The sequence below is a fragment of the Natronomonas sp. CBA1123 genome, assembly GCF_009741925.1.
Lineage (GTDB): Archaea > Halobacteriota > Halobacteria > Halobacteriales > Haloarculaceae > Natronomonas.
The window spans coordinates 1-56,064 of sequence record NZ_WPCC01000005.1; the positions used below are offsets into that span (position 1 = coordinate 1).

Annotated in this window: 52 protein-coding genes, 3 tRNA genes, 3 rRNA genes and 3 pseudogenes (1 of these 61 only partly in view); 31 read left to right on the top strand and 30 right to left on the bottom strand. The window is 64.1% G+C overall.

The annotated features are described in order from the left end of the window. Together GJ631_RS18455 and GJ631_RS03850 are read left to right on the top strand one after the other, a co-directional pair. A pseudogene (locus GJ631_RS18455) lies at positions 1-242 on the top strand (hypothetical protein); the annotation flags it as partial. An 83-nt stretch (positions 243-325) separates the two neighbouring features. Beyond that, positions 326-736: a DUF5790 family protein gene (locus GJ631_RS03850; protein ID WP_156707885.1), complete on the top strand. Its 411-nt coding sequence runs from the start codon at positions 326-328 to the stop codon at positions 734-736. Here the strand turns inward: GJ631_RS03850 and GJ631_RS03855 are convergent, their stop codons facing one another. From GJ631_RS03855 to GJ631_RS03865, 3 genes are all read right to left on the bottom strand, one after another. Beyond that, the gene (locus tag GJ631_RS03855; protein WP_156707886.1) at positions 737-1,462 is read right to left on the bottom strand and encodes a creatininase family protein; all 726 of its coding nucleotides are present in this window, start codon (positions 1,460-1,462) and stop codon (positions 737-739) included. A 91-nt stretch (positions 1,463-1,553) separates the two neighbouring features. Beyond that, positions 1,554-2,087, bottom strand: a complete 534-nt coding sequence (locus tag GJ631_RS03860) for a 50S ribosomal protein L16 (protein ID WP_156707887.1) — start codon at positions 2,085-2,087, stop codon at positions 1,554-1,556. A gap of 107 nt (positions 2,088-2,194) precedes the next feature. After that, the gene (locus GJ631_RS03865) at positions 2,195-2,989 is read right to left on the bottom strand and encodes a hypothetical protein (protein WP_156707888.1); all 795 of its coding nucleotides are present in this window, start codon (positions 2,987-2,989) and stop codon (positions 2,195-2,197) included. A 180-nt stretch (positions 2,990-3,169) separates the two neighbouring features. On the opposite strand from GJ631_RS03865, the gene GJ631_RS18460 reads away from it, so the two are divergent. The 11 genes and pseudogenes from GJ631_RS18460 to GJ631_RS03920 all read left to right on the top strand — a co-directional run bounded on the left by GJ631_RS18460 (position 3,170) and on the right by GJ631_RS03920 (position 14,204). Further along, complete coding sequence (locus GJ631_RS18460; protein ID WP_197424814.1) at positions 3,170-4,156, top strand: hypothetical protein; 987 nt, start codon at positions 3,170-3,172, stop codon at positions 4,154-4,156. A gap of 32 nt (positions 4,157-4,188) precedes the next feature. Continuing rightward, positions 4,189-4,263: pseudogene (locus tag GJ631_RS19420) on the top strand (PGF-CTERM sorting domain-containing protein); the annotation flags it as partial. A gap of 104 nt (positions 4,264-4,367) precedes the next feature. Continuing rightward, entirely contained in the window at positions 4,368-5,468 is a 1,101-nt protein-coding gene (locus tag GJ631_RS18910) for a PGF-CTERM sorting domain-containing protein (protein WP_156707889.1), read from the top strand. Positions 5,469-5,587: 119 nt separating this feature from the next. Beyond that, entirely contained in the window at positions 5,588-6,703 is a 1,116-nt protein-coding gene (locus GJ631_RS03885) for a PGF-CTERM sorting domain-containing protein (protein WP_156707890.1), read from the top strand. A gap of 129 nt (positions 6,704-6,832) precedes the next feature. After that, positions 6,833-7,900, top strand: coding sequence for a PGF-CTERM sorting domain-containing protein (locus GJ631_RS18915; protein ID WP_156707891.1), 1,068 nt, complete (start codon positions 6,833-6,835; stop codon positions 7,898-7,900). 161 nt (positions 7,901-8,061) lie between these two features. Further along, positions 8,062-9,525 (top strand): ABC transporter substrate-binding protein, encoded by a 1,464-nt coding sequence (locus tag GJ631_RS03895; protein WP_156707892.1) that lies wholly within the window; start codon positions 8,062-8,064, stop codon positions 9,523-9,525. After that, positions 9,525-10,397 carry a branched-chain amino acid ABC transporter permease gene (locus GJ631_RS03900; protein ID WP_156707893.1) on the top strand — a complete coding sequence of 291 codons (873 nt, stop codon included), beginning with the start codon at positions 9,525-9,527 and terminating at the stop codon, positions 10,395-10,397. The genes GJ631_RS03895 and GJ631_RS03900 overlap by 1 nt, the downstream gene beginning before the upstream one ends. A gap of 2 nt (positions 10,398-10,399) precedes the next feature. Beyond that, positions 10,400-11,626: a branched-chain amino acid ABC transporter permease gene (locus GJ631_RS03905; protein ID WP_156707894.1), complete on the top strand. Its 1,227-nt coding sequence runs from the start codon at positions 10,400-10,402 to the stop codon at positions 11,624-11,626. Further along, on the top strand, positions 11,623-12,411 hold the full coding sequence (locus GJ631_RS03910; protein WP_156707895.1) for an ABC transporter ATP-binding protein: 789 nt from the start codon (positions 11,623-11,625) through the stop codon (positions 12,409-12,411). Before GJ631_RS03905 ends, GJ631_RS03910 begins: the two co-directional genes overlap by 4 nt. Further along, on the top strand, positions 12,408-13,181 hold the full coding sequence (locus tag GJ631_RS03915) for an ABC transporter ATP-binding protein (RefSeq protein WP_156707896.1): 774 nt from the start codon (positions 12,408-12,410) through the stop codon (positions 13,179-13,181). Before GJ631_RS03910 ends, GJ631_RS03915 begins: the two co-directional genes overlap by 4 nt. An 87-nt stretch (positions 13,182-13,268) precedes the next feature. After that, positions 13,269-14,204: a hypothetical protein gene (locus GJ631_RS03920; RefSeq protein WP_156707897.1), complete on the top strand. Its 936-nt coding sequence runs from the start codon at positions 13,269-13,271 to the stop codon at positions 14,202-14,204. A gap of 2 nt (positions 14,205-14,206) precedes the next feature. Here the strand turns inward: GJ631_RS03920 and GJ631_RS03925 are convergent. From GJ631_RS03925 to GJ631_RS03955, 7 genes are all read right to left on the bottom strand, one after another. After that, positions 14,207-14,282 (bottom strand) — tRNA-Cys (locus GJ631_RS03925). Between the two features lie 83 nt (positions 14,283-14,365). Further along, positions 14,366-15,559 carry an acyl-CoA dehydrogenase family protein gene (locus tag GJ631_RS03930; RefSeq protein WP_156707898.1) on the bottom strand — a complete coding sequence of 398 codons (1,194 nt, stop codon included), beginning with the start codon at positions 15,557-15,559 and terminating at the stop codon, positions 14,366-14,368. 148 nt (positions 15,560-15,707) lie between these two features. Further along, positions 15,708-15,829, bottom strand: a 5S ribosomal RNA gene (gene rrf / locus GJ631_RS03935). Positions 15,830-15,940: 111 nt separating this feature from the next. Further along, positions 15,941-18,861 (bottom strand): 23S ribosomal RNA (locus GJ631_RS03940). Positions 18,862-19,066: 205 nt separating this feature from the next. Beyond that, a tRNA-Ala gene (locus GJ631_RS03945) sits at positions 19,067-19,138 on the bottom strand. Between the two features lie 103 nt (positions 19,139-19,241). Next, positions 19,242-20,707 (bottom strand): 16S ribosomal RNA (locus GJ631_RS03950). Together the 16S, 23S and 5S rRNA genes with 1 tRNA gene alongside form the textbook arrangement of a ribosomal RNA operon. A gap of 931 nt (positions 20,708-21,638) precedes the next feature. Beyond that, on the bottom strand, positions 21,639-21,953 hold the full coding sequence (locus tag GJ631_RS03955) for a non-histone chromosomal MC1 family protein (protein ID WP_156707899.1): 315 nt from the start codon (positions 21,951-21,953) through the stop codon (positions 21,639-21,641). A 236-nt stretch (positions 21,954-22,189) separates the two neighbouring features. Here GJ631_RS03955 and GJ631_RS03960 point away from each other — a divergent pair, with 236 nt between their 5' ends. Together GJ631_RS03960 and GJ631_RS03965 are read left to right on the top strand one after the other, a co-directional pair. After that, entirely contained in the window at positions 22,190-22,387 is a 198-nt protein-coding gene (locus tag GJ631_RS03960; RefSeq protein ID WP_156707900.1) for a hypothetical protein, read from the top strand. 56 nt (positions 22,388-22,443) lie between these two features. Then, a pseudogene (locus tag GJ631_RS03965) lies at positions 22,444-23,497 on the top strand (quinone-dependent dihydroorotate dehydrogenase). A gap of 6 nt (positions 23,498-23,503) precedes the next feature. On the opposite strand, the gene GJ631_RS03970 reads toward GJ631_RS03965, so the two are convergent. The 7 genes from GJ631_RS03970 to GJ631_RS04000 all read right to left on the bottom strand — a co-directional run bounded on the left by GJ631_RS03970 (position 23,504) and on the right by GJ631_RS04000 (position 32,900). Beyond that, positions 23,504-24,256: an SDR family NAD(P)-dependent oxidoreductase gene (locus GJ631_RS03970; RefSeq protein ID WP_156707901.1), complete on the bottom strand. Its 753-nt coding sequence runs from the start codon at positions 24,254-24,256 to the stop codon at positions 23,504-23,506. 44 nt (positions 24,257-24,300) lie between these two features. Further along, positions 24,301-26,115, bottom strand: coding sequence for a phenylalanine--tRNA ligase beta subunit-related protein (locus tag GJ631_RS03975; protein WP_156707902.1), 1,815 nt, complete (start codon positions 26,113-26,115; stop codon positions 24,301-24,303). Further along, positions 26,115-27,635: a phenylalanine--tRNA ligase subunit alpha gene (locus GJ631_RS03980; RefSeq protein ID WP_156707903.1), complete on the bottom strand. Its 1,521-nt coding sequence runs from the start codon at positions 27,633-27,635 to the stop codon at positions 26,115-26,117. Before GJ631_RS03980 ends, GJ631_RS03975 begins: the two co-directional genes overlap by 1 nt. Positions 27,636-27,875: 240 nt before the next feature. Then, positions 27,876-28,925, bottom strand: coding sequence for a hypothetical protein (locus GJ631_RS03985; protein WP_156707904.1), 1,050 nt, complete (start codon positions 28,923-28,925; stop codon positions 27,876-27,878). Between the two features lie 54 nt (positions 28,926-28,979). Beyond that, positions 28,980-30,260 (bottom strand): adenosylhomocysteinase, encoded by a 1,281-nt coding sequence (locus GJ631_RS03990; RefSeq protein ID WP_156707905.1) that lies wholly within the window; start codon positions 30,258-30,260, stop codon positions 28,980-28,982. 56 nt (positions 30,261-30,316) lie between these two features. Further along, complete coding sequence (locus tag GJ631_RS03995; RefSeq protein ID WP_156707906.1) at positions 30,317-31,474, bottom strand: hypothetical protein; 1,158 nt, start codon at positions 31,472-31,474, stop codon at positions 30,317-30,319. A gap of 133 nt (positions 31,475-31,607) precedes the next feature. After that, positions 31,608-32,900, bottom strand: coding sequence for an amidohydrolase (locus GJ631_RS04000; protein WP_156707907.1), 1,293 nt, complete (start codon positions 32,898-32,900; stop codon positions 31,608-31,610). Between the two features lie 24 nt (positions 32,901-32,924). Between GJ631_RS04000 and GJ631_RS04005 the strand changes: the two genes are divergently transcribed. The 4 genes from GJ631_RS04005 to GJ631_RS04020 all read left to right on the top strand — a co-directional run bounded on the left by GJ631_RS04005 (position 32,925) and on the right by GJ631_RS04020 (position 35,197). Then, a complete protein-coding gene (locus tag GJ631_RS04005; protein ID WP_156707908.1) occupies positions 32,925-33,389 on the top strand; it encodes a hypothetical protein in 465 nt (154 codons plus the stop codon). Between the two features lie 30 nt (positions 33,390-33,419). After that, positions 33,420-34,265 (top strand): ATP phosphoribosyltransferase, encoded by an 846-nt coding sequence (hisG, locus tag GJ631_RS04010; RefSeq protein ID WP_156707909.1) that lies wholly within the window; start codon positions 33,420-33,422, stop codon positions 34,263-34,265. 69 nt (positions 34,266-34,334) lie between these two features. After that, positions 34,335-34,640 (top strand): hypothetical protein, encoded by a 306-nt coding sequence (locus GJ631_RS04015; protein ID WP_156707910.1) that lies wholly within the window; start codon positions 34,335-34,337, stop codon positions 34,638-34,640. Continuing rightward, positions 34,637-35,197, top strand: coding sequence for a hypothetical protein (locus GJ631_RS04020; protein WP_156707911.1), 561 nt, complete (start codon positions 34,637-34,639; stop codon positions 35,195-35,197). The genes GJ631_RS04015 and GJ631_RS04020 overlap by 4 nt, the downstream gene beginning before the upstream one ends. Before the next feature lie 15 nt (positions 35,198-35,212). Here GJ631_RS04020 and GJ631_RS04025 read toward each other — a convergent pair whose 3' ends face one another. Both GJ631_RS04025 and GJ631_RS04030 read right to left on the bottom strand, forming a co-directional pair. Continuing rightward, entirely contained in the window at positions 35,213-35,563 is a 351-nt protein-coding gene (locus GJ631_RS04025) for a hypothetical protein (protein ID WP_156707912.1), read from the bottom strand. A 43-nt stretch (positions 35,564-35,606) separates the two neighbouring features. Then, entirely contained in the window at positions 35,607-36,170 is a 564-nt protein-coding gene (locus GJ631_RS04030; RefSeq protein ID WP_156707913.1) for a TATA-box-binding protein, read from the bottom strand. Positions 36,171-36,295: 125 nt separating this feature from the next. On the opposite strand from GJ631_RS04030, the gene GJ631_RS04035 reads away from it, so the two are divergent. Then, the gene (locus GJ631_RS04035; RefSeq protein ID WP_156707985.1) at positions 36,296-37,240 is read left to right on the top strand and encodes a methyltransferase domain-containing protein; all 945 of its coding nucleotides are present in this window, start codon (positions 36,296-36,298) and stop codon (positions 37,238-37,240) included. A gap of 3 nt (positions 37,241-37,243) precedes the next feature. On the opposite strand, the gene endA is transcribed toward GJ631_RS04035, so the two are convergent. Continuing rightward, positions 37,244-38,251 (bottom strand): tRNA-intron lyase, encoded by a 1,008-nt coding sequence (gene endA, locus GJ631_RS04040; RefSeq protein WP_156707914.1) that lies wholly within the window; start codon positions 38,249-38,251, stop codon positions 37,244-37,246. A gap of 60 nt (positions 38,252-38,311) precedes the next feature. Further along, positions 38,312-39,028: an endonuclease NucS domain-containing protein gene (locus GJ631_RS04045; RefSeq protein ID WP_156707915.1), complete on the bottom strand. Its 717-nt coding sequence runs from the start codon at positions 39,026-39,028 to the stop codon at positions 38,312-38,314. Between the two features lie 100 nt (positions 39,029-39,128). Between GJ631_RS04045 and GJ631_RS04050 the strand changes: the two genes are divergently transcribed. The 4 genes from GJ631_RS04050 to GJ631_RS04065 all read left to right on the top strand — a co-directional run bounded on the left by GJ631_RS04050 (position 39,129) and on the right by GJ631_RS04065 (position 42,459). Further along, positions 39,129-40,307, top strand: coding sequence for an alanine racemase (locus GJ631_RS04050; RefSeq protein WP_197424816.1), 1,179 nt, complete (start codon positions 39,129-39,131; stop codon positions 40,305-40,307). Next, positions 40,295-41,572, top strand: a complete 1,278-nt coding sequence (locus GJ631_RS04055) for a D-arabinono-1,4-lactone oxidase (protein WP_156707917.1) — start codon at positions 40,295-40,297, stop codon at positions 41,570-41,572. The genes GJ631_RS04050 and GJ631_RS04055 overlap by 13 nt, the downstream gene beginning before the upstream one ends. A gap of 58 nt (positions 41,573-41,630) precedes the next feature. After that, complete coding sequence (hjc, locus tag GJ631_RS04060) at positions 41,631-42,146, top strand: Holliday junction resolvase Hjc (RefSeq protein ID WP_156707918.1); 516 nt, start codon at positions 41,631-41,633, stop codon at positions 42,144-42,146. A gap of 145 nt (positions 42,147-42,291) precedes the next feature. Next, the gene (locus GJ631_RS04065; RefSeq protein WP_156707919.1) at positions 42,292-42,459 is read left to right on the top strand and encodes a hypothetical protein; all 168 of its coding nucleotides are present in this window, start codon (positions 42,292-42,294) and stop codon (positions 42,457-42,459) included. Between the two features lies 1 nt (position 42,460). Here the strand turns inward: GJ631_RS04065 and GJ631_RS04070 are convergent, their stop codons facing one another. After that, positions 42,461-43,108 carry an SWIM zinc finger family protein gene (locus GJ631_RS04070; protein WP_156707920.1) on the bottom strand — a complete coding sequence of 216 codons (648 nt, stop codon included), beginning with the start codon at positions 43,106-43,108 and terminating at the stop codon, positions 42,461-42,463. Positions 43,109-43,139: 31 nt separating this feature from the next. On the opposite strand from GJ631_RS04070, the gene GJ631_RS18475 reads away from it, so the two are divergent. Beyond that, positions 43,140-43,508, top strand: a complete 369-nt coding sequence (locus GJ631_RS18475) for a hypothetical protein (RefSeq protein ID WP_197424818.1) — start codon at positions 43,140-43,142, stop codon at positions 43,506-43,508. Here GJ631_RS18475 and GJ631_RS04080 read toward each other — a convergent pair. Then, entirely contained in the window at positions 43,502-44,425 is a 924-nt protein-coding gene (locus tag GJ631_RS04080) for a hypothetical protein (RefSeq protein ID WP_370518552.1), read from the bottom strand. The two genes, GJ631_RS18475 and GJ631_RS04080, sit on opposite strands and share 7 nt — an antisense overlap. A gap of 840 nt (positions 44,426-45,265) precedes the next feature. Here GJ631_RS04080 and GJ631_RS04085 point away from each other — a divergent pair. Beyond that, on the top strand, positions 45,266-45,853 hold the full coding sequence (locus GJ631_RS04085) for a hypothetical protein (protein ID WP_231753885.1): 588 nt from the start codon (positions 45,266-45,268) through the stop codon (positions 45,851-45,853). Here the strand turns inward: GJ631_RS04085 and GJ631_RS04090 are convergent. Continuing rightward, on the bottom strand, positions 45,850-46,236 hold the full coding sequence (locus GJ631_RS04090) for a hypothetical protein (RefSeq protein WP_156707922.1): 387 nt from the start codon (positions 46,234-46,236) through the stop codon (positions 45,850-45,852). The genes GJ631_RS04085 and GJ631_RS04090 overlap by 4 nt on opposite strands. 182 nt (positions 46,237-46,418) lie before the next feature. Between GJ631_RS04090 and GJ631_RS04095 the strand changes: the two genes are divergently transcribed. Then, the gene (locus tag GJ631_RS04095; protein ID WP_156707923.1) at positions 46,419-47,603 is read left to right on the top strand and encodes an aspartate kinase; all 1,185 of its coding nucleotides are present in this window, start codon (positions 46,419-46,421) and stop codon (positions 47,601-47,603) included. Between the two features lie 13 nt (positions 47,604-47,616). On the opposite strand, the gene GJ631_RS04100 is transcribed toward GJ631_RS04095, so the two are convergent. Then, positions 47,617-48,276, bottom strand: coding sequence for a metallophosphoesterase (locus tag GJ631_RS04100; protein ID WP_156707924.1), 660 nt, complete (start codon positions 48,274-48,276; stop codon positions 47,617-47,619). A gap of 170 nt (positions 48,277-48,446) precedes the next feature. On the opposite strand from GJ631_RS04100, the gene GJ631_RS04105 reads away from it, so the two are divergent. After that, the gene (locus tag GJ631_RS04105) at positions 48,447-49,529 is read left to right on the top strand and encodes a PAS domain-containing sensor histidine kinase (protein ID WP_156707925.1); all 1,083 of its coding nucleotides are present in this window, start codon (positions 48,447-48,449) and stop codon (positions 49,527-49,529) included. Between the two features lie 12 nt (positions 49,530-49,541). Here the strand turns inward: GJ631_RS04105 and GJ631_RS04110 are convergent, their stop codons facing one another. Further along, positions 49,542-50,120: an IMP cyclohydrolase gene (locus tag GJ631_RS04110; protein ID WP_156707926.1), complete on the bottom strand. Its 579-nt coding sequence runs from the start codon at positions 50,118-50,120 to the stop codon at positions 49,542-49,544. Between the two features lie 118 nt (positions 50,121-50,238). Between GJ631_RS04110 and GJ631_RS04115 the strand changes: the two genes are divergently transcribed. Continuing rightward, entirely contained in the window at positions 50,239-51,063 is an 825-nt protein-coding gene (locus tag GJ631_RS04115; protein ID WP_156707927.1) for a homing endonuclease associated repeat-containing protein, read from the top strand. A gap of 27 nt (positions 51,064-51,090) precedes the next feature. After that, positions 51,091-51,163: transfer RNA gene (locus tag GJ631_RS04120), tRNA-Gln, on the top strand. Between the two features lie 33 nt (positions 51,164-51,196). Here GJ631_RS04120 and GJ631_RS04125 read toward each other — a convergent pair. From GJ631_RS04125 to GJ631_RS04135, 3 genes are read right to left on the bottom strand one after another with little or no spacing between them, the layout of a single operon-like run. Next, complete coding sequence (locus tag GJ631_RS04125) at positions 51,197-52,540, bottom strand: sorbosone dehydrogenase family protein (RefSeq protein ID WP_156707928.1); 1,344 nt, start codon at positions 52,538-52,540, stop codon at positions 51,197-51,199. Positions 52,541-52,584: 44 nt separating this feature from the next. Next, entirely contained in the window at positions 52,585-53,442 is an 858-nt protein-coding gene (locus GJ631_RS04130) for a mechanosensitive ion channel family protein (protein WP_156707929.1), read from the bottom strand. Continuing rightward, entirely contained in the window at positions 53,439-54,419 is a 981-nt protein-coding gene (locus GJ631_RS04135; protein WP_156707930.1) for a hypothetical protein, read from the bottom strand. Before GJ631_RS04135 ends, GJ631_RS04130 begins: the two co-directional genes overlap by 4 nt. Positions 54,420-54,515: 96 nt before the next feature. Between GJ631_RS04135 and GJ631_RS04140 the strand changes: the two genes are divergently transcribed. Next, positions 54,516-56,018 carry a hypothetical protein gene (locus GJ631_RS04140; RefSeq protein ID WP_156707931.1) on the top strand — a complete coding sequence of 501 codons (1,503 nt, stop codon included), beginning with the start codon at positions 54,516-54,518 and terminating at the stop codon, positions 56,016-56,018. An 11-nt stretch (positions 56,019-56,029) separates the two neighbouring features. Here the strand turns inward: GJ631_RS04140 and GJ631_RS04145 are convergent, their stop codons facing one another. Next, a protein-coding gene (locus tag GJ631_RS04145) for a DUF5684 domain-containing protein (RefSeq protein ID WP_156707932.1) crosses the window boundary here: on the bottom strand, positions 56,030-56,064 show its final stretch. 385 nt of this gene lie beyond the right edge of the window; 35 of the gene's 420 nt are visible here — the last part of the coding sequence; its start codon lies off the right edge, out of view; its stop codon occupies positions 56,030-56,032.

A 56,064-nucleotide genomic window follows, 5' to 3' on the forward strand; every position in this document is an offset into this window, starting at 1 on the left:
GCCTCGTCGGCTTCGCGGTGGCGGCGAGCGCAGTCGGCGTCTCCGGCGTGGTCGTCGCGTTGGCCGTCGGCGCACTCGGTGCGATACTCGTCGGAGCGGTCGTCTACGCGATTCTACAGGTGTTCCTCCGATACTACGCCCTGTTCGTGTTGGGGGCGGTGGACGACGAACTCGATTTTCTGGCCGACCGACGGGCGACCCTCGACGGGACCGACGCCGAGGCGGCCGCGCCATCGGAGTAATCGAAGGCGTCACGCCGTCTGCTCGGGTGTTTCACTTTCGCTTTGCGGCGTGTTTTTAACCCACACGGGGCGAAAGAGGACGTATGAGTCAGGCAACGCTCGACGACGACGAACTGTTCGACGAGGCGGCGAGTGAAATGCGCGAGGACGTGGAGTCGAGTCTCGCCGAGGCCCGCGAGGCACTCCCCGAAGCCGACGCCGTCTGGGACACCGACGCCGACAACACCCTTGGCGTGTTGAACGCCCTGAAAGGCGCACTCGACACAGGCGACGCCGAAGACCACCTCCGGGATGCCAAGAAGTGGTTCGCGATGGGGAAGAAGGCCGACGCCTTCGAGGACGCCGACGACCTCGAATCCGATATCGCCGAACTGGAGGACCTCCTCGACAGCATCGTCAGCGCCCACGAGCAGGTGAGCGAACTCGCCTCGACGGTGCCGGAACTCCGCGGCGCGCTCGAAGACGCCGAAAGCGACGACGAAGACGACGAGTAATCAGACCGCCCGGGTCGCGACCGCATCGAGCAACTCCGAGAGCGCCCCTGCGGCTTCCGCCAGCAGTTCCTCGCCCAGTTCCTCGGAACCGTTCCGAGGGTCGCCGACGACGCCCGATTCGGTGAACTCCGCGGAGTCATACGCGAGGTTCGTCCCGTTGAGCCACTCGCCCCACTGCTCGGCGGCACCCTCGGCCGCTTCCTCGGTTCGCTCTTCGTGTACCAACTCCGGCCGGAGGTGCCGCATGAACGACGTTTCCGCGGGGCCGCCGTGGCCCAACTCCTCGGTGGCGACGGCGTCGAACCACGTGTAGGACACCGCATAGGCGTCGCCGTCGCGGCTGATTCGACCGCAACACTCCCGTAAAGCGTCGACGTTGCCGCCGTGGCCGTTGACGACCACGACCCGGTCGAAGCCGTGGTATGCGAGGCTCTCCATCGTTTCGCGGACGTACGCACGGAAGGTGTCCTCGCTGACCCACAGCGTCCCGTCGAAATCGCGGTGCTCCTCGGCGATGCCGACGGGGATGGTCGGCCCGACGACGGCCTCGCCGTCGAAGTCGGCGGCGTACTGTTCGACGCCCGCCTCCGCAATCGCTTCGGCAGTCATGTAATCGACGCCCAGGGGTGCGTGGGGGCCGTGCTGTTCGGTGCTGCCGACCGGGAGTACCGCGAGGTCGGTGTCGGCGTCCCGGATATCGGTCCACGTCGACTCGGAAAGGTTCATACCGACCCAAAGCGGCGCTGGCGCTTGTAAGCGGTGGTTGGACTGGAAAAACGCGGTCGCTCACCGGGAGGAGAACGTAGGAAAGCCCGCCTTACGCGATGAGGAGTTCCTCGCCGCGCTCGACGCGGATGGTACACGGCGGGGAAATCTTGTTGTACGCGCGACGGAAGGCGTCCTTCGCTACGGCGGCGTCCTCTGGGTTACACCAGACGGTGAACAGCCGTTCGCCCTTCGGAATCCGGGCGGCCGTGCCGACGATTTTCCCGAACGCCTGTCGCATCCCGTCGGAAACACGGTCTGCGCCGGCGCCGGTCGCCTGCTTGTTCTCCCGGATGACCTGGTGGGGGAACTTCCGGAGAATCATCTTGTAGTCGCCGCCCTCACCGAGTTCCTTCAGCATTCGGCGGTTCGCCGAGAGGCGCGCGGCCTCGAGCGACCCGTGTCGAATCTGGACTTCCTCGTCGACGATGAGGCTAATCTGGACCGGGTAGTCGTCGGGCTCGGCGTCGATTCGACCCATCTTGTACTGGGCGACCTTCGACCCCGGGATGCCCGTGATGTACTCCCGTCGCGTGTACGCGGGCTTGTCGATGTCCCGGTACATAGAGGCGGGCTTGTCACTCATAGTACGTCAGATGTGGTTGAGTCTGTGGATAAAGGCTTCGAAGCCGACCCGACGTGGGACGGTGTGTCGTAGCGATACGGACGAGCGGCGAAAACGGGTGTCGTGAGTCAGCCGCGATGCGGGAGGAACGCGACCGCACCGAGGAGGAACGCCGCACCGAAACAGTAGACGATGATGTACGTGAGACTCGACATGCGCGTGTCGAAGTAGTCCTGATTGTCGAGGTCGGCTTGATACCCCTCGACGTCGGTCGACAACACGAGCGTGTCGCCGCCGCGGAACGTCGAGACGTACTGCGTTCCGCCGAGTTCCGTGGTGTCGCCCTCGGCGAACTCGATGGACTGCGTGGACGTTTCCTCCCACGTGAGGACCGCCTCCGAGGCGGTGACGTTGTCGACGGTCTTCGAGGTGTTCGCGTGTTGTATCGTATCGCCGACGGCGAAGCTCTCGCGGTTCGGTTCGGGGAGGTACTCGTCGACTGGCTGAGTCGTCCCGTTGCGGTAGCGGACGAACTCGGTGCCGTCGTCGGCCGTGTAGGTGGTGTTGTCCACCTCTGGGTCGTTTTCGAGCAGCGTCGGCACGTCGAACTCCTCGACGAGCGTGAAGGACTGCTCGCCCGCGGCCGTCGTGACGTTGTACTCGCCGCCGTCGTACTCGACGACGGAGTTGTTGGCGAACGTCGTCTGTCCTTGGCTCGTTTGGCTGTATTCGGCGGTTGCACTCCCGTTCGACACTTCGGTGAACGTGTACGTCGTGCCGCCGAACTCGACGGTGTCTCCCTGTTGGAAGGTGTCCCCTTCGACATCGATAGTCGGTTCCTCGGCCACCGCCATCACCGAATAGGAGCTGGCGGCCATGACGAGGAAGAAGGCGATGTATATCGCCGCCCATCGTCGTTGCATACGCGGAGGGACGAAAGCCCCGCGTATAGGCGTTACTAACTCTTCTCATCCCCCTCGTTCGGACCGGTTCGACCGACGGGTACACGAAGAGCCGTGACAGAGCGAACCACGGTATAAGTGACCACACATGAGTGGCTCACATCGCCAACTGTATATGTTGGCTCACGAGAACGTCACACGATGAGCCAGAGACGACAACTGAGTGCGACGTTGCTCTCCATCGCCGTCGTCGCGACGATGGTCGGGAGCGTCGTGCTGTTCGGCGCGGCTGTCGCGCCAGCTGCTGCGAGCGACCACACGAAAGACGAAGCCGAAGACCTCACCGAGCAGTCCGACTTCGAGGTCGTCTTGCCGTACTCGACGGACCACTACCCCGGCGACCAGAACGAAGCCAACGGTAGCATCGAGTACTACGCCTCGGGCGGCGACGCCTTCGGCGAAGTTGGAGCAGAAGAGGGGCTGTGGATTGATTACGTCATTATCGACGCCCAGTGGATAGATTACTCCAACTGCGACGTCTCGAACACGAAGGCCTTCGGCATCGACCGCGGCAACAACAACGACGGAACCCAGACCGACGTCGACCTCGTCCAGAAACAGAAGAACGTCAACTTCCGGGACGACGGCATCACCATCGAGATTTACGACTTCAGCGACTTCGCCGGCGACCCGGCGTACATGGCCCCCGAAGACGCCATCGTCGCCGCCCAAGGCGCCGGCTCACAATCCGGCACCTGCCTGACGATGACGAGCGAACCCGGCTGGTATCAGGTGCAAGGGTTCCTCAACGGCACCGTCGCCGACAACGGCCCCGACGAAGAGCCCTCCGAGAACGCCGACGAAGTCGGCTTCAAACTGAACTCGAACTACCTCTACGTCTGTGACTGCGACAGCGAACAGGAGGCTCGCGAACAGCTCGGCCCGCCGCCGAACGAGGACACCCAGTCTACGGCGACGCCGGAGCCGACCGCAACGCCCGAACCGACTCCGACACCCGACGACACGTCCGAATCGACGGCGACACCGGAACCGACCGCAACGCCGGAACCAACCGCAACGCCCGACACCTCGGACTCGGAGGACACCCCCCCCCGAGCCGACCGACGCACCCGACACGCCACAGCCAACCGACGCGCCGCAGAACACCGCAACGCAGTCCGACGATAGCGGGACGGGCATGACCGCCGACCGCCGGCGCCGGCCCCGGCTTCGGTCCCGCTGTCGCTGTCCTCGCGTTGCTCGCCAGCGCCCTCGCCGTCATCCGGCGCAGATAAACACCCCCCGTTTTCCGGTTTCTACCGGACATTAACAATAATTATAAACCCCAGTGAATAGCCAGCAACAGCGTTAGGAGCGGTGATTCTGCAGTCGTACCTACATGCACAGCGCAAGGCAGACAGCCGCGACGGTGCTGGCGACGTTCGTCGTCGTGTCGATGGTCGCAATCGGGGCGACCGCCGGCGCCGTCGCCGCCGACGAACACACGAAAGACGAAGCGCCGAACTTCGACGACAAGGCGAACTTCACGATAAATCTCCCGTTCACGACGGACCACTACCCCGGCGACCAAAACCAGCAGAACGGCAGTATCGAGTACTTCGCCTCGGGGGCGGAAGCCTACGAGGCACAAGGCGCCGAGGAGGGACTGTGGATTGACTACGTCATCATCGACGCCGACTGGATTGACTACTCTGCCTGTTCGACATCGAACACGAAGGCGTTCGGTATCGACCGCGGCAACAACAACAGCGGGACCAACATCGACGAGGACCTCGTCGAACACCAGGTCCGGACGAACTTCCGCGACGACGGCATCACGATTGACATGTACGACTGGAGCGAGTTCGCGAACGACCCGCCGTATCTCGCCGCCGAGGACGCCATCGTCGCCGCACAGGGCGCTGGTTCGAACGACGGACCCTGCCTGACGATGACGAGCGAACCCGGCTGGTACCAGATTCAGGGCTTTCTCAACGGCAGTATCGCGACCGGCTGCACCGAGGAGGGCAATCCCGACTGTGAGCCAGAAGACAAGGAGTTCGTCGGCGTGAACGTCAACTCGAACTACGTCTACGTCTGTGAGTGTGAGAACGAACAGGAGGCTCGCGAGCAACTCGGCCCGCCGCCGGGAGAAGAGCCCGACCCGACGCCGACCCCCACGGAGAGCGGCGAATCGACGCCGACGCCGACCGAGGCATCCGACAGTACTCCGGAACCGACCGAACCGCCGGAATCCACTCCGGAACCGACCGACCCACCGGACGATACGCCACAACCCACTGACCCGCCCGAAAGCACCACTGCACCCACCGCAACCCAGTCCAACAGCGGCGGTGGAGGTGGCGGGGGCGGCGGCAACAACGCAGGTGGTGGCAACACCGGCATGACACCCACATCTGGTGGCGGCCCCGGCTTCGGCCCCGCCGTCGCCATCCTCGCACTCCTCGGCAGCGCGCTGCTCGCCAACCGACGGCGATAACCCGTCATTCTGTTTTCTTCCGTTTATTTAGCGGTTCGTTCACCATCGCCGTGCGTGGTATAAACACCCGAATATGACTGGCATCAGGGATAAGAAAGTCGTGCCCCCCGTTGCCTCCGATGGGACCCGCTAATCGACAACGAATCGCGACCCTGTTGTCCATCGCACTGATTACGTCGATGGTCGCCGGGGTCACGCTGTTCGCCGCGGCCGCTGCGCCGGCGGCGGCACAGGACAGCGTCACGAGAGACGAGGCACCGGACAAGACGGATGCCGCGAACTTCACGGTCAATCTCCCCTTCGCGACCGACCACTACCCCGGTGACCAGAACGAACAGAACGGTAGTATCGAGTACTACGCCATCGGTTCACAGGCGTTCTCCGACCTCGATGCGGAGGAAGGCGTTTGGATGAACTACATCATCATCGACGCCCAGTGGATTGACTACTCCGCCTGCGACATCCCGAACACGAAGGCCTTCGGTCTCGACCGAGACAGCAGTCTTCCCGGCACCCAGTTCGACGAGGACCTCGTCCAGAAGCAGCGGAACACGAACTTCCTCGACGACGGTATCGAAATCAAGTTCTACGACTTCAGCGACTTCGCCGGTGACCCGCCGTACATGGCCCCCGAGGACCAAGTCGTCGCCGCCCAGGGCGCCGGCTCGCAGGACGGCACCTGTCTGACGATGACGAGCGAACCCGGCTGGTACCGCCTGCAGGCGTTCCTCAACGGCACCGTCGCCGACAACGGCCCCGACGAAGAACCCTCCGACAGCGCCGAAGAAGTCGGCCTGAAACTCCAGTCGAACTACATCTACGTCTGTGAGTGTGACAGCGAATCCGAAGCCCGCGAACAACTCGGCCCGCCGCCGAACGAGCCCGACGATAACGGCGGCTCCGAATCCACGCCCGAACCAACCGCGACGCCCGAATCCACGCCGACGCCGACGGAGGCGCCAGACAGTACTCCGGAACCGACCGAACCGCCGGAATCCACTCCGGAACCGACCGACCCACCGGACGACACGCCACAACCCACTGACCCGCCCGAAAGCACGACGGCACCCACCGCAACCCAGTCCAACAACGGCGGTGGCGGAGGCGGCGGCAACGACGGCGGTGGCGGCAACACCGGTATGACACCTACATCCGGCGAAGGCCCCGGATTCGGCCCCGCCGTCGCCATCCTCGCACTCCTCGGCAGCGCGCTGCTCGCCAACCGACGGCGATAACCCGACCATTACTGGTTTTATTGCGCCGCATATCCGGGTCAAGCGCCCGGTTCCCCGCCGCGGGGGATATAAACTGCCTCGAATACCCTGCAATACGGTTAGCGTCAAGTCGGTACAGTGTTCCCACGAATGCGTAGACAGAGACGTGCAACGTCGCTTGCAGTCCTCGTCATCGCGGGGACGCTTGCCGGCGTTTCGGTTCTCACTGTCCCAGCGACCCCCGTCGCTGCGGACGAACACACCAAAGACCAGGCAGCGAACTTCGACGGACAGGCGAATCTCACGGTGAACTTCCCGTATGCGACCGACCACTACCCCGGCGACCGAAACGAGGCCAACGGCAGCATCGAGTACTTCGCCTCGGGCGCGGAGGCCTTCAAGGAACTCGACGCCGAGGAGGGCGTCTTCCTCGATTACGTCATCATCGACGCCCAGTGGATAGATTACTCCAACTGCGATATTCCGAACACGAAGGCTTTCGGCATCGACCGCGGCGGCAACAACCCCGGAACGCAGGTCGATGTCGACCTCGTCCAGAAACAGAAGAACGTCGACTTCCGGGACGACGGCATCACCATCAATCTCTACGACTTCAGCGACTTCGCGGGGGACCCGCCGTACATGGCCGCCGAAGATGCCATCGTCGCCGCACAGGGCGCCGGCTCGCAGGACGGCACCTGCCTGACGGTGACGAGCGAACCCGGCTGGTATCAGATTCAGGGCTTTCTCAACGGCACCGTCGCCGACAACGGCCCCGACGAAGAGCCATCGTCCAACGCGCGCGAGGCGGGCGTGAACGTGAACTCGAACTACCTCTACGTCTGTGAGTGTGACAGCGAATCCGAAGCCCGCGAACAGCTCGGTCCGCCGCCGGGGGAGGAACCGCAGTCCACGGCGACACCGGAACCGACCGCAACGCCCGAATCGACGCCGACACCGACGGAAGCCCCCGACAACACCGCAACACCCGAACCCACCGAACCGCCCGAGAACACACCCGAGCCGACCGACGCACCCGACACGCCCCAACCTACCGACCCACCGGAGCGGACAGCGGCACCGACAGCGACCCAATCCGACACCGGCGGTAACGGCGGCACCGGCATGACGCCGACTGCCGGCGCCGGACCCGGGTTCGGTGCCGTCCTCGCCGTGTTCGCGTTGCTCGCCAGCGCGCTACTCGCCCGGCGAACGTAGCGCCACACGGCCGAACGAACTCGCCGTCTGCACGGAGCTTTTTCATCGGATTTGACAGTTCTGCCGTCATGAACGGGCCGGTGATTCGCCGTATCCGTCTTAAACGGCCGGACAACACCAGCACAACACACATTTGCACCTGTTAAATATTGAGGACACACATGGCAGACCTGCCAGCTAACGAACAGAGTGATGAAGAAGACGGGCGCCTCGACAGGCGTTCGATACTGAAGTACGGAGGGGCCGGCGCGCTGACCGCCGGGCTCGCCGGCTGTCAGTCGCCGCAGAACCCCGCACCCGGGTTCCCGTTCCGCGGACAGGAAGAGCCACCTGACGAAGACGACGACGGAACCGGCGAAACCGGAAACAGCGACGGCGCTCTCTCGGGAGAGACCCTGAACGTCGGCGTCCTCGCGCCGATGAACCTCCCGCTCGGGCGGTCGATGTGGAACGGTGCCCGACAGGCGGCGGAGGAACTGAACAACAACGGTGGCATCCTCGGTGCCACGGTCAACGTCAAACTCGGTAACACAGAAGTGTCGCCGGGGAAGGCCCAATCCGAGCACCGACGACTCGTCCTGCAGGAGAACTGCGATATGACCTGTGGCATCTTCCTCGGGTCGGCGCTGCTGCAGACGCTTCCGTCTATCGCCAACCAGGAGACCGTCCACATCACCAGCGCCTCGGCCGACCCCCGCGCCGGGAAGTTGGTCTCGAAGACCAACGACGACATCACCGGCGAGGGCGGGGAGAACGAGTACGAGCGATTCAAGTACCACTTCCGTGCCGGACCGCTGCACCTGCTCGATCTCGCCGACGCGATGTTGGAGTTCGTCGAGGCGAACAAAGAGGAGTACGGTTGGGAGAAGGCCGCGCTGCTGACCGAGAACCTCGGTGAGTTCACGCCGTACGCCGACCGACTCGGGAACCGCCTCAGCGACGTCATCGAGGTCCCCGTTTCGGAACGGCCGGGCGGCGTCAGTGACTGGTCGCCGCTGTTCAACGAAATCGAGGACAACGACTGCGACGTGGCCATCGTCGGGATGGCACTCATCGGCACCACCGCGGTCAACCAGTGGGCCCAACAGGAGCGTGACTTCGAGTTCGGCGGCATCCACGTCCCCAGCCAGGCGTTCAGTTACTGGGAGTCCACCGGCGGCAACGTCGAACACGTGTTCACGATGAACGCGATGACGCCCCAGACCTCGAACACCGAACAGACGCAGCCGTTCGTCGAGGCCTACCGCGAGAAGTGGGACTCGGTGCCCATCTACAGCGGGGCGCTGACCTACGACGTGATTACCCTCGCCGAACAGGCGATTACCGCCGCCGTCGAGGGTGAGGACCTCGAAGAGATTCCGGACAGCAACACGCTGATTCCGTACCTCGAGGACGGGACGTTCACCGGCAGTACGGTGCTCAGCGAGTTCCAGTTCACGCCCGCGGACGCAACGTACGCCCACGAGCCACAGTGGACGTCCATCGAGGAGACGGGTGTGCCCGTCTTCCAGCAGTGGCAGAAGGACCCCGAGGTCCGGGAGGACTACGGGACGATGCACTCCTTTGCACCGCCACAGAACAAGAGCGCGGACAAAACGATTCCAGACTGGGTGAGTAGTAACTAATGGTTCTAGATACGATACTCTCGGCAACGTTCATCAGCGCACTGTACGCCGTCATCGCCATCGGCTTTACCCTCATCTTCGGCGTCGGTGGCATCCTGAACTTCGCCCACGGAGGGTTCATCACGCTCGGCGCGTTCAGTGCGTACATCGCCTCCGGATACTTCGGATTACCCATCTTCGTTGGCCTCTTGGCCGGCACGCTCGTCGGCGCTGCCGTCGGCGGCGCGACGTACATGGGCGTCATCCGATACGTCCGGACGCGCCCGGTGACGATTCTGATTCTCACGTTCGTCATCGGCTTCTTCATGATGTACTTCGTCCGGGTGTTCGGCCGTGAAATCCTGAAAATCGACCCGCTCAACATCCCGGTCGACCCCGTCATCGGTTCGAGCAGTTTCGGAAACGACGTGTTCATCTTCGCCACGTCGTGGCTGCTCATCGGCGCGCTGTTCTACTTCGTCAACTACACGCGGACGGGGCGCGCCATCATCGCGGTCAGCATGAGCGACAAGGGCGCCTCGCTCGTCGGCATCGACTCCGAGCGCATCAATCTGATTACGTGGGTGCTTGCGGGCGCCTTCGCCGGCTACGCCGGCGTGTTGCTCGCCGGGAGCCTCGGCGGCGGGTCCTGGCTCATGTCCATCGAACCGCCGGCACCGCTGGTGCTGTCGTTCGCTATCGTCATTTTGGGTGGGCTCGGCTCCATCAAGGGTAGCGTCGTCGGCGCCTACATCATCGGCTTCTTCGAGACGTTCACGGTCACGTTCGCACCGGGCGGCTCACAGCTCGCGGGCATCTCCTCGCTCGTCCTGTTGCTCGTGTTCCTGCTCGTGAAGCCCGAAGGACTGTTCGGACGGGAGGCTGCAGAATAACAATGGCTACGAAAACACCTTTCGAAGGCAACACCAAGGAACGGCGCCGCGAGGCGGTCAAAGAGAAACTCCAGTTCAGCGAGCTGACGCTCCGACACCGAATCGGTGTGTACGCGATCGTGCTGCTGGGGCTGTTCCCGGTGTTCCTGACGCCGTTGGAACTCGACGCCTTCCGACCCGTGTTGTTCTTCATGATGTTCGCGATGAGTTGGGACGTCGTCTCCGGGTACACCGGCCAACTCAGTTTCGGTCACGCGTTCTTCTTCGCCATCGGCGGCTACGGAAGTGCAGTGGTGACGACACAGCACGGCCTTCCCGTCATCGTCGGCATCGTGCTGGCGACCGTGGTTGCGGCGCTCGGCGGACTGCTCATCGGTATCCCCGCGCTGCGACTCGAGGGGCCGTACCTCTCGCTCGTCACCCTCATCGCGCCGCTGTTGCTGTACCAGACGTTCATCCTGTTCAGCGAGAACCTGCCGCTGTTCGCCCCGCAGGGCCTCGGTGGGACCGGCGGGCTTCCAACCCAGCCACCTCAAATCGTCGGCTTCGCACAGGACGCGCTGGTGACGGTGAGCGGCAACATGTCGTGGGCGCTCGGGCGGTACTACACCGCCTTCGCCGCGTTCCTCATCGTGTTGTCCGTCTGCTACGCCGTGACTCGTTCCTCCGCCGGAACGGTGTTCACCGCGATTCGTGAAGACGAGAACGCGGTGCGCTCCTCGGGACTCAACCCTGCGAAGTTCAAAATCTTCGCGTTCGTCCTCGCGGGCGCAGTCGGCGGCTTCGCCGGAGCGATGTTCGTCCACGCCGGCGGCTTCCCGAACACCGAGAACCTGCTCGGCCCCGGCCGAATCGACCTCAGCATTCAGGTCATCATCATGGCGATTATCGGCGGCATGGGGACCATCGTCGGCGCGGTCGCTGGTGCGCTCCTGTTCGCGCTGACGACCGAAGTCGTCAACGCGCTCACGTTCACGATTCCGCTTCTCGGCATCGAGTTCGCCGCGCTGGACCCGCTTCCGACGTTCCTGCTCGCCATGCTGGTGTTGGTGTATCTCCCCGACGGCGTCGTGCCCGAGGCGATTCGGCGCGGCCGTCGGATGCGGGCACGCTACCGCGGCGAGGAGGTGCCCGAACCGGAACCGACCGGCGGGAACTCACCCGTCCAGAGTACCATCCAGAAGTACCGCGAAGAAATCAACGACATCATCGGACGTGATAACCAATGAGCACTGACAGCGGACGAGCCGAAGTCGAAAACCGCTCGTACGGCCCCGACGACGGCATCCTCGTCGCCAACGACCTGCGGAAGGAATTCGGCGGTCTCGTAGCAGTCGACGACCTCTCCTTTGCGGTTCAGGAGGGCGAAATTCTCGGGTTCATCGGCCCGAACGGCGCCGGGAAGTCGACGACGTTCAACTCCGTCACGGGGACGTATCCGCCGACCGACGGCACCGTCTACTTCAAAGGCGAAGACGTGACCGGCATCCCCGCCCACGAGATGGTCAAAAAGGGGATGGCCCGGACGTTCCAGGAGTTCGCCCCACTCGAAGACCGCACCGTCGTCAAGAACATCGAACTCGCACTCGCGCCCGACGAACTGTTCACGCTTGCGGGTGTCGGCGGCGAGAGCGAAGCCCTCGCTACCGAAATCGCAAAACGCGTCGGGTTGGGTGACGTTCTCGACCAGACGCCATCCGAGCTTCCGCACGCCGGGATGTTGAAACTGGAGTTGGGTCGAGCGATTGCGACTCAACCCGACGTGATGTTGGTCGACGAGCCCTTCGCCGGCCTCTCCGGGAAGGAGGTTCAGGAACTCTCGGAAGTGATGGAGTCGCTCCGACAGCACGGCATGACGCTCATCGTCGTCGACCACAACATGCGTGGCCTGTTGAACCTCATCGACCGAGCGTTCGTCATCCAGTTCGGGTCGAAAATCGCGGAGGGAGACCCGGATGAAATCAAGAACGACCCGAAGGTTCAAGAGGCTTACCTGGGTGGTGATGAGATATGAGTGCGGATAGCACGGACGACTTCGAAAGCGAATTCCAACCCGCCACGGACACCCAACCGACGCCCGACGCGGTGCTCGAGGCCGAAGACCTCTCGGTGTCCTACGGGAAGGTCCAGGCGCTGCGTGGGTTGGACCTTACCGTTCGAGAGGGCGAAATCGTCTCGCTCATCGGCCCGAACGGTGCCGGCAAGACTACCTTCGCCAACACTGCCTCCGGGTTCCTGCCGTACGACGGTAGCGTCCGCTACCGGGACCAGGAGGTCTCCAGCGTCGGCCAGACCGCGCTGGTCGAACAGGGCATGATTCACTGCACCGAGAAACGGGACCTCTTCGGGTACATGGACGTCGAGGACAACCTCGAGTTGGGCGGCTACCTGCAGGACGACGCCGTCATCGAAGAGCGCAAGGAGTTCGTCTACGACCTGTTCCCGCGACTCGACGAGCGCCGCGAGCAGAACGCCCGTTCGATGTCCGGCGGCGAACAGCAGATGCTCGCCATCGGGCGTGCGCTGATGGGCGACCCAGACCTGCTCATCCTCGACGAGCCGACGCTGGGACTCGCACCCGTCATCCTGAAGGACATCGCCGAGGCCTTCGACCCGATTCAAGAACAGGGCGTCACCATCATGCTCACCGAACAGAACGTGACGTTCGCACTGAAACACGCCGACCGCATCTACCTGCTCGAGAACGGCGACGTCGTCCGTGAAGGGACGCCCGGCGAGCTGAAAGGCGACGACTACATCCGCGAATCCTACCTCGGCGGGTAACTCCGTCTTCGGGGTCGAGACATCGCGGCGAAGAATAAACCACCAACTGTCGAAACGTTTTATCCGCTCCGTTGACAGAGTTCGCTAATGAAGCACGAATCGACACTTGCCCTCCTTCTCGTCGTCGTGTGCTCCCTTTGGCTGTTGCCCGCCGGCGTCGGTGCCAACCACGGCGGCAGTCCGACCGATTTCACCACGACGCCGAGCGACCGTACGCCCAGTGCCAACGGAACGAGCTATCTACTGTCGGCGGAGTTGACCGAGAAGTTCGATAGCTCACCCTCCCTCGCGTATCCCGACCGAATCGTGTTCCAAATCGAGGACGCAAACTTGAACAACTGCGAGCCGTTCGGCCTCGAGCAGGAAAACTACCGACTCGGCGTGAACAAATCGACGGAGAGCGGCTACCAGTTCCAGGCGTACGAAGTCCAGGGTGCCACGTGGGACGGCAGCGCCGTCGAGTTCCAGTTCGACACCGAAGACCAACCGAACTACGGACAGGGTGACAAACTGGAACTCGAACTGCAGGGCTGTGTGTCGAACGCCGACTCGGAGGGGTGGTACCAGTCGGCCGTGCTCGTCGATGGGAAATCCCGGACCGACCGGAACGTCAGTTTCACCGACCAGTCACACTACTTCGGGCTCTGTGAGGGCTGTGAGAGCGACGACGACGCGCGGCAGGAACTCGGCCCGGCACCGTCGGACCCGACGCCGACTCCGGAGCCAACGCCGACGGCAACGCCGGAACCGACCGACACACCGACACCGGCACCGACGCCACAACCGACAGCGACACCGGAGCCGACCGCCCCAGCCACCGCACAACCGACGGCGACGGCGCAGCCGACGGACACTGCGACACCCAAGGCCACACGGACACCGACGCCGACCGAAGCCGAGAGCGGACCAAACGACGGCCCACCGTCGGCGTCGACCGTCTTCGGCGTCGACCCGCTCGCCGTCGTCGGTGCCGTCGCCGTCGTCTCCATCGCGCTCGCGGCGCTCGGCGCTCGACGGTTATGAAAAGCCAAGGGCCGGATTTGAACCGGCGTAGAGCTGCTCTGCAGGCAACCGCGTAAGGCCAGACTCTGCCACCTTGGCGCAGTTGTCAGTAACGGAGTGGTCGGTTTAAGCGTAGCGGTACGTCGTATTCGGCGGCGAAGGCTCCGAAAACCGAGAGGGACTCAGTAACTGCGGGGCAGTCCCAGGGTGTGCTCGGCGACGTGGTTCCGCATCATCTCGGTCGACCCCGGAGCGACCTTCCCGAGGCGGGAGCCCTTCCACATCTCGATGACGGTGTAGTCACGCGAGAAGCCGTTGCCACCGTGGGTCTGGACCGCCACGTCGGTGGCGTCGTGGCCGACCTCGGTGGCACGGAGTTTCGCCATATTCGAGACTTCGGCGGTCTTTTTCGGGTCGGATTCATTGTCGACCATCCAGGCGGCCTTCCGGACGAGAAGTCCCGCCGACTGCAGTTTCGCCCACGAATCGGCGATGGGGTGTTGGATGCCCTGGTGGGCGCCGATGGGTTGGTCGAAGACCTCACGTTCGTTGGCGTAGTCGACCGAACGGTTGATAGCGCACTTGCCGACGCCGATGGCGCCGGAGGCCCCGAGGAGTCGTTCGGGGTTGACCGTATCGAACAGTTGGTACAGCCCCATGCCCTTCGTTCCGATGATGTCCTCCTCGTGGGCGCGGTAGCCGTCGAAGGACAGTTCGAACTGCTTTTCGGGCGTCGGGATACCCACGTCGAGCTCTCGCGCTTCGATGGCTGGGTCGTCGGGGTCGACGAGGAACAGGGTGACCCCCTGCATCTTCGCGGAGTCGTCCTTCGGCGACGTTCGTGCGACGAGCAGCATCTGGTCGGCCACGTCGACGCCGGATATCCACTGCTTCGTTCCGTCGATGACGTACTCGTCGCCGTCCTCCTCGGCGAACGTCGTCATGTTCGGCGCGTTGTGGCCGGCGTCGGGTTCGGTCAGCGCCATCGCGAAGTTCACGGAGCCGTCACAGATGCCCGGCAGCCACTCCTCTTTCTGTTCCTCGCTCCCGTTTTCGGTGAGGGTGATGCCTCCAAAACAGACGTTGACGACGAACAGCATCTCCGCACCGAGACAGCCGTTGGCACATAGCTCCTCGACGATGGCGGACAGTTCCCAAAACCCCATCCCTTCGCCGCCGTACTCGGTGGGAATCGCGGCACCGAGGAACCCGGCGTCGGCACAGTCGTTCCAGAACTCCGTCGGTTCTCGCCCTTCGGAGACCTCGAGCCAGTAGTCGTCGTCGTAATCCGACGCGATATCGCGAGCCGTCTGTCGAATCATCTCCAACTCTTGGGTCTCTTCGAACCCCGGCTGTGAGGATTGTGATACCGTCATACACACCCCTCAGGACCGGAACCACTTAAACTATGCAACTAACCACGTCTTGAGAGTTTATCCGAGAGGGCAGTTCGTGTTGCCCACTCTCGGTAAGCAAATACAAAAACCCCCGACCAGCGCGCTGCTGGTCGAGGGTTGAATGAATGGTAGGCGGCGAACCAGATTTCCCAGAGACTCTCGTACTCCAGTACTCGCTGGAACGCTGGCGGGCTTATCTTCCGTGTTCGGGATGGGTACGGGAGTCGCCCCGCCGCTATGGCCGCCTTAACGCCGACTCGTGGAGTCGAACCACGATAACGCAACCGTGCGTCGGTGGTGAATTCCGTATGTACGTGCGATCCAGTTTACGCCCGGACCCGCTTCATCGGGCGGAGCAATGATTGGTGGCTTCGGTCAGTTAGTGCTTGCGGGCTGAACACCTCGTTGCCTCGGTGCTTACACCCCAAGTCTATCGAACTCGTCTTCTACGAGAGACCTCGGCGATGCTTCTTTTCCAGGTGGGTTTCGAGCTTAGATGCGTTCAGCTCTTACCCCGTGGTGCGTAGCTGCCCGGCAGTGCCCTCTCGGACAACCGGTAAACCAGTGGCACCCAACCGTAGTTCCTCTCGTACTATACGGTCGTTCCTGTCAAGCATCAGACACACCCAGTAGATAGCAGCCGACCTGTCTCACGACGGTCTAAACCCAGCTCACGACCTCCTTTAATAGGCGAACAACCTCACCCTTGCCCGCTTCTGCACGGGCAGGATGGAGGGAACCGACATCGAGGTAGCAAGCCACTCGGTCGATATGTGCTCTTGCGAGTGACGACTCTGTTATCCCTAGGGTAGCTTTTCTGTCATCAATGGCCCGCATCGGGCAGGCTCATCGGTTCGCTAGACCACGCTTTCGCGTCAGCGATCCTCGTTGGGAAGATCACTGTCAATCCATCTTTTGCTCTTGCACTCACCGTCGGGTCTCCGTCCCGACTGAGATGGACTTAGGGCGCGCTCGATATCTTTTCGAGCGCGTACCGCCCCAGTCAAACTGCCCAGCTATCGGTGTCCTCCTCCCGGAGTGAGGGTCACAGTCACTGACGGGTAGTATTTCAGTGTTGACTCGGTGGCGTGCTAGCGCACGTACCTGTGTAACGTCTCCTACCTATCCTGCACATCAGCGACCATGTCCCAGCGACAGCTTGCAGTAAAGCTCCATAGGGTCTTCGCTTCCCCCCTGGGTGTCTCCAGACTCCGCACTGGAACGTATAGTTCACCGGGCCCAACGTTGGGACAGCGACGCTCTCGTTAATCCATTCATGCAAGCCGCTACTGAAGCGGCAAGGTACTACGCTACCTTAAGAGGGTCATAGTTACCCCCGCCGTTGACGGGTCCTTCGTCCCATTGTACTGGGTGTTCAGATACCCGCACTGGGCAGGATTCAGTGACCGTACGAGTCCTTGCGGATTTGCGGTCACCTATGTTGTTACTAGACAGTCGGAGCGTCCAAGTCACTGAGACCTGCCTCTTTCCGAGGCAGGCACCCCTTATCGCGAACTTACGGGGCCAGATTGCCGAATTCCCTAACGTCGGTTGTTCCCGACAGGCCTTGCCTTTCGCCGGCATGAGCACCTGTGTCGGATCTCGGTACGGACGTTATACTTGCCTTTTCACGGGCCCCAGGTTGAACCAACTTGCGCTATCCTGCCGTTCGTCCGCTTCGTGCCATTACGGCGTCCACGGATTTGGACAGTTCGACTGGGCGAAGGCCCAGCTTGGTCGACCCCAGGGCGTCAGCGTTCAATGTATAACGGCGCTGGAATATTAACCAGCTTCCCATTTCGACTCATTCGAATTGCGGTGAGTCTTAGGACCGGCTAACCCTCGGCTGACAAACATTGCCGAGGAACCCTTGCTCATTAGGCCGTCGGGATTCACACCCGACTATCGCTGCTACTGTAACCAGGATTTTCGTCACCGGTTGGTCCACTCGAACTCTCGCCCGAGCTTCCACCCAACCGGAGTGCCGACCTACGGAAGCACACGGTGAAGTGTGCCGCTAGGTCTCGGTGGTAGACTTGAGCCCCGATCATTTTGGGCGCCCCGAACCTCGGCCGGTAAGCTGTTACGCTATTCTTAGAGGGTAGCTGCTTCTAAGCTCACCTCCCGGCTGTCTAGGGCTCGGGACCACCTTCAATCGCACTTAGTCTACACTTTGGGACCTTAACCAAGCTCTGGGTTGTCTCCCTCACGCTGCACAGGCTTACCCCGCACAGCGGACTCCCTGCGTCGACGGCGTTCGTGAGTTCGGAGTTTGACAGGAGGGTGAACTTCTCTCGAAGTCCACTCCTCCAATCAGTCTCTCTACCCCACGAACTACCTCAGCAGAGGTCATGCTTCGACATGTTTCGGTCGGAACCAGCTGTTTCCGGGTTCGATGGGCCTTTCACCCCTAAACGTAGATCACGAGAGGGTATTGTAGGACACCAACTCTAACGGACCTCCACGTAGCTTTCGCCACGCTTCGTCCTGTCCACGCTTAGATCACCCGGTTTCGGGTCGTACCCGTTTGACTCCCCGCGCTTGAACACGGCGGCCCTAGCGCAAAGCGCTGCGGCCATGTCGGTTTCCCTACGCCTTCCCCGATGAACGGGTTAGACTCGCCAAACAAGTACACTCCCTGGTTCGTTTTTCAAAACGCACGACGGGACACCGGCTTCCGATGAGTCCTACTGGAGGCTCGCGCCTCGGTCGTTCTTCAGCGGACCTTTTGTGCCTCGTCGCTCTATCGCCACCTGATTTCAAGCCCTATTGCACCTCCCTTCTCGGGGTGCTTTTCAGCGTTCGTTCACACTACTTGTTCGCTATCGGTCTCAGGACGTATTTAGTCTTGACAGACGATGTCTGCCGAATTCACGAGGAATTTCCAATCCCCGCTACTCTGGAGCTGACGCACGACGTACTAGTTCTCGATACGGGGTTATCACCCTGTATCACGCTCCGTTCCAGGAGACTTCTCGAGAACCTTCCGTCGATGAAAGTCAGTCCGAACACCACATTGCCCGTGAGGGCTTCGGTTTGGACTGTGTCGCCTTCACTCGCGGTTACTAACGACATCACATTCGTTTTCTCTTCCTGTCCCTACTAAGATGTTTCAATCCGGGACGTTCCCCATTGCGCAAAGCAATTGCTTAGAGGATTCCTATTAGGAGATCCGTAGTTCTTAGCCTTCGTGCGGCTCCCTACGGCTTATCGCAGCTTGACACGTCCTTCCTCGGCGCCTGAGCCGAGCTATTCACCAGGTGGCACAGTAGCCACGGTAATGATAGATCGCTCATAAACCCGATGAAACGGGTCCAGTGAGCGTCTGGATCGCACGTACACACGGTCTCATACACACCCTGCTGACAACAGGGAGCGTCCACCCTTCCCACTCGCGTTTGCACGGAGTGGTGCATCGGTTCTTCGTACCCAGACGAATCACCGTTTCCCACTTAAGGGACACGGTTCGAAGTCGGGTACGTGAGATGGACCCACTGGGATTCGAACCCAGGGCATCCTCCTTGCAAAGGAGGCACTCTACCACTGAGCTATGGGCCCTACCATTAGCCTTGACAGTTCAAAGGTGCTCGGTCGGTCACCGTCGACGAACGTCGATAGACGCCAAAGGTGGGTCGGGGACAACGCCCCGATCCCGATCAGTAGGAGGTGATCCAGCCGCAGATTCCCCTACGGCTACCTTGTTACGACTTAAGCCCCCTTGCGGAGCCCAGATTCGACCGAGGAACTCGGCCTCATCCGGACCCCACTCGGGTGCTTTGACGGGCGGTGTGTGCAAGGAGCAGGGACGTATTCACCGCGCGCTTGTGACACGCGATTACTACCGAATCCAGCTTCATGTGGGCGAGTTTCAGCCCACAATCCGAACTACGACCAAGTTTAGGAGATTAGCTCCACCTCTCGGTGTCGCATCCCACTGTCTTGGCCATTGTAGCCCGCGTGTAGCCCAGCTCATTCGGGGCATACTGACCTACCGTTGCCCGTTCCTTCCTCCGTCTTGGCGACGGCAGTCCCCCTAGTGTACCCAGCCATCGCGAGATGCTGCTGGCAACTAGAGGTGCGGGTCTCGCTCGTTGCCTGACTTAACAGGACGCCTCACGGTACGAGCTGACGGCGGCCATGCACCTCCTCTCAGCAGCTCGAATAAGATCATCAACCTGATCGTCATCACTGCTGTCGGAGCTGGTGAGATGTCCGGCGTTGAGTCCAATTAAACCGCAGGCTCCTCCGGTTGTAGTGCTCCCCCGCCAATTCCTTTAAGTTTCATCCTTGCAGACGTACTTCCCAGGCGGCTCGCTTCACGGCTTCCCTACGGCACAGCACAGGCTCGTAGCCTGTGCCACACCTAGCGAGCATCGTTTACGGCTAGGACTACCCGGGTATCTAATCCGGTTCGAGACCCTAGCTTTCGTCCCTCACTGTCGGATCCGTCCTCCTGAAGTGCTTTCGCCATCGGTGGTCCGTCCAAGATTACGGGATTTCACTCCTACCCCAGACGTACCCTTCAGGTCTTCCGGTCCCAAGCCGAACAGTTTTCGCCGGACGCCCACTCGTTAAGCGAGTGGATTTCCCGACGAACTTGCTCGGCCAGCTACGGACGCTTTAGGCCCAATAATATCGGCCATCACTTGGGCTGCCGGTGTTACCGCGGCGGCTGGCACCGGTCTTGCCCAGCCCTTGTTCCTGTACCACCTTACGGTACAGAAAAGCGAGGGCTCTATGCCCTCGCACTCGGTGTCCCCCTATCGCACTGGCGTGCAGTGTAAAGGTTTCGCGCCTGCTGCGCCCCGTAGGGCCCGGACTCGTGTCTCAGAGTCCGTCTCCGGGCTCTCACTCTCATGACCCGTACCGATTATCGGCACGGTGGGCCGTTACCCCACCGTCTACCTAATCGGCCGCAGCCACATCCTATGGCGCCGGAGCATTTGATACATCCGCCATTTCCAGGCTGGATGTACTATCCAGGATTAGCCTCAGTTTCCCGAGGTTATCCTGGTCCATAGGGCAGTTTGGCCACGTGTTACTGAGCAGTTTGCTACGTTATACGTACAACTCGCATGGCTAAATCGGACACCGATAGCAATGGCCTCCGGCAGGATCAACCGGAATGTATTCCCCGTGCCTGATTCCCGGCTCGGGGAGGGTTGGCGGGAACACACCAAGATGGTGTGTTTCCTATGCTATCGACGTTCGGCGACATCGGACCGACCGAGTGTCACCGAACTGCCAAGGCTAACATCAGATTTCATCTATACGGCGGACCGCAGGGGTGAAATCCTCATTTCCTTCGGACCTAATCGTATTCCGCGATGGGTCATAAACCCACCGGAACACGTTGGTCCGTGAGTGAGTTCGGGTTCGAACCGAACTCAACCACGTCGTGTTATTCCCGAACACCCTCGTACTGATAAGGGCGTCGGATTGGGGACCACACCGAGCAGAACTCGATGCGACCCTCGTACTTCAATCCGAGTGCCCTGTTACACTTAAGGGCACCGGATTCAGGACGACGCCGGAATGCGATTCCACGTCGCCCGTCGTACTTCAACACCAACACCCTATTACACTTAAGGGCGTCGGAATCCCACTCGGCTCGAACGCCGCGTCCGACCGAGTGGTGTGTTCCAATCCGACTTCCTCCACAGTCGAGATGTCGAGACGAGACGACCCAGAGGGCCGTCCCGGCCGGGGCATCACGCCCCGTGTTGTTCGCATTCGTTCGGATGGGAGTGTTCACCTTAAGCCCGTCGAAGTGCACCCGCTACGTCACGCGTTTTCATGCCTCTCAGGCCTTGGCAAGCGGACTCACGCCATACGGGACCAATCGGTCACGCCTCGAGCTCGCGAGTTACGAATCCCGGCGCGCGCAGTCGACGGCCTGAGTCGAAAAACGTGTCCGTATTCGGATATGAAATGTCGCGCGGTCGGAAGTCGTAGCCCTCATTCCGTACGCGCACACGCGTGGTCAGGCACGGGTGAGTTGCCGCGCACCTGCCGCTAACGGCGGGTGACTCATAGCCGTTCGGAAAAACGTGGGGGCTTAGATTTCTTCGAGGTGTTCGATGCCCTGCTTGGAGACGTTTGCTTCGGTTATCTCCTCGGGCATCCAGTCCGGACTGTCACTCGGGGACTCCTCTTCCCACGCCCACCCGTCGTAGATGTGGACCTTCTTCGTCCCCTTCTCACGGAGCCGAAGTTCTTTGTGCTCGGCGTGTTGCTCGCTGTCCGCTGGGTCGAGTCGGCGTGCCGCCTTCAGCGCCGCCTGCCGAGGCGTCCGACCTGAGAACACACTCGTCTCGTTACCTGTCTGGTCTCGAAGCGCGAAGTTTCGCTTGCCATCGTCGTCACGTGCCATGGTTTCTCTCCTCCGTGTGAGGTCTGCACACACGTTGATATAAATATATCCCCCGAACGAGGTAATTTCGGCCACTACATTTATAAACGGGGCCGCGGTGTCGGGCGAAAACGGGGGTCGAAACCCGTCAAATCGGTGCCGATTTTCGCCCCTCAGAACTCGCGCGCGCCGGAGGGCGGCACCGCGCGCACGGTACACTTATGTATCTCGTGCGGTGACGGGCACAATATAGCCCGATGGTGCGAAAGAAGAAGCTCAGCCCGAGTGGCGCCAAAGACGAGGACGGCGAGTACCACAACGTACACGTCAACCTCCACGAGGACGAACTCGCCGTCGCCGGTATGGAAATCGGGGACGAAGTGTTCGTCCGTGTCCGAGACGGGAAGATAATCATCCAGAAGGCGGACCCGGACGAACTCGAACACGAGTTCTGAGGTCGGGATACCCCAAGACCGCCGTATTTAAGCGATTTCGGCGGCCTCTCTCGGTAATGCGTCTCTACGACCTGGTGAAACCGATTCTGTTTCAGCTAGACGCCGAAACCGCCCACAGAAGCGTCCACACCCTCCTGGGAGCTGTCGAGGGAACCGCAGCCGAGCAGTTGCTCGCCGATTACTACACCGTCGTCGACTCCCGACTCTCCGTCGAGGCCTTCGGGCAGCGCTTCAACAACCCGGTCGGGGTCGCCGCCGGCTTCGACAAGAACGCCGAAATCCCTCGCACGCTCGCGGCCCTCGGCTTCGGACACGTCGAAGTGGGCGGCGTCACAGCCGAACCGCAGGCCGGCAACCCCCGCCCACGGATGTTCCGCCTGCCGGAGGACCGAGCGCTCATCAACCGCATGGGCTTCAACAACGACGGCGCCGACATCATCGGCGAACGCCTCGCCGAAACCGACTGCAAAGTGCCCGTCGGCGTCAACATCGGCAAGTCGAAATCGGCCCCGAACGACGAGGCCGAAGCCGACTACCGCTACACCTTCGAGCGTGTCCGCGAGGGGGGCGACTACTTCGTCGTCAACGTCTCCTCGCCGAACACCCCCCGGACTCCGCGAACTCCAACAGCGCGACCGCCTCGAATCCATCCTCGGGACACTCCAAGACGCCGGGGCCTCGCCGTTGTTGGTGAAGCTCTCGCCGAACCTCACCGACGCCGCCACGGAGGACGCCCTGGCCGTCGTCGACGACCTCGATTTGGACGGCGTCATTGCGACCAACACCTCCACGGACCGACCTACCTCGCTTCGAGGAGAGGCTGCCAACGAGGAGGGCGGCCTCTCCGGAAAGCCAATCGAGGAGAAAGCGACGAGCATGGTCCGGTTCGTCGCCGAGCGAACCGACAAGCCCGTCGTCGGCGTCGGCGGCATCTCCGACGCGGAGGGCGCCTACGAGAAGATACGCAACGGCGCCAGCGTCGTCCAGCTGTACACCGGTCTCGTCTACGAGGGGCCCGCCATCGCACGCGATATCAACCGCGGACTCCTCGAGTTGCTCGAACGGGACGGCTTCGACTCCGTCGAAGACGCCGTCGGCGTCGACCTCTAACTCGCGTCAGTAACACGGGTCCAACCGCAACCCACCGTCGACCGGAATCCGGACGCCGGTGAGATACGACGCGGCGTCGGAAACCAGAAACGCGACGACGTTCGCCACGTCCTCGGGCGTTCCCATCCGCCCCCACGGAACGCGGTCGTCCATCGCCTGCCTGCGTTCCTCGGAGGCCAGTATCTCGGCGTTCATCGGCGATTCGATGACGCCCGGTGCGACGCAGTTGACGTTGATGCCGAACTCGGCCAACTCCAGGGCTATATCCTTCGTGAGCATCTTCACGCCCGCCTTCGAAACGTCGTAGTGAATCTTCTCGGTCCGCGGGACGGTGTCGTGGTAACTGGAGACGTTGACGACCGCTCCCTCGATGCCGTCGGCTATCATCCGCTCGACGACGGCCTGACTCAGGAGGAACTGCCCTTTCAGGTTCACGTCGAGAACGCGGTCCCAGTCGGCTTCGGGCAACTCAACGAACGGGTACACCGTCTCGATGCCGGCGTTGTTCACGAGCACCTCGATGGGGCCGAGTTCCGAAGCCGTCTCGGCGACGATAGCCTCGACTGCCTCGCTGTCGGCCACGTCGCCGGGAACGGCGACCGCTTTACCGCCGTCGTCTCGGATTTCCGCGGCCGTCTCGCGGGCCGACTCCTCGTCGATGTCGTTGACGGCGATGGCGTAGTCGCCGGCGAGTTCCAGCGCGATACCCCGTCCGATGCCGCCGCCTGCACCGGTAACGAGTGCAGCACGTTCGGTCATGATGCCGTGTAGACGGCCGGGGAAAACAGGCGTTTCCCTTCCGCTCAGCGCAGTCCGTCCAGGTCGAATTCGAAGCCGGCGACCGGCACTTCGAGGTCGTGTTCGACCAACACCGCCGGGTGAACCTCGCCGATGACGCCGACCGACTCCCCGTCGAGGACGACTTCGGCGGTGCGTCCGGAGATGAAGGATGGGTGTTCCGTCGGCGGCGTCTCCAACTCGGCGTCGAACGCCCGCGCGATAGCCTGCAGACGCGCCTTTGCGTCCTCGTAGGAGGCGTCGGTGCGGGCGACGACGCCCGCGACGGAGCGGCCTTCTGCGACGTTCGTCGGTTCCTCCAAATCGACGCCGGCGACGAGGCCGATTTCGGAGAGGTCCTGCGGGTAGGCCCGGTGGGTGTTGTTCTCCAGGACCATCAGCAGCGACGGTAGCGCCCACGTCCGGACGACGGTGTAGTCCTCGCTGTACGGTTCGGTGATGGTCGCCGGGTCCCGAGCGCCGAGGGCCTCGTCGTCGGGCGACAGCGACATCCGCTCGAACAGCTCCGCCTCGTTGGTCATATGGAAGTTCAGCAGGTCCTCGAAGCCCAACCCGACCAGCGCGTCGCGGGCGGCGTCCTCCAGTCTGGAGGTGTCGTGGCGGCCACCGACCGTCGACACGTCGGGGTACTTCGGTTCGAGGTCGTTGAACCCGTAGGCTCGGCCCACGTCGTCGACGATATCCATCGGGTGGAGCACGTCGACGCGGTACGGCGGTATCTCGACCTCGTACACCAGTTCGCCCGACGGGTCGGCGGTCGCCGGTTCCGTGACGTCCGGTTCGGACCTCGATTCCAGCCGTTGTGTCGGTACGTCTTCCAGTTCGACCGCATCGTCGTCGGAATCTCCTTCATCCGAGGTGTCGGCGTCCAACCCGGCCCGTTCGAGTAGGTCGACGACGTCCTCGCCGGCGATGTCGATGCCGAGCGTCGTCTCGATGCGCTCGTGGGAGACGGTCTTCGAAGTCGTCGAGAGGTCGGGACGAGTGAGTTCGCGGTCGGGGTACTCGACGGTCACCTCCTCGATTCGCCCGCCGCGGGCGTCCAGCGCGTAGCAGACGATGGCACACATCTTGTCGATGGTCCACTGGTCGGTGCCGGTCATCTCGATGAAGAGGTCACGAGACCCCTCCTCGACTTCCGTCCGCTTGCCGTTGATAACCGGCGGGAACGAGAACAGTCCGATGTCGTCGTAGATGGCTGGATACCGCTCCAACCCCTCCACGAGCGGCGCGTACTGCTCGCCAGTGTCGTGTTCGCGGAGTACCTCCGCGGGCGTCCGCTCCTCGTCGTCGTCCAACGGGACGAACGTGTCGCCGTCCGGTTCGACCCCACGGTAGGAGATGGATTTCTCACCGGCGCCGTCCCCGGAATGTCCTTTCAGCATGGCGAGGTCGTGGACGCCGATGGCGCCTTTCGCGCGCTTCCGGCCCATCGTCGCGTGCAGTTTCTCCTGCAGTTGGATGAGCGAATCGAGTTCGTCGGCGTCGAGGTCGACACCACGGACGACCGCACCCGTCACGTAGGGCCGTTCCTCGGGGACGCTCTCGTCGACTTCGATGGTCCACTCCGCGTCGTTGGTCTTCGGGACGTACACGCCGCGGTCGTCGCCGTACTGGTACCGCAGCGACCGGGCGACGCCCTCCACCGAGAGGCGGTCGAGTCGGTCCGGCGCGAACTCCAGTTGGAACTCGCCGTCCTCGGTTTCGCCCTCGTACTCGAGGCCGAGCGCGAAGAGGTCGTCTTTCAGTTCCTCGCCGCTCTTCTCGTCGTGGCCCGTCAGTTGCCGCAGTTCCTCGGGGTCGACGTCGACGACGGGCATCAGTGAACCACCTCCACGTTCCGCAACAGTTCGAGGTCACACAGCGTCCCGTGGACGTCGCGGATGTCCTCGAAGCCGTACATCAACATGAGCAGTCGCTCTAACGCGAGTCCCCACGCCATCACGTCGCAGTCGACGCCGAGCGGCGACAGCACCTCCTCCCGGAAGATGCCCGAGTTGCCGATTTCGATGAGCTCGCCCGTCTCGGGGTGTTTGCCGAACAACTCGAAGGACGGCTCCGTGTAGGGGTTGTAGTGGGGTTTGAACTCGATGTCGGTGATGCCGAACTGCTCGTAGAACTCCGTGAACGTCCCCATCAGGTCCCGCACCGAGAGGTCCTCGGCCATCACCCACCCCTCGATTTGGAAGAACTCGAGTAGGTGGGTCGGGTCGAGGGTGTCGTTGCGGTACACTTTCTCGACGCTGAAGTACCGCTGTGGCGGTTCGAGGTTGCCGACCTGTTCGCCGGAGAGATACCGCATCGACAGCGAGGTGGTGTGACCACGGAGGTCGACCTGTCGGGCCACGTCGGTCGTCCACGGCGAGTGATAGCCCTCGCCGTCCTCCCCGACGCCGTCGCGGTGGGCCGACTCGACTGCTTCCAGTAGGTCCTCGGGGAGACCCTCCATCGGCGGCACGTCGAGACCGAACTGGTCCCAGTGGGTGCGGGCGGGGTGGTCCTGGGGCATGAACAGACAGTCGTTGATCCAGAACTCCGCGTCGGCGTGGGGGCCTTCCATCTCCTGAAACCCCATCCCGACAAGCACGTTCTTGACGCGGTTTGCGGTCTGACGCAGGATGTGTTCCTTCCCGCCGTGGACCGTTTCGGCGTCGGCTTCGACGTTGTACTCGGTGAACTCCACCTCTTCCCACTCCCCGGAGGTGAGCAGTTCGGGCGTGACTGCGCTGACGGTCTCGGCGACTTCGACGCCTTCCATCATCGCGGTGACGCCCTCGTCGGTCAGCGTGACGCTCCGGACGGTCGTCTCGGTGCGCTCGATGAGGCCGCGCGTCTCCAGTCGGTCGAGGATTCCGGGGTCGGTGTAGCCGGCGTTGCCTGCGGCGATAGCCTCCAGCGCCTCCGTCTCGGGGTCGGCGTCGGGGTCGACGTCCGGCCCCTCTGTGGTGTCGACGATTACCTCACCACTGTCGATTCGGCCCAGTCCCTTCCGGGCGAAGTTCGACAGCGCGATGTCGACTTCGGGGCCCTCGAGGCCGGCCGCTCCGATGAGTTCGCCCATCGGAACGGGGTCGTCGTCGGCACCGGCGTCGATGGCGGCCTCGTACAGGCGGAGTTCGGGCAGGCCGTCCTCGCGGTACGTCTCACCTTCGTCGGTGAGGTGGACGTCCTCGGCGACGTGTTCGTCGACCGCGAGCAGGCCGGTGTCTTCGAGTTCGAAGGCGGCCCGCGTGACGGCCGTGGCGTCTTCGCCGAGTTCCTCGGCGAGCTGTGCAACCGTTTTCGTTTCGGTCGCGCTGGCGGCTTCCAGCAGCGCGACCTGCGTTTCGGGCAATCTCATTGACGAGTGTGTGCGTGGCTCTCTGTTAGCGGTTCCGACTCGAAGACGGCGTTTCGCCGGAGGCGCGACAGCGTCGCCTCCGGGTCCACGCCGTCTACCGAGCGAAAAAGAAACCGAACCCAGAGACTGCGGGCTGGTCGGACGCGACACCGATGGCAGCAGTGGGTTCGGGCGCCATACGCGACGCCTTGGCAGGCGTCGACAAAAGCGTTACCGTCGAATCGTCGCCGTCGCGCTCGGCTATCTCGTGAATCCGCCGGGGACACCCGCCGCGCCGGCGCCGCCCTCGTTGGGGTTGCGGCCGTCGGGAGCGGGTAACTCCAGCACGCGAGCGCCGCAGTCGGCACACTCGACGGCGATGACCTCCCAACTCTGACAGCAGGACTCAACGCTCTCGTCGGTGGGGGCGATGGGACCGCCACACTCCGGGCACGTCTCGAGGAAGACGCGGAACCCCTTGAGAACCGAGAGCCGTTCCTCCGGGAGGAGGACGCTCCAGCGGCGGTCCTCGCTGGCGACCGCCCGGTGGGCCGCGAGGTCCGAAATCAGCGCCGCCTCCGTAATCCAGTTGTACTGTGCCTTCCCGTCGACGAGGCCGTAGTAGCGGCCGTCTTCGCGGGTCTCGATTTCGACCGCGGCTTCGTCTTCTTGGAACAGGTCCGCGAGCGTTTCGACGCGTTCGTCCTCCTCGGAAAGCGCCTCGATGGCGTCTTCCCACTCCACCCGGAAGGAGTCGACGAGTTCGAGGTCATCGCCCTCCTCGGTCGGTCGGACGACGCCGAACGCCGAGAGCACCTCCTCCATCGGTTGACCCATGAGGTCCTCGACGTCCTCCCGCTCCGGGAGGACCTCCGGTTCCGCGTCGTCCGCCTCAGCGGCGACGGCGTCGCTTTCGTCGACTACCTCGACGGATTCCGTCGCAGAGGGTTCGCTCGTCACGGAGTCGTCGTCTTCTTCCGAGTCGGCAGTTTCGTCGGCACGAGCGGCCGCCTGCTCGGCGAGTTCGACGGGTACGTCTTCGCCCGGCGGGTCGGCCTTGTCGAAGGCCGCAAGCACCGACTGCGGGAGATACCGCTTCGTCAACTCGGGCGTCCCGGGAACGAGATACCCCCGGAGTGAGACGAGTGCCGCGCTCGCTACGAACGTCAACAGCCCCAACGCACGGTTTCGACGGCCGACGAGCGCGGAGACGCCCGCCGCAATGAGGAGATTGAGAATCGTACAGGGCGTACACCGATTCTCTCCGGTGTACTCCGGCTGTTCGAGTCGCTCGAGAAGGTCATTCGGCATGCAAACCGGTTGCACCGCGAACAATAAAAGGGATTCCGACCAGGGCTGTGGCCGTCAGGTCCCGTGCTGCCAGCTGTCCATGTACTCGGTCTGTTCGGGGGTCAGTTCGTCTATCTCGATGCCTTCGGCTTCGAGTTTGATTTCGGCGACCTCGCGGTCGAGGTCGTCGGGCACCTCGTGGACGCCCGCGTCGTAGGCGTCGCTGTTCTCGACCATCTCGCGGACGCAAACGGCCTGCACCCCGAAGCTCTGGTCCATCACTTCGACGGGATGGCCCATCGCGACCGGCGAGGCGAGGTTGACCAACCGCCCGTCTGCGAGGACGTTGATGCGTCGGCCGTCGGGCAGTTCGAACTCCTCGACGCCGTCCCGCACCTCTCGGCGGCCGACCGCCATCTCGTCGAGGCCGTCGAGGTCGATTTCGACGTTGAAGTGACCGGCGTTGGCGAGGACGACGCCGTCCTGCATGGCCTCGAAGTGCTCTTCGACGATGACGTCTCGGTTGCCCGTCGTCGTCACGAAGATGTCGCCTTTCTCGGCCGCCTCGGCCATCGAGGCGACCTCGTAGCCCTCCATGTGCGCCTCCAGGGCCCGGCGGGGTTCGACCTCGGTGACGATGACGTGGGCGTTCTGTCCGGACGCCTTCATCGCGACGCCCTTCCCACAGTAGCCGTAGCCGGCGACGACGACGTTCTTGCCCGCAAACGAGAGGTTCGTCGTCATGGCGATGTTCGAAAGCGACGCCTCGCCCGTCCCGTGGACGTTGTCGAACAGTCGCTTCATCGGCGTGTCGTTGACCGCGAACATCGGGTAGTGGAGTTCGCCGTCGTCGTCCATCGCACGCAGGCGGTGGACGCCCGTCGTCGTCTCCTCACAACCGCCGACGATGGAGTCGATGAGTTCGGGGTAGTTCTCGTGGATGGCCATCACGAGGTCACCACCGTCGTCGACGGTGACGGTGGGGTCGTGGTCGATTGTCGCCTCGATGGCGGCGTAGTACTCATCGTCGTCGACTTCGCGTTTGGCGTAGGAGGTGACGCCGTCGACGGCATCCAGCGCGGCGCTCACGTCGTCGTGGGTCGAAAGCGGGTTACAGCCGGTGATGGCCACTTCGGCGCCCGCTTCAGCGAGAACCTCGGTCAGAACGGCCGTCTTGGCTTCGACGTGCATCGCCATCGCCACGACCTCGCCCTCAAGGGGCGTCTCGGCGCCGAACTCCTCGGCGACGGCGGTCATGATGGGCATGTGCTGTCGGGCCCACTCGATTTTCTTGCGGCCCGATTCCCGAGCGCTCTCGGGGTCCGAGAGCTGTTCGGTTATCGTCGGGTGACTCATACCCCTCGAAACGGGCGAGGGGCGGAAAACGCTACCGAAGGAAAAGTCCGCAGTCGTCAGTTGTTACCGCGGTCGCTCGGCGGGCCACGTCGGTCGTCGTCGGAGTCGTCGTCCTCATCCGTATCGTCACCGTCTTCGGTCGGCGTGGCGGTTCCGTCCGTTTCGGTGTCGTTCTCGGCGTCGTCAGCGTCGTCACCGTTTGGACCGGCGTTTTCCGGCGGGCCACGTCGGTCGTCATCGCTGTTCGGACCGGCGTCCTCAGGCGGGCCACGCTCGGTGTCGCTGTTCGGACCGGCGTCCTCGGGCGGACCGGCGTTTTCCGGCGCGTTACCCGGGTTGTTGCTCCGGACGAACTCGGAGACGGCCTGTCCGACGTTCGCGTCACCGGAGCCGTCGAGCAGTTGCTGGACGAACATCGAGACGCGCTGGCCGAAGGGAACGGTCGCCTCTTCGGAGCCGGTCAGCGTCACCGATACCTCCTGCGTTCGGTTGCCGTCCTCGGCCGTGATAGTCAGGCGGACGCCCTCTTCGGGGGCGGGCAGCTCGACCGTTCCGTTCTCGTCGGTCGTGTACGTGCCCGTGCCCTCGTACTCGTAGTTCTCGTCGTCGGAGTCGTCCTCCTCGGAGTCCTCGTCTTCCCCTTCAGCCTCGGAGTCTTCGGCTTCTTCGTCTTCCTCGTCAGCGTCGTCGGAGTCGCTGTCGTCGTCGGACTCACTGTCCGAGTCCTCTTCCTCCGAATCCTCGGAGTCGTCCTCTTCTTCGTCCGAGTCGTCAGCATCGCTATCGTCCGAGTCATCGTCTTCGGACCCCGAGTCGTCGGAATCAGAGTCGCTATCGTCTTCCTCCGAACCGTCATCGGAGTCGTCAGAGTCGCTGTCCGAGTCCTCTTCTTCTGAATCCTCGGAGTCGCTATCGTCCGAGTCTGCATCGTCGGATTCAGAATCGTCGTCCTCCGAGTCGTCGTCGGATTCTTCGTCATCCTCGTCCGCGTCCACGTCTTCTTGCGTGACGGTCACGTTGGCGCCGTCGACCGACCCGTTCGCGTCGGTCACCGTCACGGTCACGTTCTCACCGTCCTGTGTCACGTCGATGTTCAGTGAGCTGACGTTGCCCGCGTCGTCGTCGGTCTGTGCCATCGCGAGGCCGGGGCCGACGACTGACAGTATCATCAGCGCCGACAGCGCGATTGCAGCGAGTCGTTTATTCGAGCGCATCACACTCCCCACCAAGTAGGTCAGGGGGATAAACCGGGACTCTCGTTCAACTCGTTTACCAGTTCGTTTGGGAATAGAAAGAGGACCTCAAAACCGTTCAAAAGATTCAAAAACATATTTGAGCGTTTAATCGCTATTCGGTTGCGCGCTCGATGGCCGCCCGTGCGTGGCGGTCGGCCTCACGTCTGACGGCCGCTTCCTCCAACGACAGCACTTCGCGGTCGCGGACGAGGACCTCTCCGCCGACGACGGTGTGTCGCACGTCCGACCCGCGAACCGCGTAGGCGAGGTGGCTGACGAGGTCGTGTTCCGGCGTGAGATGCGGCGCCTCGAGGTCGACGACCGCGAGGTCGGCCAGCGCACCCGTCTCGATACGCCCGGCGTCGAAGCCGAGCAGTTCGGCGCCGCGTTCGGTCGCCGCCCGAACCGCATCCTCTGCAGCGACGGCGCTTGCGTCCTCGGCGGCGAGTTTGCCGACCATCGCCGCGTCCCGGAGTTCGTCGAAGACGTCGAGGTCGTTGTTCGAGGCCGGGCCGTCGGTTCCGATACCGACCGTGACGCCTGCATCGAGCAACTCCTGGACGGGGGCGATGCCGCTGGCGAGTTTCATGTTCGAGGCCGGACAGTGGGCGACGCCGACCTCTTGGTCGGCGAGTAGTTCGATTTCGGTCTCGTCGACGTGGACGGCGTGGGCGATGAAGTCGCCGGACTCCAGCATTCCGAGGTCGTCGGCGAACTCCAGCGGCCGGACGCCGCGTTCGGAAACGATGGGGTCGACCTCGTCTTCGGTCTCGTTTGCGTGGTAGTGGACCGGGACGCCCGCCTCGCGTGCGCGGGCGACGTAGGTCTCCAAGAGGTCGGCGTCGACCGTCGTCAGCGAGTGCGGCATCAGCGCCGTTCGAATCCGACCGTCGGCGGCCCCGTCGAGTTCGCGGGCGACGGCCAATCCCTCCTCGAAGTCCGCGCGAGCGTCGGCGTCGTCCTTCCCGACGGTGACGACGCCGTGGCCGAGACGGGCACGGAGACCGGCCTCCTCGACGGCCGCCGCCACCTCCGGAACGTGGAAGTACATGTCCGCGAACGTCGTGACGCCGTTTTTCAGCATCTCCACGAGTCCGAGTCGCGCGCCCGCACGGACGTCCTCGGCGTCGAAGGCGGCCTCGGTCGGCCAGATGTCCTCTTGCAGCCACGCGTCGAGCGGTTTGTCGTCGGCGTACCCGCGGAGCAGCGTCATAGCGACGTGACAGTGGGTGTTGACGAGTCCCGGAACGACCAGACAGCCCTCGGCGTCCAGCGTCTCCTCGCCGACGGCGGTGTCGCCAACCTCGACGATGCGTCCCGTCTCCCGGTCGGCCAGTACGTCGGCCCGTTCGACGGTCAGGTCGGGGCGGAGAACGCGCCCGCCGGTAATCTGGAGCGTGCTCATACCCGGCGTTGTCGACGCCGGGCGTTGAAACTGCCGAATCGGTCGGACGAGGCGTCGGTTCTCGCCGATGAATCGGTGCGTGGGTTTTTACTGACCGACTCGGAACTCCGGACGATGAACGCCCTCCTCCTGCCCGTCGCCGTGTTGCTTGCGGCCCTCGCGGGGTTGTTCTTTCTCGGGTCGTACCTCTGGTATCGCCACGCGGTCCGACTCCACGCCGAGTCGCTGTTCCCCGACGACGCGACCGGCGTCCGACTGCTCCGATACGGCGTCTCGACTGGGGCAGCCACCTTCGGCGGCTTCCTGCTCGTCTCCGTCCTGTACCTCCTCGCCGGGAGTACCGCCGGCACCACGACGGGACCGGCACTCGACCCGATGCCGTTCGAGACGGTCGCAATCGGCCTGTTCGCGCTGTCGCTGTCGACGTTCTGTGTCGCCGGCGTGGGGTACGCCGCCGACGCCATCCGACGGCGCCTCGGCGTCCGATAGGGCAAAGGCCCGTCGCCTGCAACCGGGTGTATGCGCATTGCCGTGCCCAACAAGGGCCGTCTCCACGACCCGGCGCTGAAACTGCTGGAACGAGCCGGGTTACACGTCCAGAACGGTGCCGACAGGAAACTGTACGCCGACACCGTCGACCCCGAGGTGTCGGTACTCTTCGCCCGCGCCGCGGACATCCCCGAGTACGTTTCCGACGGCGCCGCCGCCCTCGGCATCACCGGACTCGACCAAACGCGGGAGTCCGACGTCGAGTTGGTCGACCTCCTGGATTTGGAGTTCGGCAGTTGCCGACTCGTCCTCGCCTCCCCCGAGGACGGCGGCGTCTCCTCGCCGGAGGAGTTGACCGGCGGCACGGTCGCCACCGAGTTCCCCAACATCACCGAGGCGTACTTCGCGGAGTTGGGCATCTCCCCCGACATCGTGGAGGTGACGGGCGCGACGGAGTTGACCCCGCACGTCGATATCGCCGACGCCATCGTCGACATCACCTCGACGGGGACGACCCTGCGAATGAACCGCCTCGAAGTCATCGACGAGGTGCTGTCGTCGTCGGTGCGGCTGTTCGCCAACCCCGACGTTGCCGACGACCCGAAGGTCCAGCAGGTCAAGACGGCGTTCAAGTCCGTCCTCGACGCCAACGACAAGCGCTATCTGATGATGAACGTCCCCGAGGATGCCCTCGAGGATGTCGAAGACGTGATTCCCGGGATGGGTGGGCCGACGGTGATGGACGTGGCCGGCAGCGACGCCCTCGCGGTCCACGTCGTCGTCGACGAGCGGAAGGTGTTCGAGGTCATCCCGGACCTGAAAGACGCCGGCGCCAGCGACATCCTCGTCACCGAAATCGAGCGGTTGGTCCCCTGAACCGCCGTTACTGAAACCGTCGTTTTAGCTTACACAAAGCCCTCCCCCGAAAGGGTTCCATCCTCGTGTATGAACCCGACACGCAGACGAACGCTTCGAGCGCTCGGCGCTACCCTCGCAGGGACGGCGCTGGCAGGCTGTCTCTCGGATGACGAATCGACCGACGACCCGAGCGGCGACAACGGCGACAGCGGCGTGAGCGTACAGGACATCACCGCGACGCCAGCAGTCGTAACGCTGAACTCCCCGGATTCGTACGGGACCTACGGCGGCCGGAACGAACAGCTGATTATCGCGAATATCTCGGTCGAATCGCCCGGTGACCACCCGGCCTCGTCGTTTTCCGTCGAGCGTCCGGGGAGCAATACGAGGTGACGACGAAAATCGGTCGTCAGGGGCGACTGGAAACGTTCGGCGACGCCTACGAACCGAACGACGGGAGTTCCCCGACCGCAAGCGCCAGTGCCAGCGAGGACGGCGAAACCGGGCCGTCGTCGGGGTGGATTGCGGCGTACGTCCCGAAACCGCTCGACGCCGACTCGGCGACGCTGACGTGGGACGGCGGCGAGTACACCGTCGGCGATTCCGTCCTCGAACGGTTGAACCGGCCGCCAGCGTCGTTCGACGTGACCTTCGAGGCGCCCGAGACGGCGACAGTCGGCGAGACGGTGACGGCGACGGTGACCGTCGAGAACACCGCCGACGTCGACGGGACGTTCGTCGGCGCGATAAATCGGGTCGGGCCACGAATCGCCTACGCACCCGAAACGGAGGTGCGACTGGACATCGAGGCCGGCGAAACCGCCGAGTGGGAGTACACACACAGCCTCGACAGTTCCGAACTCGACGAGATGGAGGACCCGTCGATGGATATCCACCTCGTCTGGCGTGACAACTCGACGGTCCGGACGGTCGATATCGAAAGCGAGTGAGGACGGCGGCGCACCTCACGCCAAGAAGATGTTGCCGAACGCGAAGGCGAAAATCGTAGTGATGGAGAAATAAAACACCGACAACAACACTGCTCCGCGGAGGTTCAACTCGTAGACGTACCGAACGACGGCGACGGCGGTGAAAAACGACAGCGCGACCATCACGGCGCCGTTGTACTGGCTGAACAGCATCGCGACGACGACAGGGGCGGGAGCGGCTTTGACAGCGCGCTGGTGCGGTTCGTCGCCGAGCACCCACAGCGCGGCGAGATGTAGCGTTACGGCCGAAAACAGCGTCCCGACGAGGAACGCGACGGCGAGCGCGAGCGGGCCGCCGCCGACGAACTCCACCTGCAGCGGAAGCATACCGGAATTAGGGAGCCGTCACGGGAGTAGTTGCCGCTCTTCGTTAGCCGTCGAGCAGACCGAGCTCTTCGAGTCGGGAGACGATTTTGTCGACTGCCTCGCGGGCGTCGTCGGGCTTCTTGCCGCCGGTGATGACGAGTTTGCCGGAGCCGAACAGCAGCGCGACCACGTCGGGGTCGTCGAGACGGTAGACGAGACCGGGGAACTGCTCGGGTTCGTACTCGATGTTCTCCAGACCGAGACCGATGGCGATGGCGTTGAGATTGAGATTGCGGCCGAGGTCCGCGCTGGTGACGATGTTCTGGACGACGATTTCGGGGTCCTCGTCGACCTGAATCTCCAGGTCGCGGAGTTTGTCGAAGACGATGCGGAGCGACTCGTGGACGTCGTCGGTGGATTTCGCGCCCGTACAGACGATTTTCCCGGAGCGGAAGATGAGTGCCGCGGACTTCGGCTCCTGTGTCCGGTAGACGAGACCGGGGAACTGCTCGGGGTCGTAATCGGCGCCCTCGAGGTCCATGGCGACGCTCTGGAGGTCGAGCTCCTGGCCAATCCCCGTCGAGGCAACGACGTTCTCGATATTGATAGTCTCCTTGGGGTCCTGCATAACTCGACTTAAAACACGTATTTAAGGTTTATAAATGTGGGTGGTCGTTCCCCCTCACCTCGCACGAGCGACCCCCGACCGGGCCGTTTATTTCCCGTCGGCGGCCACCTGCGGGCGTGTACCTCCTGGAGTTGGCCGGTGACGACGACGACTTCGCAGTCCGTGAGGCCGAGAGCCGCTGTTCGGCAGTGGAACTGCTGGCTCCCGGCCTCGCTACCGCACGGGGCGTCGTTCGACCCGAAACGCTGGCCTACACCAGACGAATCTGTCGACTCCTCGGTACGTGTGACCCCTCCGTCGACGACGCCGTCGCCCTGCTCGACGCCGCGAGCACCGACCGAACCGGCACCGTCGCCGTTCGCGCCCGCGACGTACGCGGCCTGACCGGCGTCGACACCCAGGCCGTCGAACGACGCCTCGGGTCCGTACTCGTCGACCGTGGATTCGAGGTCGACCTAGACGACCCCGACAACACGCTCGTCGCGTTGTTCTCCGAGACGGCCGCCCTCGGATGGCTCGAAACCGAGACACCCCGGGATTTCACGGCCCGACAGCCGACCGACAAGCCGTTCTTCCAACCGGGAAGCATGGACCCGATGGACGCCCGCGCGCTCGCCAACATCGCCGGCGCCAGTCCCGATGCCCGCTTGCTCGACCCGATGTGCGGCACCGGCGGTATTCTCGTCGAAGCGGGCCTCGTCGGCACCGACGTCGTCGGTGTCGACGCCCAACGGAAAATGGTCGAGGGCGCACGGGAGAACCTCGCTCACTACCTCGACTCCTTCGCCGTCGTCCGCGGCGATGCGACGCGTCTGCCGTTTGCCGACGGGGGGTTCGACGGTGCCGTCTTCGACGCTCCTTACGGCCGCCAGTCGAAAGTCGAGGGCGTCTCGCTGGAATCGCTCGTCGGCGACGCCCTCCGCGAAGTCCGGCGGGTCGCCGACCGCGCCGTCGTCGTCGGCGACCGCTCGTGGAACGACGCCGCCGAAGCCGCCGGCTGGACCGTCGAATCGCGGTTCGACCGCCGCGTCCACCGGTCGTTGACGCGGTACGTCCACGTCCTCGTCTGAGCCTCAGGGCGTCAGCCGCCCGGCCGACCGCCACGTCACCGTTCCGTCCTCGACGAGGGCGAACACCATCCGTTTCCGGACGCCGTGAGCCAGCCGAACGTCGAGCGCCAAATCCCGCGGCGACAGTTCGGTGTCCGCCGGTAACACCCGGACCAGCAACTCCGAGTGGCCGAGGTCGTCGACCGACTCCACGTCGGCGTAGGTGCGGAAATCCGCGCCGAATTTGAAACCGGTCTTCGGGACGATGCCCCGCCGGCGGAGTTCACGATACACCGTCAGCCGGCGGTCGAACCGCTCGCCTTCGACCGCCCGGCCGCGCTCGACGACCGCCCCGGTGCCGCCAGCAATCGAGAGAACGCCCGTCTCGTCCAGATGGGCGGCCTCCAGAAGCGACAACTGGAGCGTTTCGTCGTCACGACCCATTCGCTGCCCGTAGAAGCCGCGCTCGTAGAGGGGTTCAGGGGGGTCCCAGCAGAGCACTCGGTCTTCGAGGAGGACCCCATCGACGGTGGCGTCGAGGGCGAGCGAACTGGAACCGGAAACGTCCGGAACGTCGGTTTCGAGATACGTGATTTCGCTCTCCTCGTCGACGACCGCGAGGACGGTGTCACCGAGGCCAGCGAGCGGAATCGACTCCCGTTCGGCGACGACGCGAACCCGGTACTCGACGGACCCGTCCCACGGCCCGTCGCCGCGAGGGTGGACGACGAAGTCGACGCCGTCGGTCGAATCGACCCACTCCTCGCTCGCCACCGAGAGGTAGAAGCCGCGGTCACGCAAGTCCCGGTAGACCAAGAACTCGACGACGATGTCGTCGTGTTCGGCGAGGAAGCCGGCGAACCCGTTTCCGTCGACCGAATCGAGGTCTCCGCGATAGAGGAGGTGAGCGGCCTCGACACGGGAGAGGACGACGCCGTCCCCTCGGGGGTGACCGTAGCCCCGAGAGTCGTAGTAGCGTTCGCGGCCGTTGGCGCCGACCTCGACGACGCCGTCGGAGAGGTGTCCTTCCATCGTGTGGGGGTTGGCGGGTGCGGGCGTATAGCCGCTACGGTCGCCGGGCCGACGCGCCCGTCAGAGCGTGGCGCCACATCCCGAGTCGAGACACCGCTCCCCGCTGGCCGTTTCGAACCGAGGAAGGCCGCAGTCACACGGTTCCGAAATCGTTCCGTCAGGTATCGAGAACCCAGTGTCGCAGTCAGGGTAGTTCTCACAGCCAGCGATGAGTCCGCCGCGTCTGAGAACACGGAGGTCGCCGTCGCAGTTCGGACAGTCCCACGCGCGGTCGAAGCACTCGGAAACCGCATCGAGCAACGACCCACACTCGTAGTCCAGACACAACTCGAAGTCCGTCCCGCGTTCGACCCGAAACAGTGGAAGGCCGCAGTCGCAGGTCGAATCGAGCGTCGTCGCACCCGAGGGGAGCGAGTGACGCTCGGCACAGTCGAGACAGAGAACGTCCCCACCGGAACGGATGAGTTGGCCGCCACAGCGACAGTCGCCGACCGGCGTCCCCGCCTCACTCACGTCGTGTTCGGTCACGGCCACCTCGCCGGCAGCCTCGATACGAAGCGTCTCCTCGCCGTCTGTGGCGACCAGCCAGAGGGGGTCGTGGGTCAACGAGAGGTCCGCGGGACGGGTGAGCCACGCGACCGGTTGGTAGCCGTCGGCGTCGTGGACGAGGACGGTGTCGTCGGGCTTGACGACGACGAGAACGTGACCGCGCTGTCGGGTCTCTCGGCGACCGTCGAAGTAGACGTTGCAGTCTCCGGCGATGGTGGTCGTCGGCATACGGGTGGTGGTCCCGGCATCCCATTTGAAGGCTCGGGCGATTAAACTGACCGCACATCGACGCCCGAAACCTCAGGTATCGAGAGGAGAATCCGAACGTATGAACGAGTACGGCGCCTATCGAGCGGCCTTCGAGGGCCGGGAGCTACCGACGGCCTTCGTCGACCGCGCGGCGCTGGCGGCGAACATCGCGCGCACAGCCGACCGAGCGGGTGGCCTCCCGGTTCGCGTCGCCTCGAAGTCGGTCCGGTGCCGGGCGGCACTGGAGCGGATTCTCTCCGAGGACGGCTTCGAGGGCGTGATGTGTTACACCGGCCGCGAGGCAGTCGACCTCGCGAACGCGGGGTTCGACGATTTGCTCGTCGCCTACCCCGTCGTCGGCGACGCCGAACTCCGCGCAGTCGCCGAGCGCGTCGCCGAGGGCGCCGACATCACGCTGATGGTCGACTGCGCCGAACACGTCGAGCGAATCGCGAACGCCGCCGAGAAAGCGGGCGCGGACGTGCCGCTCTGTCTCGACCTCGATTGCTCGACGGAACATTTCGGCGTGTACTTCGGCGTCCGTCGGTCGCCGATTCGGACGCCCGAGGACGCGCTCGCCGTCGCCGAGACCGTCACCGAAGCCTCGGGTGTCCGCCTCACGGGGCTGATGGGCTATGAGGCCCAAATCGCCGGCCTGCCGGACCGAAACCCCGCCAACGGTGGTCTCGAGAACGCCGCGATGCGCCTGTTCAAGCAGCGCTCGAAACCCCTCGTCCGAAAGCGCCGACAGGCCGTCGCCGCGGCGCTGGACGACGAGTACGGCCTCGAATTCGTCAACGGCGGTGGGACGGGCAGCGTCGAGTTCACCCGCGAGGACCCACACGTGACGGAGGTTACCGTCGGGTCGGGCTTCTTTGCCCCACGGCAGTTCGACTGGTACGACCACCTCGACTACGAACCCGCCGCTGGCTACGCAATCGAGGTGACCCGCGAACCGACCGACGGCGTCTACACGTGCCGCGGCGGCGGCTACGTCGCCTCCGGCCCGGTCGGCCCTGACAAGGCGCCCGTCCCGTGGCTCCCCGAGGGGGCCGAACTGCTGGACAACGAGGGCGCCGGCGAAGTCCAGACGCCGGTCCGCTACGACGGGGACCTCGCGGTCGGCGACCCGGTCGTGATGCGACACGGGAAGGCGGGCGAGTTGTGCCGGTTCTTCGAGGAGTTGGCGGTCGTCGACGGCGAGGAAGTCGTCGACACCTGGAGTACGTATCGAGGTGATGGCCGATGTTACATCTGACCGACGGCGTCTGGAAGAACTGGTCCGGAAGCGTCAGCGCACGTCCGACACACGTCCACTACCCCGAAACCGAGAGCGAACTCCGAACGGTCGTCGAAAACGCCGAGGGAACGCTTCGGGTCGCCGGCGCGGGCCACTCGTTCCCGCCGGTCGCGAAATCCGAAAAGACGTTCGTCTCCTTGGAGCGATACACGGGACTCGTCGACGCCGACGCCGGAGCGCGGCAGGTGACCGTTCGGGCGGGGACGCCGCTGTGGCGGTTGACTGACGCGCTTGCCGACCACGGCCTCATGCTGGAGAATATGGGCGACATCGACGCCCAATCGATAGCCGGCGCGCTGTCGACGGGAACCCACGGAACTGGCACCGACTTCGGTGTGATGGCGACGCAAGCCGCCGGATTGCGATTGATTACCGCCGACGGTAGCATTCTCGACCTCGAACGCGGTGACGACCGCTTCTCCCACGCACAGGTGTCTCTCGGCACGCTCGGCGTCCTCAGCACTGTCACCCTCGACGTGGTCGACGACTACCGACTCCGCGAGCGGAAACGACCGGTCGACATCGAGGACGTACTCGCGAACCTCGAGGAGTACCGCGAGTTCCGCAACTTCGAGTTCTGGTGGTTCCCTCACACCGATACGGCACTCGTCAAGACGCTCGAAGAGACCGACGAGACGGGCGAACCCGGCCGCCTCGACGCCATCGAGGAGCGCATCGAGAACCTCGCGTGGGAAGGCATCAACCGCGTCGGCAGACGGCTACCGCGGGCCGCACCATCTCTGAACCGAATCACGACGGGGACGTTCGCCGACTCCGAGCGGGTCGGCCCGGCCAAAGACATCTACCCGACGACCCGCGACGTGCGGTTCAACGAGACTGAGTACGGCGTTCCCCGTGAGGACGCCGCCGAAGTCCTCCGGGAACTCCGCGATGTCGTCGAGTCCCACGACGTGCTGTTTCCGGTCGAGTTCCGCGACGTGGCCGGCGATTCGATACCGCTGTCGCCGGCGACCGGCCGCGATTCGACGTTCATCGCGGTCCATACCTACCACCGCCGACCGTACGAGTCGCTTGTCGCCGACTCCGAGACCGTCTTCGACCGCTTCGAGGGCCGCCCCCACTGGGGGAAACACCACACCAAGACCGCCGCCGACCTCGAAGGGCTGTATCCCGAGTGGGAAGCGTTCCTCGACGTGCGTGCGGAGTTAGACCCGGAGGGGTTGTTCCTGAACGACCACCTCCGGGAACTGTTCGGGTGCTGAGCCCTCGTCGGCCATTCCGTCGGCCGATTTAATACCGTTCGACACCGACGCTCGGTAGATGCCGAACTCGAACGCGAAGGGCGACCGCCGGGAGCGCGAACTCGTCAACGAACTCGACGGGGCCGGGTTCGCGGTGATGCGAGCGCCGGCCTCCGGCAGCGCGACCGAGCGGGAACTGCCGGACGTGCTCGCGGGCGACGGCGAGATGTTCTACGCCATCGAGGCGAAATCCTCAAGCGGCGACCCGATTTATCTGACCGGCGAGGAAATCGAGGCGCTCGTGTACTTCTCGCGGAACTTCGGCGCGAAACCGCGGGTCGCCGCCCGCTTCGACCGCGAGGATTGGTACTTCTTCCATCCCGGCGACCTCTATACGACCGACGGCGGCAACTACCGGGTGAAGAAGGAGACCGCCATCGCGGAAGGCACCGACTTCGCGGAGTTCGTCGGTGATTCCGAGAAGGTCACGCTCGAAGAGGTCGCCGTCGGCTCGGACGACGGCCCTGACCGCGACGTGCTGGAAGCCCTCGCACGCGGAGACCTCTCGGTCGACGACGCCGCCGAGATGCTGTAGAAACCCGATTCGTCTCGTTTTTAGGTAGTTGAGTGAACGTAGGTACAGTGTCATCCATCACAGCCACCCGAACGGATACCTCTTCCGAATATTATCGAATTATCTTCGAAACGTTCATGTGCTTGGTTGATAATCGTAAACTGAAATGAGTAGTTCAGAGAACGTTCGGGCGTCGGATTCGGAAAACGGTGTACAGTCGTCGTACGACTACCGGAACGGCGAGCCCGCGTTCATCATCGCGGACGTCACGACCGACGACGCGTGGCTGTCGGTCCCCGCCGGACAGGAAACGGACCTCTCGGAGTGGCAGTAGGTCACTCGACGAGCATCTCCTCGCGGACCGCAAGCCGCGCATACGGGAAGGCGTAACGCGGCCGCTCGTCGAGGCCCGAGTCGGCGTCACCCGAAAACGGGTAGACGACCTCCACGACCGGGTCATCGGGCGGATACCCCTCGTTTTTCGGGTACTCCGCGACCGTACACCCCGCGGCGTCGATGTAGCGCTCGTCTGCGCGCTCGTCGGTCAGTCGGTAGACGACGACCGTATCGCCCGTCTCGCGGTCGGTCGCGATGTCGCCGCGTTCGAGCCAGCAATCGCCACAGACCGCCGCCCCCGACTCGGGGACGAACGATTCGTGGCCACAGACCGCACAGTCGGCCCGCCGCTTGCCCGGCGCCGGGACGCGTCGCTCGGTAACTTCCAGTGCCACCCGGCGGAGGTGCTTGCAGCGCTCACCGCGGATTTCGTGGTCCGGACAACTGCAGTCGCCACGGGGGAGGTCGACGACGTAGGTGGCGCCGGAGCTGCTGTCGACAGCGTAGCGGCCGCTACCGAGCGGTCTGACCGCCATCGGCTCCGTCCACGCTCGCGCCGACCGGTCGTCCAGCCGGCGCGTATCGGGCGCCAGAGGCCGCCGACGCGAGGAGTCCGATGACGCTGGTGTGTGTTCTGGATGCGTCATGTTCCAGTCGAAACGTAGGCGTCGAAGACTAATGAGTCACTCGACGTTTCACGACCGTTCGCGTCGTTTTTCGCCAAAATATCTCGCCACTGCCCCCGATTTCGAGTGTCCGCACGAACCGCTCGTCATCCATCGGTCGTCGTCGACCCACCGGCGCCTCGCCTTCGAAGCGCTTTTGGCCCACACCGTCGGAATCCCGACCATGGACCGTGATGCCGTCGTCGAAGCCATCGTCGCGTTCGTCGGCGTTGCCACACTTGCCGCCATCATCCTCTACATCGGTAACACGTACAACGACGGCGGGCTTTCGGGCGACGGCGGCGTCGCCCTGGTCGGCGCTATCGCCTTCTTCATCGTCTTCATGTCCGTCATCGGCGTCGGCCTCTCCCGGCGCTACTGAGCGCGCCAGTCAGTTAGCTGCTCTTCCGGTGCCGCCTCCAGCCGCTGTTCGTAGTATGACAGCGGGTGCTCGATTGACTCACACAGCTCGTCTTTGTCGACACAGTCGCCGTAGTCGTCCATGACCGCACACGACGGCGGCGCCGCGACCGACCCCTCGCCGTCAGCCCCGCGGAGTCGGTCGACCTGCGCCCGAATCGAATCGGCTGCCTCCCCCTCTATCGCACACAACTCGACGACCTCGTCGCGGTCAAGGCCGGCACTCACGAGGAAGGCAACGAGCGAGAACCGCGAGCGGTCGGGGAGTGCCTCCCCCTCCCGAGCGCGAGTCAGCAGCGCACGCATACACGGCGGGAACAGTCCCGGCACCACCGCATCGAACGCCGTCGGCGGGTCGAGGTCAGCGACGCTGCGGCGAATCGCCGACAGCTCCGAATCGAGCGGGTCACCGATGCCCTCGGGCACCGACAGCGGAAGCCCCTCCTCGACGCGCCGGCCGACGGCCTCCCGAAGCAGCGTGTACAACTCCGGCCGCGAGACGGGGACGCGCCCCGAGTCGAGCGGTCGGCCGACGAGACGCCACCGCTCGCCCGACAGCGCCGCCGCGAGTTCGAGATACGCCGTGACCGCGACGCTGAACTCGCCGTCGCCGGTGGGTTCGATACGCCCCGATAGCCCGAAATCCGCGAGCAGTCGGTCGAGCGTCAGCCGCTCGCCGCCCGCGCTCTTCAGCTCCAAATCGGCCTCGAAATCCTCGACGAACCGCTCGCGTGCCGTCGCGGCCTCGGCGGCCGCGTACTTCTCGACGGCACCCGGTACGTCCAGAAGCGAAACGAGCACGCGAGCGACCGGATAGGAGAGCAGTTCCGCCCGGTCGCTCCACGCTCGTGGCTCCTCGGCTTCGGTAGTCCCCTCCAACAGCGCGCGCTGGACGCGCTCGCGGCCGCGTTCGACGGCCGGACCCCCCCTCGACGACGAGGGCTGCGAGGTCGACCTCCGCGGCCTCGACTGCCTCGCGGGAGGCGTCGAGGAACGGGTACCGAGCGTGGAGCCGCTGCATGCTCTCGGGTATCGTTGCGGGGCCGATAAACGCACCGACCCCGACTGCAGGATTATTCGTTTTGGGAGTCGGGCGTGGGAACGAGGATAGCACTACCTCGAAAGCCCTCGGCGCGGTGGCGGCCGCTGCTCGGGATACCCTCACTTCGTTCGGGTAGTGCCCGAGCAGCGACGCTCCTTCGGCGCCACCGCGCCTCACGGGTCGCTCTGCTCACGGCTCCTTCCAGTCGCCGCTCGCATTTCCGAGACACTCTCTTCGGTCGTGTCTCGCGCTCCCCGTTCGGCCAACCGAGACGCTCACTTCGTTCGCGTCTCGCACGCCTCGCCCTTTCAGTCCGCCAAGGATGTCGCTGTTCGACCCGCTGTAGCCCTGCCCTTCCCCGGGTTGCGCGGTCGGCAAAGGCCGACACGCGCTCCCGGCCGAGCATCTTTCATCCGGCGCGCGAGAAACGCGCGAGGGACGAACGAGACGCGAAGCGTCGAGTGAGTCGGTTGGGGAGGAGCGTGGTTGCGGTGCTGTGCTGTCCGTGGCGGAATCGAAGGTGAGCGCAGAGCGGTCCGCGGGAGTCGAGCCAGCCGAGGGCTTCGAAGGCAGTACTGAATACGTGATACGAGAAGTGCGTGGTCCGTCCGTCCAAGCAATCGTCTCCAGAGAGTCGACACGCCTATACTCGCCCACCCCGACCCGAGGAACAACCCGTGCGTCTCAGGTATCGCTGTCCCGGCTGTCGGACGACGAGCAACCTCCACGACCCCGAGTGTGAGTTCGAGGGCACCGACCGCCGACACATCGAGAAAGCGTATACGGACCTCTTGGCGCCGCTGTCGGCCCGGACCTACGACGACGAGGACGCACTCCGCGAGGACCTCCCCGAACGCTGGAGCGGCCTCCACGCCGCCGTTTTGCGTCGGCTCCGAGGCGACCAACGAGTCGTCGACGAAGACGACGAACTCCGACTGCTGACGCCCGAGGAGTACAAAGAGCGGGTCTCTCAACCCACCTTCGAGCCGCTGAAGACCATCTACGAGAAGGGCAGCGTCCCCGGTGCCCACGACAACAGCGTGTTTGCAATGGTAGCGTTCTACGAGATGGTGGGTCTCTCGTGGGAGGAGACCCGCGAGAACACCATCGACTGGCTGGAAACCTCGGGGACGTGGAACCGCGGCGGCTTCGAGGAGGCCTCACCCGCCGAGTTGGTCGACTCGAAGAAACACGTCTACGAACAGGGCTACGGCTGGAAGGAGAAGGCACAGGCGGCGAAGGCGGTCATCGACCGCCACCTCTAGTTGGGCGACCACCGATACCGCGTCGTCGTCGTGCCGTCGAAGCGCGGACCGGGGCCGTGTTCCTCGAAGGCGGCGCGTTCGACGGCTTCCCGAGCCGCCTCGTCGCCGTCGGGGACGAGCAACTCGACGGCCATTCCCTCCCGTTCGGCGAAGCGGGTCGGCTCTTCGAGCAGTCGCTCACAGAGGTCGGCGTCGCCCTCCAGTTGCGTGACGTGGACCGTCCTTCCCTGTGCGTCGTAGCTGACGAACCCCGCGACGCCGTCGTCGGCGTCGGCGACCCGAACCGTTCGGTCGTGGACGAGGTTCCGCATCACGTCGGTCGGCGCGCCGGTCAGCGTCGCCAGCCGTTCGGCGTCGGCCTCGACGGCGTCCCGGATGTCCATACACCCGATAAGACACTCGCGGGAAATAAACTTCCCCCGCAAGGGATGGGAATGACCGCGCCGGTGACGCAATAATCGCCGTAAGCCGCCCCCGGAGCAGACCCACGGAACATGGACAGGATTATCTCCCGTGACTGGCTACCGGCGGGTATGAGCCATCACACCGTACAGCAGGTGATTGTATGCGCGTAGTCGCCAAGTTCGGCGGAACGAGTCTCGGCAACGGCGACCGGGTCAACCGTGCCGCCGACTCCATCGCCGCCGCCGTCGAGAAGGGCCACGAGGTCGCCATCGTCGCGAGCGCGATGGGGTCGACGACGGACTTCCTGCTCGACGCCATCGAGTTCGAGGCCGACGAGGCCGACGAAGCCGAAATCGTCTCGATGGGCGAACGCACCTCCGTCCGGATGCTGAAGGCCGCCCTCGGCGCCCGCGGTATCGACGCGAAGTTCCTCGAACCCGGCACCGACAGTTGGCCGGTCATCACCGACGAACACGGCGAAGTCGACGTCGAGGAAACCCAGCGCCGCGCCAAACAGTTGGCCGCGGATATGTCCTCGAAGGGGTACGTCCCCGTCATCACGGGCTTTCTCGCACAGGACCACGCCGGCAACGTGACGACGCTGGGCCGCGGCGGCTCCGACACCACCGCCGTCATGCTCGGCAACTACATGAGCGCCGACGAAGTCGTCATCATCACCGACGTCGAGGGCGTGATGACCGGCGACCCCCGCGTCGTCGAGGGCGCACGCAACGTCGGCGAAATCACCGTCGACGAACTCCGCAATCTCTCCTTCCGCGGTGCCGAAGTCGTCGCCCCCTCCGCGCTTTCATATAAGACAAACGACATGACCGTCCGAGTCGCCCACTACCAACACGGCGACTTACTGGAGGGCGGGACGACCATCGAAGGACAGTTCCAGAACCTCATCGACCTCCGGGAGACGCCGCTCGCGTGTCTCACCGTCGCCGGTCGGGCCATCCGCAACACGCCCGGCATCCTCTCGGAGCTGTCGGTCGCGCTGTCGGAGTCGGACATCAACGTCGACGCCGTCGCAAGCGGGATGGACTCGGTGACGTTCTACATCGACGAGGAAATCGCCGAGCGCGCCGAGAACGTCCTCCATCAGGCGGTCATCGACGCCGAGCCGCTCTCCAGCGTCACCGTCGACGACAACGTCGCCGTCATCCGCGTCACCGGCGGCGAGTTGCCCAACCAATCGGGCATCATTCAGGGCATCATCGACCCGCTGTCGGAGGAACACATCACCATCCACGACCTCATCACCAGCGCCACCTCCGTCGCCGTCTTCGTCGACTGGGACGACCGGGAGGAGGCGCTCGAAATCATCCAAGAGGCCGTCTAACGCGCGAACGACGCTATCGCCCTTTTCGCAGTCTGGTTCCGGTTCCCTCGGGCAGTCCCACCTCTCCGACGGCTTCGACGACGCGTTCGATGTCGTAGTCGACGCACCGTTGGTCGACGGTCAGCGAATCGAGGTCGACGACTGCGTAGGCGGCACGGGGGTCGCCGTCCCGCGGTTGGCCGACGCTTCCGGGGTTCATCACGACGCCTTCGTCGTAGGATTCGTGGGCCTGGACGTGGGTGTGGCCCATCACGAGGACGTCCTCCTCGTCGAGCAACTCGGGGGAGAACAGCGCCGGGTACGTGTAGCGGTTCGGGTCCTCAGGGTGGCCGTGGACGAGTTTCAGACGGCCCTCGAAGCACGTCCGCTCGGTCGGTAGCTCGCGGAGCCACTCGAGTCGGCTCTCGTCCAGTTCCTCGCGAGCGTAGCGAGCGCCGGCGTCAGCCATGCCGTTGCCCCCGAAGCCGGTTCCCGTGGCGACGGCGCGGTCGTGGTTCCCCATAATCGTCGGCACGCTCCGTTCGCGAAGCGCGTCGATACAGTCGCCGGGCCAGGGGTTGTAGCCGACCACGTCGCCGGCACAGACGACGGCGTCGACTGGAGGCATATCATCGAGTACGGCCCGTAGTGCGACCCGGTTGGCGTGGATGTCGGAGAGTACCCCCACTCGCATCGATTCGTTCTGGGACCGCAGTCCCGTAAGGCCTGTCGGTCAGCGTTGCTCCGACAGGCCAGTTCGACACGAAATATCGTGACATTGTTTGTGTCTTTTGCCCTATACCTACGGTAGTTTTTAACTTTACGCAGATTAGACAGACATACAGACACCAAAATCAGAATCAGATGAACGAAGCACAACAAGATAGCCACGGAACTGACGAGGAGACCTTCGACATCGAGGAATCGGACGGATTGCGGCACCTCTTGGGTCACATTCAGGACGCCGTCGTGGCGTTCGAACTCGTCGACGAGGAACCGATTATCCGGAGCGTCAACGCGTCGTTTCTCGAGTTGTTCGGCTACGACCGTGACACCGTCCTCGACGCCCCGCTCAACGAACACATCGTCCCCGAGTGGCGTACCGAGGAGGCTGCGACGCTCGACGAGCGGACCGCTTCGGGCGAAATCAACTATCAGCGCGTCCAGCGACGGACCACGGACGGGCTCCGGGAATTCCTCTACCGCGGCATCCCCTACAGCGACGGGACGACCCGAATCGACGGTTTCGCGGTCTACACCGACCTCACCGATATCAATCAGAAGGAACGGCAGTTACAGGTGTTGAGCCGCGTCCTCCGACACAACTTACGGACCGAGGCGAACATCATCGACGGGAACGCCGAACGGCTGTTGGAAATCCTCGACGCCGACGACAAGGGAGCCGTTCGGACGGCGACGATAATCAACGACCGCGCCGAGCGATTGCTCGGACTGGCCAGCGACGCCGCCCGAATCAACGACGTGTTGCAGTCCCCACAAGCGGAGACAGCAACGCTGGACTGCGTGCCGGTCGTTCGGGCCGCAATCGAGGGCGTCCAAACGACCGCCCCGAACGCAGCGATTACCGTCGACGTACCCGACTCGAGAACCGTCTCGGCGACCGGACGCCTCCAACTCGCCGTCGAGAACGTCGTCGAGAACGCCATCGAACACAACCCCAGCGACGACCCCCGCGTCCACGTCAGCATCGACGACGTCGACGGCGGCCGCTGGGTCGACATCCTCGTCGAGGACGACGCGCCGCTCATCCCGCCGATGGAGCGAAACGTCGTCACCGGCAGCGCCGACATCACGCCGAAACACCACGGCAGTGGCCTCGGGTTGTGGCTCGTCAAATGGATAGTCGACCGTTCCGGCGGCGAGCTCGCTTTCGAGGAGAGCGACCTCGGCGGCAACCGCGTTCGGATTCGCCTCCAGCAGGCCTGAGACGAGCGAACGCTACTCGCCGTTGTAGAAGCCCGTCTCGAAGCCGTCGTCGGTTCGTGCGACCGCGGCGGCACACACCGGATGTTCGAAGTCGAACTCGTACAGTTCCTGCGCCATCGTGTCGGCGTCGGTCGACTCGAAGTCGGCGGCCTCCGGTCGGTCCTTCTCGTAGGTGGCGACGAGCGTCGGTTCCTCGACTGCCTCGACGAGAACGGCGTCCCGTCGGACGATGCCGATGTAGCTCTCCTCGCCGACGACACCCGCGATACGCGGGGTGTCGTAGTCGTCTTTCTCGTAGTCCAGTGCGAGCAGCGACTCGACGAGTGCGTCGCGGGCGGGGTAGCCCAACTGGAGTTTCTCGACGATGGGGTCGACCTGCGTCCCGTTACCGATGACGGCCTGTTCGCCGTCCTCGGTGGTTCTCAGGCAGTTATAGGAGATGTAGGGGTTGTCCGTCTCCGGAGCGTCCGGCGTCGGGGCGACGGTGAGCGCGCCCTCGCGTTCGATGACGCGGCGGTTCGGGAACGACCGCGAGGAGACGCGGTAGGCGGCTCGGTCCGGTGCGACGACGATGAAACGACCGACGTACATACCCGTCTCTGCCCCCGGCGACAGTATGTCGGTGTCGGTTCGGGGTCGAGGTGAAGGGTGGGAGTTTCAGTTCCGCCTCATGGTCGTCTTTTTATTTTATCGGGAGTGAAGCCGGCGTATGTCGACACCGAAGCCCGCCTGCATCGACGCGCTTCGGGAGGCTGCCGACCGCCTCGGCGAATCACCGACGAAAGCCCAGTACGAAGCACTCGGGCTTACACCCGCCTCTGGAACGATTATCCGGCAGTTGGGTGGCTGGAACGAGGCGAAGAGGGCCGCCGAACTGGAGACGTATCGCTCGACCGGTTCGAAGGCCGAACCGAAACCCGACGACGTGGATTTACCGGAGGAGAAACAGTGGGTGGAACTCTCCGTCGACCAGCGATGGCATTACCGAAACCGCGAGTGGAACGCAGAGCGGAGTCGTCGGCGACGGACCCGTCTCAGAGCGTGGGTCAACGAACGGAAACGCACACGAGGGTGTCGATACTGTGGACGCAACAATCCCGCACAGCTGGATTTCCACCACCGTGACAGCGATGAAAAGGGGATGGCCATCGGCGAGATGGTCACGTACGGCTACGGAACGGACTCGCTCCGTGAAGAGATGAAGAAGTGCGACGTGCTTTGTGCAAACTGTCACCGGAGGGCCCACCACGAACCGACAAAAGGCCACCGTAGACGGTGGGTCTACGAGCAGAAGCGAACGTCGGATGGCTGTTCTCGATGCTCCGAGGCCGACCCACGGTGTCTCGAATTCCATCACGTACAGGGGCAAAAACGGGCGACAGTCGCCCGACTGCTCGCCAACGGACAGTCCATAGAAACCATCGAAGCGGAAATCGAAAAATGTGAGATATTGTGTGCGAATTGCCATCGCCAACACCATCACGAACCGCCGACCCCGGCGGACTGCTCGCCGGAACACGACAATCATAAATAGACCCACGGCTTGCATTCGTATGCGCACAGTCCCATGGTGTAGTGGCCAATCACGAGGGCTTCTGGGGCCCTAAACCGCAGTTCGAATCTGCGTGGGACTACTTCTTCGGACGCTCCGTTTCGAGCGTCGCTTTTCACTCCGCGGCCACGAGCCGGTGGACCGCACCACCCTCCGACCCCAGCCCGAGAACGTACACCTCGCCGTCGCCGTCCCGACCGAACGAGAGGATTCGCTGGAGGCGCTCGTCACCGTCACCGGCGAGAGAAATCGCCCGCGTCGGCCACGTCCAGCCCTCGTCGGGACGGGTCGCGACGAACAGCCGGCCGTTGGCCTGTAAGTCGCCGAAGACGTAGGCACCGCCGAGTCCCTCGACGGCCGACCCGCGGTAGACGTAGCCGCCGATGACTGAGATGCCGCCGACCGCCGCATCCGAGTGTGGATACTCGACGATGGGGTCGACGAGCGGTTCGCCACCGCGAACGTCCGGTGGTGTCTCGGTGGGACAGTCCTCGGCTTCGTAGCAGTGGGCGCCCTCGCGGACGTTCCAGCCGTAGTTGCCGCCCGCTGTGACGAGATTGATTTCCTCATAGCGGCTCTGTCCCACGTCACCGGCGAAGAGGTCCGCGCCGTCGAAGGACATCCGATAGGGGTTGCGCAGCCCCCACGCGAACTGTTCGTCGAGCCCCTCGCGGCCGACCAGCGGGTTGTCCTCGGGGATTCCGTAGTCGCCGCGCTCGCCGGTGTCGACGTCGAGACGGAGGATACTCCCCAGTAGGTTCTCCGTTACGTCCTGTCCGTTGCCGCCGGCGACACCGTCGTACCAGTCGGCGACGTGGCCCCGGCCCTGGTCGCCGCCGGCACCGCCGTCGCCGACGGCGACGTAGAGGTAGCCGTCGGGGCCGAAGGCGAGGTCGCCGGCGTTGTGGTTGCCCTGCGGCTGGGGAATTTCGAGGACGGTCCGTTCGGAATCGACACGGACGCTGCGGCCGTCCTCGCGCACCTCGAACTCGGCGAGGACGAAGGTGTGGCTGTAATTCGATGGCGTCCCCTCCCGCCGTGGGGAGCTGTAGCGGACGAACAGCCGGCGGTTCTCGGCGAAGTCGGGATGCAGTTCGATGCCGAGGAGTCCCTTCTCGCCGCCGAAGTCGACGGTCTCCCGGAGGTCGAGGAGCGGTTCCGACCGGAGTCCCCCGCTCTCGTGGACGTGGACGATTCCCTGCTGTTCGGCGATGTAGCGGCGGTCGGCCTCGGGCGAAAACCGAATATCGAGCGGGGCGTCGAGCCCCGAAACGAGCGTTTCGAGCGCGAACGACTCGGGGAGGGCGGCGTCGGGCGTTCCGGCGTCCGACCCCGGCGAGTCCGTACCGTCGTCGGAGGGCGTGCCGTCGCCGTCGGATGCACTACATCCGGCGACGCTCGCGCCGAAGGTGGTCGCTGCAGCGCCGAGAAAGCGCCGTCGGGTCGGACCGTGAGCCATACTCACAGTGTCGACCACCGACGTATGAATCGTTCGGCGCGGCGTCAGCTACTCGCGTTCGTGGTCGTCGTCAGCCGGTAGTCCGGGGGTGGCAATTCGGGCGTCTCGATGCCCCGCTCCGCGAAGGCTTCGAGGCTCCGTTCGGTCACGTCGGAGGCGAAGGGGAACTCGTCTCTGAGGTCGTCGACGTATGCTTTGCCGCGAATCCGTCGATAGTAGGTCTCGTCGTTAACCAACACGGTGACGGGGTAGTCGTCGTCGACGTACACGTACGGAGAGGTGACGATGGCCTCCTCGACGATGGCTTTCGCCCGGTCGATGTCGGCGCTGGGGGCGACGCTCAGTTCGGTGACGACCATCATGTGTGGGCTGCCGGCGTTGGCGTTGCCGACGTTGTCGGTGAACAGCCGGTCGTTTGGGACGACGACGGCGGTGTCGTCGGGCGTCCGCAACGTGGTCGACCGCAGGCCGATACGTGTCACCTCGCCGTAGTCGTCACCGATAGACACCTTATCGCCGACCTGAAACGGCTTCTCGAAGACGATGAACAGGCCGCCGAACAGCCCCGCGACGACGTCACGGAGTCCGAACCCGAGTGCGGCGCCGAACAGCCCCGAGGCCGCTAGCAGTTGCGTCGAGTTCAACTCCAGGAGAGGGACGACGACGACGTAGACCGCTAGGACGTAGACGAGGAGTCGCACTACCGGGATGAACATCTTGATAGTGATGCGTCGGTTCGGACTGCGTTCGGCAGTCGCCGACAGCAGGAACGTCAGAATCCGGGCGAAGACGTAGGCGGCGGCGAACACCAACACCGCATCGAAGATTGTGGCGATGCCGATGACGTTGGCGAGTTGCTCCGGTGCGGCCGTCGCCGAGGCGTCGGACTGCAGCGGAATCATAACACACCCCACCGTTCGGTCACGGCGACGGCCGCCGGAACGCCCGCCGGTTGGAGTCGAACCGTTCCGTCTTCGCTCGTCACGACGCCCGCCCGGGCGAACTGCCCGAGGAGTCGCGGCGTCCGCGGGCCGATTCGGTCGGCCAGCGTCGCCCGGTCGACCCACTCCGTCGAGAGGAGGATGCGGAGACAGAACGCCGCCTCGCGGTTGAGGTCCGCATCGAGGTCCAGTGTTTCGATGTCCGTCGGGCGGACGTCACCATCGACACAGTGTTTCCAGATGGCGAGCGCCACCCCCGGGTTCCCGTCGGAGACGGTCGCGAGTCGCTCGAACGTCGCCGTCTTGGGGTCGAGGTCCTCGGTTCGGCGGGCCACCATCGCTTTACGGTCCAACGCCGGAAGGGGAACCGACACCGTGCGGTCGGCCACCGTCACCTCGTGTCGGCGAACGGTGAACGGACTCTCGTCGGTCTCGTCCCGCCGGAACGTCGGCCGCTCGGTCGCGTTCGCCTCGACGAAGGTGGCCACCTCCTCGCCGGAGAGCCCGTTGATTTCGACGTGGGTCGGGATGACGGTCCCGACGTTACGGACCGCGTCGAGGTACGACCACGCGAATCGGTTCCATCCGGTGACGACCGTCGTCTCGGTTTCGGCGAGCGAATCGAGGAACTGCGACAGCGGCCGGAAGCCACCGACAGTGCGAGTGTAGAGGTGGTGACACCCCTCGACGACGGTCGGCCCGCCGGCGAGGGCGTCGACGGCATCGGCTGCACTCGTATCGGCGTCGAAGCGGACGTGACGGGCGTCGAGGCGGTCGGCGGCACGCGCCAGCACGGTCTCCCGCCCGCCGAATGGACTGCCGATGACCGCGAGTGGTCCCGGTGTCCGGCCATCGACGACCCGGCTGAAGGTCTCCTCGTCGTCACCGAGCAGCGCCGAAAGGCCGACACCCCCATCGTCGAGTTGGGTCGTCGTCATCCAGTTCTCTGCTACCCGTTCACATCCATCGCAGTTATAGCTCGGGGCGCCACGGGAGCCGTACCTTTCAAACCCTTTGCCCGCACAGAGCCACGCATGTCCGCCTCAGAACTCGCGGCGCAGGTCAGGGAGGCACTCGAAGTCGACAGCGAGGAGTTCGCGTCGCGGGTCGACGAGGAAGTCGAGGCGCTCCGTGCGGAAATCGACGACGGCACCTTCGACAACCCACAGGCCATCGTGGGGCTGGAATACGAGTTCTACGCCGTCGACGCCGAGACGGACGCGCTGATGCGGGTTCCCCGGCGGCTGCTGGAGTACATCGGCTTCGAGAAGGAGTTGGGCCTGCACAACGCCGAGTTGTCGACGGCGCCACAGCCGCTGTCGAAGTACGGGCTTCGCGCACAGGAAGCGGAGGTCCAGGCGAAACTCGACGCCGCCGAAAACGAAGTGACCCGCGAAGGGATGGCCCTCGTCAGCGACGGCCTCTGGACGGTGCCGCCGGTCGGCGAGACCGCGACGGGGTATCTCACCGACAGCATCGAGGAGGACGGCATCCGGATGGCGACGAACATGTCGGCGTCGGTTCGGTACCACGCGATGGCCAACACCGATTACGCCGCCGAACTCCAACTCGACGCGCCACACGTCAGCCTCGAAGCCGATACGGTGATGCCCGAGAGCCTCATCACCTCGATTCAACCCCACTATCAGGTCGCCCACGCCCACGACCTCCCGGAGAACTTCCGGTATGCGCTTCGAATCGCGGGGCCGCTTTTGGCCGTCGCCGTCAACTCGCCGTTCTTCCCGCCGGACCTCTACGACGCCGACCCAGAAGCCATCCTCTCGGAGGGATGGATGGAAAACCGGGTGCCGGTGTTCGAGTCCGTCCTCAACCCCGGCGGCGACCCGAAGGTGACGTTCCCCGAGGACATCGACAGCATCGACGAGACCCTCCAGCGCATCGCCGACGACGAGACGGTCGTCCCGACGCTTCTGGAGCGCGGCGACCGCTTCGACGACCGCTTCGAGCACTTCCGGCACAAACACGGCAGTTTCTGGCGGTGGGTTCGGCCGGTGTTCGACGGCCCGACGAAACAGAGCGCCAACGCGCGCATCGAGTTCCGACCGCTGCCGTGTCAGCCGACCGTTCGGGACACCATCGCGCTGCAGGCGGTGTTCGCCGGACTGCTGGAGAGCCTCCCGCGCCGCGAACACCCGATTTACAACCAACCGTGGGCCGACGCCCGTGAGAGCTTCTATGCTGCCGTCCGCGATGGTCTCGACGCCGAGTTACGCTGGATAACGGCCGACGGCACCGAGACGACCGACACCGATGAACTGTACGCCGAACTGTTCGAACTCGCCCGCGACGGCCTCGAGTTGCGAGGGCTGGACGCCGAGGAGGCCAACCGCTACATCCAGCCGCTCAGAGAGCGCGTCGACCGGCGCGTGACCCCCGCCAGTTGGAAACACGAACACGTCGCGGAAGCCGTCGGCCGCGGCGAACCGTTCGCACAGGCCGTCTGGGGGATGCAATCGGAGTACATCGATAAACAGGCCGAGACGCTCATCGAGGGGACGTTCCTCGATTGGCTGTAAAAAGAACCGCCTCAGATTGCCGCTGCGTCGCCGCCGGAACCGCCAC

What these genes read in the sequence shown, in the direction of transcription:
- GJ631_RS03850 (WP_156707885.1), top strand. Translation starts at nt 326, where the DNA reads ATGAGTCAGGCAACGCTCGACGACGACGAACTGTTCGACGAGGCGGCG.
- GJ631_RS03855 (WP_156707886.1), bottom strand. Translation starts at nt 1,462, where the DNA reads ATGAACCTTTCCGAGTCGACGTGGACCGATATCCGGGACGCCGACACC.
- GJ631_RS03860 (WP_156707887.1), bottom strand. Translation starts at nt 2,087, where the DNA reads ATGAGTGACAAGCCCGCCTCTATGTACCGGGACATCGACAAGCCCGCG.
- GJ631_RS03865 (WP_156707888.1), bottom strand. Translation starts at nt 2,989, where the DNA reads ATGCAACGACGATGGGCGGCGATATACATCGCCTTCTTCCTCGTCATG.
- GJ631_RS18460 (WP_197424814.1), top strand. Translation starts at nt 3,170, where the DNA reads ATGAGCCAGAGACGACAACTGAGTGCGACGTTGCTCTCCATCGCCGTC.
- GJ631_RS18910 (WP_156707889.1), top strand. Translation starts at nt 4,368, where the DNA reads ATGCACAGCGCAAGGCAGACAGCCGCGACGGTGCTGGCGACGTTCGTC.
- GJ631_RS03885 (WP_156707890.1), top strand. Translation starts at nt 5,588, where the DNA reads ATGGGACCCGCTAATCGACAACGAATCGCGACCCTGTTGTCCATCGCA.
- GJ631_RS18915 (WP_156707891.1), top strand. Translation starts at nt 6,833, where the DNA reads ATGCGTAGACAGAGACGTGCAACGTCGCTTGCAGTCCTCGTCATCGCG.
- GJ631_RS03895 (WP_156707892.1), top strand. Translation starts at nt 8,062, where the DNA reads ATGGCAGACCTGCCAGCTAACGAACAGAGTGATGAAGAAGACGGGCGC.
- GJ631_RS03900 (WP_156707893.1), top strand. Translation starts at nt 9,525, where the DNA reads ATGGTTCTAGATACGATACTCTCGGCAACGTTCATCAGCGCACTGTAC.
- GJ631_RS03905 (WP_156707894.1), top strand. Translation starts at nt 10,400, where the DNA reads ATGGCTACGAAAACACCTTTCGAAGGCAACACCAAGGAACGGCGCCGC.
- GJ631_RS03910 (WP_156707895.1), top strand. Translation starts at nt 11,623, where the DNA reads ATGAGCACTGACAGCGGACGAGCCGAAGTCGAAAACCGCTCGTACGGC.
- GJ631_RS03915 (WP_156707896.1), top strand. Translation starts at nt 12,408, where the DNA reads ATGAGTGCGGATAGCACGGACGACTTCGAAAGCGAATTCCAACCCGCC.
- GJ631_RS03920 (WP_156707897.1), top strand. Translation starts at nt 13,269, where the DNA reads ATGAAGCACGAATCGACACTTGCCCTCCTTCTCGTCGTCGTGTGCTCC.
- GJ631_RS03930 (WP_156707898.1), bottom strand. Translation starts at nt 15,559, where the DNA reads ATGACGGTATCACAATCCTCACAGCCGGGGTTCGAAGAGACCCAAGAG.
- GJ631_RS03955 (WP_156707899.1), bottom strand. Translation starts at nt 21,953, where the DNA reads ATGGCACGTGACGACGATGGCAAGCGAAACTTCGCGCTTCGAGACCAG.
- GJ631_RS03960 (WP_156707900.1), top strand. Translation starts at nt 22,190, where the DNA reads ATGGTGCGAAAGAAGAAGCTCAGCCCGAGTGGCGCCAAAGACGAGGAC.
- GJ631_RS03970 (WP_156707901.1), bottom strand. Translation starts at nt 24,256, where the DNA reads ATGACCGAACGTGCTGCACTCGTTACCGGTGCAGGCGGCGGCATCGGA.
- GJ631_RS03975 (WP_156707902.1), bottom strand. Translation starts at nt 26,115, where the DNA reads ATGCCCGTCGTCGACGTCGACCCCGAGGAACTGCGGCAACTGACGGGC.
- GJ631_RS03980 (WP_156707903.1), bottom strand. Translation starts at nt 27,635, where the DNA reads ATGAGATTGCCCGAAACGCAGGTCGCGCTGCTGGAAGCCGCCAGCGCG.
- GJ631_RS03985 (WP_156707904.1), bottom strand. Translation starts at nt 28,925, where the DNA reads ATGCCGAATGACCTTCTCGAGCGACTCGAACAGCCGGAGTACACCGGA.
- GJ631_RS03990 (WP_156707905.1), bottom strand. Translation starts at nt 30,260, where the DNA reads ATGAGTCACCCGACGATAACCGAACAGCTCTCGGACCCCGAGAGCGCT.
- GJ631_RS03995 (WP_156707906.1), bottom strand. Translation starts at nt 31,474, where the DNA reads ATGCGCTCGAATAAACGACTCGCTGCAATCGCGCTGTCGGCGCTGATG.
- GJ631_RS04000 (WP_156707907.1), bottom strand. Translation starts at nt 32,900, where the DNA reads ATGAGCACGCTCCAGATTACCGGCGGGCGCGTTCTCCGCCCCGACCTG.
- hisG (WP_156707909.1), top strand. Translation starts at nt 33,420, where the DNA reads ATGCGCATTGCCGTGCCCAACAAGGGCCGTCTCCACGACCCGGCGCTG.
- GJ631_RS04015 (WP_156707910.1), top strand. Translation starts at nt 34,335, where the DNA reads ATGAACCCGACACGCAGACGAACGCTTCGAGCGCTCGGCGCTACCCTC.
- GJ631_RS04025 (WP_156707912.1), bottom strand. Translation starts at nt 35,563, where the DNA reads ATGCTTCCGCTGCAGGTGGAGTTCGTCGGCGGCGGCCCGCTCGCGCTC.
- GJ631_RS04030 (WP_156707913.1), bottom strand. Translation starts at nt 36,170, where the DNA reads ATGCAGGACCCCAAGGAGACTATCAATATCGAGAACGTCGTTGCCTCG.
- endA (WP_156707914.1), bottom strand. Translation starts at nt 38,251, where the DNA reads ATGGAAGGACACCTCTCCGACGGCGTCGTCGAGGTCGGCGCCAACGGC.
- GJ631_RS04045 (WP_156707915.1), bottom strand. Translation starts at nt 39,028, where the DNA reads ATGCCGACGACCACCATCGCCGGAGACTGCAACGTCTACTTCGACGGT.
- GJ631_RS04050 (WP_197424816.1), top strand. Translation starts at nt 39,129, where the DNA reads ATGAACGAGTACGGCGCCTATCGAGCGGCCTTCGAGGGCCGGGAGCTA.
- GJ631_RS04055 (WP_156707917.1), top strand. Translation starts at nt 40,295, where the DNA reads ATGTTACATCTGACCGACGGCGTCTGGAAGAACTGGTCCGGAAGCGTC.
- hjc (WP_156707918.1), top strand. Translation starts at nt 41,631, where the DNA reads ATGCCGAACTCGAACGCGAAGGGCGACCGCCGGGAGCGCGAACTCGTC.
- GJ631_RS04065 (WP_156707919.1), top strand. Translation starts at nt 42,292, where the DNA reads ATGAGTAGTTCAGAGAACGTTCGGGCGTCGGATTCGGAAAACGGTGTA.
- GJ631_RS04070 (WP_156707920.1), bottom strand. Translation starts at nt 43,108, where the DNA reads ATGACGCATCCAGAACACACACCAGCGTCATCGGACTCCTCGCGTCGG.
- GJ631_RS18475 (WP_197424818.1), top strand. Translation starts at nt 43,140, where the DNA reads ATGAGTCACTCGACGTTTCACGACCGTTCGCGTCGTTTTTCGCCAAAA.
- GJ631_RS04090 (WP_156707922.1), bottom strand. Translation starts at nt 46,236, where the DNA reads ATGGACATCCGGGACGCCGTCGAGGCCGACGCCGAACGGCTGGCGACG.
- GJ631_RS04095 (WP_156707923.1), top strand. Translation starts at nt 46,419, where the DNA reads ATGCGCGTAGTCGCCAAGTTCGGCGGAACGAGTCTCGGCAACGGCGAC.
- GJ631_RS04100 (WP_156707924.1), bottom strand. Translation starts at nt 48,276, where the DNA reads ATGCGAGTGGGGGTACTCTCCGACATCCACGCCAACCGGGTCGCACTA.
- GJ631_RS04105 (WP_156707925.1), top strand. Translation starts at nt 48,447, where the DNA reads ATGAACGAAGCACAACAAGATAGCCACGGAACTGACGAGGAGACCTTC.
- GJ631_RS04110 (WP_156707926.1), bottom strand. Translation starts at nt 50,120, where the DNA reads ATGTACGTCGGTCGTTTCATCGTCGTCGCACCGGACCGAGCCGCCTAC.
- GJ631_RS04115 (WP_156707927.1), top strand. Translation starts at nt 50,239, where the DNA reads ATGTCGACACCGAAGCCCGCCTGCATCGACGCGCTTCGGGAGGCTGCC.
- GJ631_RS04125 (WP_156707928.1), bottom strand. Translation starts at nt 52,540, where the DNA reads ATGGCTCACGGTCCGACCCGACGGCGCTTTCTCGGCGCTGCAGCGACC.
- GJ631_RS04130 (WP_156707929.1), bottom strand. Translation starts at nt 53,442, where the DNA reads ATGATTCCGCTGCAGTCCGACGCCTCGGCGACGGCCGCACCGGAGCAA.
- GJ631_RS04135 (WP_156707930.1), bottom strand. Translation starts at nt 54,419, where the DNA reads ATGACGACGACCCAACTCGACGATGGGGGTGTCGGCCTTTCGGCGCTG.
- GJ631_RS04140 (WP_156707931.1), top strand. Translation starts at nt 54,516, where the DNA reads ATGTCCGCCTCAGAACTCGCGGCGCAGGTCAGGGAGGCACTCGAAGTC.